The sequence below is a fragment of the Pontibacillus salipaludis genome, assembly GCF_014642405.1.
Lineage (GTDB): Bacteria > Bacillota > Bacilli > Bacillales > BH030062 > Pontibacillus > Pontibacillus salipaludis.
Window position 1 is genome coordinate 1 of record NZ_BMIN01000023.1, and the last position, 55,512, is coordinate 55,512.

71 protein-coding genes, 1 rRNA gene, 1 pseudogene and 2 other annotated features (1 of these 75 only partly in view) are annotated in these 55,512 nt (G+C 41.5%); of the genes and pseudogenes, 2 read left to right on the plus strand and 71 right to left on the minus strand.

The features are described from left to right. From IEW76_RS18445 to IEW76_RS18455, 3 genes are all read right to left on the minus strand, one after another. Positions 1–80: ribosomal RNA gene (locus tag IEW76_RS18445) — 16S ribosomal RNA — on the minus strand; the annotation flags it as partial. 326 nt (positions 81–406) lie between these two features. After that, entirely contained in the window at positions 407–1,063 is a 657-nt protein-coding gene (pgmB, locus tag IEW76_RS18450; protein WP_188655906.1) for a beta-phosphoglucomutase, read from the minus strand. Between the two features lie 66 nt (positions 1,064–1,129). Next, the gene (locus tag IEW76_RS18455) at positions 1,130–1,351 is read right to left on the minus strand and encodes a hypothetical protein (protein ID WP_036787668.1); all 222 of its coding nucleotides are present in this window, start codon (positions 1,349–1,351) and stop codon (positions 1,130–1,132) included. 144 nt (positions 1,352–1,495) lie between these two features. On the opposite strand from IEW76_RS18455, the gene pdaB reads away from it, so the two are divergent. After that, entirely contained in the window at positions 1,496–2,260 is a 765-nt protein-coding gene (gene pdaB / locus IEW76_RS18460) for a polysaccharide deacetylase family sporulation protein PdaB (protein WP_308422093.1), read from the plus strand. Positions 2,261–2,275: 15 nt separating this feature from the next. Here pdaB and IEW76_RS18465 read toward each other — a convergent pair whose 3' ends face one another. Next, complete coding sequence (locus tag IEW76_RS18465; RefSeq protein ID WP_188655907.1) at positions 2,276–2,950, minus strand: KinB-signaling pathway activation protein; 675 nt, start codon at positions 2,948–2,950, stop codon at positions 2,276–2,278. A 145-nt stretch (positions 2,951–3,095) separates the two neighbouring features. Here IEW76_RS18465 and gerD point away from each other — a divergent pair, with 145 nt between their 5' ends. Continuing rightward, positions 3,096–3,752, plus strand: a complete 657-nt coding sequence (gerD, locus tag IEW76_RS18470; RefSeq protein WP_188655908.1) for a spore germination lipoprotein GerD — start codon at positions 3,096–3,098, stop codon at positions 3,750–3,752. Positions 3,753–3,793: 41 nt separating this feature from the next. On the opposite strand, the gene salA is transcribed toward gerD, so the two are convergent. The 67 genes and pseudogenes from salA to clpC all read right to left on the minus strand — a co-directional run. Next, on the minus strand, positions 3,794–4,843 hold the full coding sequence (gene salA / locus IEW76_RS18475) for an iron-sulfur carrier protein/transcriptional regulator SalA (RefSeq protein WP_188655909.1): 1,050 nt from the start codon (positions 4,841–4,843) through the stop codon (positions 3,794–3,796). A gap of 100 nt (positions 4,844–4,943) precedes the next feature. Next, positions 4,944–5,657: an N-acetylmuramoyl-L-alanine amidase CwlD gene (cwlD, locus tag IEW76_RS18480; RefSeq protein WP_188655910.1), complete on the minus strand. Its 714-nt coding sequence runs from the start codon at positions 5,655–5,657 to the stop codon at positions 4,944–4,946. A gap of 63 nt (positions 5,658–5,720) precedes the next feature. After that, positions 5,721–6,164: a DUF2521 family protein gene (locus tag IEW76_RS18485; RefSeq protein ID WP_188655911.1), complete on the minus strand. Its 444-nt coding sequence runs from the start codon at positions 6,162–6,164 to the stop codon at positions 5,721–5,723. Between the two features lie 255 nt (positions 6,165–6,419). Continuing rightward, positions 6,420–6,812, minus strand: a complete 393-nt coding sequence (rpsI, locus tag IEW76_RS18490) for a 30S ribosomal protein S9 (RefSeq protein ID WP_036787686.1) — start codon at positions 6,810–6,812, stop codon at positions 6,420–6,422. A 22-nt stretch (positions 6,813–6,834) separates the two neighbouring features. Beyond that, positions 6,835–7,272, minus strand: a complete 438-nt coding sequence (gene rplM / locus IEW76_RS18495) for a 50S ribosomal protein L13 (RefSeq protein ID WP_036787689.1) — start codon at positions 7,270–7,272, stop codon at positions 6,835–6,837. A 163-nt stretch (positions 7,273–7,435) separates the two neighbouring features. After that, positions 7,436–8,179: a tRNA pseudouridine(38-40) synthase TruA gene (gene truA, locus IEW76_RS18500; protein ID WP_188655912.1), complete on the minus strand. Its 744-nt coding sequence runs from the start codon at positions 8,177–8,179 to the stop codon at positions 7,436–7,438. A 13-nt stretch (positions 8,180–8,192) separates the two neighbouring features. Beyond that, positions 8,193–8,990, minus strand: a complete 798-nt coding sequence (locus IEW76_RS18505; protein ID WP_188655913.1) for an energy-coupling factor transporter transmembrane component T family protein — start codon at positions 8,988–8,990, stop codon at positions 8,193–8,195. Next, complete coding sequence (locus IEW76_RS18510; protein WP_188655914.1) at positions 8,987–9,853, minus strand: energy-coupling factor ABC transporter ATP-binding protein; 867 nt, start codon at positions 9,851–9,853, stop codon at positions 8,987–8,989. The genes IEW76_RS18505 and IEW76_RS18510 overlap by 4 nt, the downstream gene beginning before the upstream one ends. Beyond that, entirely contained in the window at positions 9,829–10,668 is an 840-nt protein-coding gene (locus IEW76_RS18515) for an energy-coupling factor ABC transporter ATP-binding protein (RefSeq protein ID WP_188655915.1), read from the minus strand. The genes IEW76_RS18510 and IEW76_RS18515 overlap by 25 nt, the downstream gene beginning before the upstream one ends. Before the next feature lie 173 nt (positions 10,669–10,841). After that, complete coding sequence (gene rplQ / locus IEW76_RS18520; RefSeq protein WP_036787704.1) at positions 10,842–11,201, minus strand: 50S ribosomal protein L17; 360 nt, start codon at positions 11,199–11,201, stop codon at positions 10,842–10,844. Positions 11,202–11,245: 44 nt separating this feature from the next. Further along, positions 11,246–12,046 (minus strand): annotated as a pseudogene (locus IEW76_RS18525) (DNA-directed RNA polymerase subunit alpha); the annotation flags it as partial. Between the two features lie 152 nt (positions 12,047–12,198). Further along, a complete protein-coding gene (rpsK, locus tag IEW76_RS18530) occupies positions 12,199–12,588 on the minus strand; it encodes a 30S ribosomal protein S11 (RefSeq protein ID WP_036787710.1) in 390 nt (129 codons plus the stop codon). A gap of 25 nt (positions 12,589–12,613) precedes the next feature. Next, positions 12,614–12,979 carry a 30S ribosomal protein S13 gene (rpsM, locus tag IEW76_RS18535; RefSeq protein WP_036787713.1) on the minus strand — a complete coding sequence of 122 codons (366 nt, stop codon included), beginning with the start codon at positions 12,977–12,979 and terminating at the stop codon, positions 12,614–12,616. A gap of 24 nt (positions 12,980–13,003) precedes the next feature. Then, positions 13,004–13,117 (minus strand): 50S ribosomal protein L36, encoded by a 114-nt coding sequence (gene rpmJ / locus IEW76_RS18540; RefSeq protein ID WP_036787716.1) that lies wholly within the window; start codon positions 13,115–13,117, stop codon positions 13,004–13,006. Between the two features lie 39 nt (positions 13,118–13,156). Next, a complete protein-coding gene (gene infA / locus IEW76_RS18545; RefSeq protein ID WP_036787719.1) occupies positions 13,157–13,375 on the minus strand; it encodes a translation initiation factor IF-1 in 219 nt (72 codons plus the stop codon). Then, on the minus strand, positions 13,353–13,688 hold the full coding sequence (locus IEW76_RS18550) for a KOW domain-containing RNA-binding protein (protein ID WP_036787722.1): 336 nt from the start codon (positions 13,686–13,688) through the stop codon (positions 13,353–13,355). Before IEW76_RS18550 ends, infA begins: the two co-directional genes overlap by 23 nt. 16 nt (positions 13,689–13,704) lie before the next feature. Continuing rightward, positions 13,705–14,451: a type I methionyl aminopeptidase gene (map, locus tag IEW76_RS18555; RefSeq protein WP_188655917.1), complete on the minus strand. Its 747-nt coding sequence runs from the start codon at positions 14,449–14,451 to the stop codon at positions 13,705–13,707. Next, complete coding sequence (locus tag IEW76_RS18560) at positions 14,448–15,101, minus strand: adenylate kinase (protein ID WP_188655918.1); 654 nt, start codon at positions 15,099–15,101, stop codon at positions 14,448–14,450. The genes map and IEW76_RS18560 overlap by 4 nt, the downstream gene beginning before the upstream one ends. Positions 15,102–15,144: 43 nt before the next feature. Continuing rightward, complete coding sequence (gene secY, locus IEW76_RS18565; protein ID WP_188655919.1) at positions 15,145–16,437, minus strand: preprotein translocase subunit SecY; 1,293 nt, start codon at positions 16,435–16,437, stop codon at positions 15,145–15,147. Next, the gene (gene rplO / locus IEW76_RS18570) at positions 16,437–16,877 is read right to left on the minus strand and encodes a 50S ribosomal protein L15 (protein ID WP_036787735.1); all 441 of its coding nucleotides are present in this window, start codon (positions 16,875–16,877) and stop codon (positions 16,437–16,439) included. Before rplO ends, secY begins: the two co-directional genes overlap by 1 nt. Before the next feature lie 32 nt (positions 16,878–16,909). Next, on the minus strand, positions 16,910–17,092 hold the full coding sequence (gene rpmD, locus IEW76_RS18575) for a 50S ribosomal protein L30 (protein ID WP_036787738.1): 183 nt from the start codon (positions 17,090–17,092) through the stop codon (positions 16,910–16,912). Between the two features lie 13 nt (positions 17,093–17,105). After that, entirely contained in the window at positions 17,106–17,612 is a 507-nt protein-coding gene (rpsE, locus tag IEW76_RS18580; protein ID WP_036787740.1) for a 30S ribosomal protein S5, read from the minus strand. A 20-nt stretch (positions 17,613–17,632) separates the two neighbouring features. Further along, positions 17,633–17,995, minus strand: coding sequence for a 50S ribosomal protein L18 (gene rplR / locus IEW76_RS18585; RefSeq protein WP_036787742.1), 363 nt, complete (start codon positions 17,993–17,995; stop codon positions 17,633–17,635). A 32-nt stretch (positions 17,996–18,027) separates the two neighbouring features. After that, positions 18,028–18,564, minus strand: a complete 537-nt coding sequence (gene rplF / locus IEW76_RS18590; protein ID WP_036787745.1) for a 50S ribosomal protein L6 — start codon at positions 18,562–18,564, stop codon at positions 18,028–18,030. A gap of 30 nt (positions 18,565–18,594) precedes the next feature. Next, positions 18,595–18,993, minus strand: a complete 399-nt coding sequence (rpsH, locus tag IEW76_RS18595; protein WP_036787748.1) for a 30S ribosomal protein S8 — start codon at positions 18,991–18,993, stop codon at positions 18,595–18,597. A 29-nt stretch (positions 18,994–19,022) separates the two neighbouring features. Continuing rightward, positions 19,023–19,208: a 30S ribosomal protein S14 gene (rpsN, locus tag IEW76_RS18600; RefSeq protein WP_036787751.1), complete on the minus strand. Its 186-nt coding sequence runs from the start codon at positions 19,206–19,208 to the stop codon at positions 19,023–19,025. Positions 19,209–19,239: 31 nt separating this feature from the next. Next, positions 19,240–19,779, minus strand: coding sequence for a 50S ribosomal protein L5 (gene rplE, locus IEW76_RS18605; RefSeq protein WP_036787754.1), 540 nt, complete (start codon positions 19,777–19,779; stop codon positions 19,240–19,242). Between the two features lie 25 nt (positions 19,780–19,804). Next, positions 19,805–20,116, minus strand: a complete 312-nt coding sequence (rplX, locus tag IEW76_RS18610) for a 50S ribosomal protein L24 (protein ID WP_188655920.1) — start codon at positions 20,114–20,116, stop codon at positions 19,805–19,807. Between the two features lie 38 nt (positions 20,117–20,154). Then, positions 20,155–20,523, minus strand: a complete 369-nt coding sequence (gene rplN / locus IEW76_RS18615) for a 50S ribosomal protein L14 (RefSeq protein ID WP_036787758.1) — start codon at positions 20,521–20,523, stop codon at positions 20,155–20,157. Between the two features lie 43 nt (positions 20,524–20,566). After that, a complete protein-coding gene (gene rpsQ, locus IEW76_RS18620; protein WP_036787760.1) occupies positions 20,567–20,830 on the minus strand; it encodes a 30S ribosomal protein S17 in 264 nt (87 codons plus the stop codon). A 28-nt stretch (positions 20,831–20,858) separates the two neighbouring features. Then, the gene (gene rpmC, locus IEW76_RS18625; RefSeq protein WP_036787762.1) at positions 20,859–21,056 is read right to left on the minus strand and encodes a 50S ribosomal protein L29; all 198 of its coding nucleotides are present in this window, start codon (positions 21,054–21,056) and stop codon (positions 20,859–20,861) included. Then, on the minus strand, positions 21,046–21,480 hold the full coding sequence (gene rplP / locus IEW76_RS18630; RefSeq protein WP_036787764.1) for a 50S ribosomal protein L16: 435 nt from the start codon (positions 21,478–21,480) through the stop codon (positions 21,046–21,048). The genes rpmC and rplP overlap by 11 nt, the downstream gene beginning before the upstream one ends. Positions 21,481–21,498: 18 nt before the next feature. Beyond that, complete coding sequence (gene rpsC, locus IEW76_RS18635; RefSeq protein WP_036787766.1) at positions 21,499–22,137, minus strand: 30S ribosomal protein S3; 639 nt, start codon at positions 22,135–22,137, stop codon at positions 21,499–21,501. Between the two features lie 3 nt (positions 22,138–22,140). Then, positions 22,141–22,482: a 50S ribosomal protein L22 gene (gene rplV / locus IEW76_RS18640; protein WP_036787768.1), complete on the minus strand. Its 342-nt coding sequence runs from the start codon at positions 22,480–22,482 to the stop codon at positions 22,141–22,143. Positions 22,483–22,501: 19 nt separating this feature from the next. After that, on the minus strand, positions 22,502–22,780 hold the full coding sequence (rpsS, locus tag IEW76_RS18645) for a 30S ribosomal protein S19 (RefSeq protein WP_036787770.1): 279 nt from the start codon (positions 22,778–22,780) through the stop codon (positions 22,502–22,504). A gap of 57 nt (positions 22,781–22,837) precedes the next feature. Then, complete coding sequence (rplB, locus tag IEW76_RS18650) at positions 22,838–23,668, minus strand: 50S ribosomal protein L2 (RefSeq protein WP_036787772.1); 831 nt, start codon at positions 23,666–23,668, stop codon at positions 22,838–22,840. A 34-nt stretch (positions 23,669–23,702) separates the two neighbouring features. Further along, positions 23,703–23,993 carry a 50S ribosomal protein L23 gene (gene rplW / locus IEW76_RS18655; protein ID WP_188655921.1) on the minus strand — a complete coding sequence of 97 codons (291 nt, stop codon included), beginning with the start codon at positions 23,991–23,993 and terminating at the stop codon, positions 23,703–23,705. After that, positions 23,993–24,613: a 50S ribosomal protein L4 gene (rplD, locus tag IEW76_RS18660; protein WP_188655922.1), complete on the minus strand. Its 621-nt coding sequence runs from the start codon at positions 24,611–24,613 to the stop codon at positions 23,993–23,995. Before rplD ends, rplW begins: the two co-directional genes overlap by 1 nt. A 24-nt stretch (positions 24,614–24,637) precedes the next feature. Beyond that, the gene (rplC, locus tag IEW76_RS18665) at positions 24,638–25,267 is read right to left on the minus strand and encodes a 50S ribosomal protein L3 (protein ID WP_188655923.1); all 630 of its coding nucleotides are present in this window, start codon (positions 25,265–25,267) and stop codon (positions 24,638–24,640) included. 30 nt (positions 25,268–25,297) lie between these two features. Continuing rightward, entirely contained in the window at positions 25,298–25,606 is a 309-nt protein-coding gene (gene rpsJ / locus IEW76_RS18670) for a 30S ribosomal protein S10 (protein WP_036787781.1), read from the minus strand. Positions 25,607–26,025: 419 nt separating this feature from the next. After that, positions 26,026–27,216, minus strand: coding sequence for an elongation factor Tu (gene tuf, locus IEW76_RS18675; protein WP_036787783.1), 1,191 nt, complete (start codon positions 27,214–27,216; stop codon positions 26,026–26,028). 133 nt (positions 27,217–27,349) lie between these two features. Then, the gene (gene fusA / locus IEW76_RS18680; protein WP_036787786.1) at positions 27,350–29,428 is read right to left on the minus strand and encodes an elongation factor G; all 2,079 of its coding nucleotides are present in this window, start codon (positions 29,426–29,428) and stop codon (positions 27,350–27,352) included. Positions 29,429–29,473: 45 nt separating this feature from the next. Continuing rightward, a complete protein-coding gene (rpsG, locus tag IEW76_RS18685) occupies positions 29,474–29,944 on the minus strand; it encodes a 30S ribosomal protein S7 (protein ID WP_188655924.1) in 471 nt (156 codons plus the stop codon). Between the two features lie 55 nt (positions 29,945–29,999). Continuing rightward, entirely contained in the window at positions 30,000–30,413 is a 414-nt protein-coding gene (rpsL, locus tag IEW76_RS18690) for a 30S ribosomal protein S12 (RefSeq protein WP_188655925.1), read from the minus strand. 107 nt (positions 30,414–30,520) lie between these two features. Beyond that, on the minus strand, positions 30,521–30,772 hold the full coding sequence (locus IEW76_RS18695) for a 50S ribosomal protein L7ae-like protein (RefSeq protein ID WP_188655926.1): 252 nt from the start codon (positions 30,770–30,772) through the stop codon (positions 30,521–30,523). 146 nt (positions 30,773–30,918) lie between these two features. After that, positions 30,919–34,536: a DNA-directed RNA polymerase subunit beta' gene (rpoC, locus tag IEW76_RS18700; RefSeq protein WP_188655927.1), complete on the minus strand. Its 3,618-nt coding sequence runs from the start codon at positions 34,534–34,536 to the stop codon at positions 30,919–30,921. A gap of 64 nt (positions 34,537–34,600) precedes the next feature. After that, positions 34,601–38,149, minus strand: coding sequence for a DNA-directed RNA polymerase subunit beta (gene rpoB / locus IEW76_RS18705; RefSeq protein WP_188655928.1), 3,549 nt, complete (start codon positions 38,147–38,149; stop codon positions 34,601–34,603). 323 nt (positions 38,150–38,472) lie between these two features. Next, on the minus strand, positions 38,473–39,087 hold the full coding sequence (locus IEW76_RS18710) for a class I SAM-dependent methyltransferase (protein ID WP_188655929.1): 615 nt from the start codon (positions 39,085–39,087) through the stop codon (positions 38,473–38,475). A 123-nt stretch (positions 39,088–39,210) separates the two neighbouring features. Beyond that, entirely contained in the window at positions 39,211–39,570 is a 360-nt protein-coding gene (gene rplL, locus IEW76_RS18715) for a 50S ribosomal protein L7/L12 (protein ID WP_036787606.1), read from the minus strand. Between the two features lie 51 nt (positions 39,571–39,621). Beyond that, positions 39,622–40,122: a 50S ribosomal protein L10 gene (gene rplJ / locus IEW76_RS18720; RefSeq protein WP_036787609.1), complete on the minus strand. Its 501-nt coding sequence runs from the start codon at positions 40,120–40,122 to the stop codon at positions 39,622–39,624. A 67-nt stretch (positions 40,123–40,189) separates the two neighbouring features. Then, positions 40,190–40,341 (minus strand) — a sequence feature (ribosomal protein L10 leader region). 48 nt (positions 40,342–40,389) lie between these two features. Next, positions 40,390–41,085: a 50S ribosomal protein L1 gene (gene rplA / locus IEW76_RS18725; protein WP_188655930.1), complete on the minus strand. Its 696-nt coding sequence runs from the start codon at positions 41,083–41,085 to the stop codon at positions 40,390–40,392. A 112-nt stretch (positions 41,086–41,197) separates the two neighbouring features. Next, positions 41,198–41,623, minus strand: coding sequence for a 50S ribosomal protein L11 (gene rplK, locus IEW76_RS18730; protein ID WP_036787615.1), 426 nt, complete (start codon positions 41,621–41,623; stop codon positions 41,198–41,200). A 142-nt stretch (positions 41,624–41,765) separates the two neighbouring features. Beyond that, positions 41,766–42,299: a transcription termination/antitermination protein NusG gene (gene nusG, locus IEW76_RS18735; RefSeq protein WP_036787617.1), complete on the minus strand. Its 534-nt coding sequence runs from the start codon at positions 42,297–42,299 to the stop codon at positions 41,766–41,768. A 135-nt stretch (positions 42,300–42,434) separates the two neighbouring features. After that, complete coding sequence (gene secE / locus IEW76_RS18740) at positions 42,435–42,608, minus strand: preprotein translocase subunit SecE (protein ID WP_036787619.1); 174 nt, start codon at positions 42,606–42,608, stop codon at positions 42,435–42,437. 38 nt (positions 42,609–42,646) lie between these two features. Continuing rightward, positions 42,647–42,811: a 50S ribosomal protein L33 gene (rpmG, locus tag IEW76_RS18745; protein WP_256438013.1), complete on the minus strand. Its 165-nt coding sequence runs from the start codon at positions 42,809–42,811 to the stop codon at positions 42,647–42,649. Positions 42,812–42,871: 60 nt separating this feature from the next. Then, positions 42,872–43,477: an RNA polymerase sporulation sigma factor SigH gene (gene sigH, locus IEW76_RS18750; protein WP_229721305.1), complete on the minus strand. Its 606-nt coding sequence runs from the start codon at positions 43,475–43,477 to the stop codon at positions 42,872–42,874. 136 nt (positions 43,478–43,613) lie between these two features. Then, positions 43,614–44,123, minus strand: a complete 510-nt coding sequence (locus IEW76_RS18755) for an NYN domain-containing protein (RefSeq protein ID WP_188655932.1) — start codon at positions 44,121–44,123, stop codon at positions 43,614–43,616. A gap of 2 nt (positions 44,124–44,125) precedes the next feature. Beyond that, on the minus strand, positions 44,126–44,869 hold the full coding sequence (gene rlmB / locus IEW76_RS18760; protein WP_188655933.1) for a 23S rRNA (guanosine(2251)-2'-O)-methyltransferase RlmB: 744 nt from the start codon (positions 44,867–44,869) through the stop codon (positions 44,126–44,128). Further along, positions 44,866–45,279: a Mini-ribonuclease 3 gene (locus IEW76_RS18765; protein WP_188655934.1), complete on the minus strand. Its 414-nt coding sequence runs from the start codon at positions 45,277–45,279 to the stop codon at positions 44,866–44,868. The genes rlmB and IEW76_RS18765 overlap by 4 nt, the downstream gene beginning before the upstream one ends. A gap of 1 nt (position 45,280) precedes the next feature. After that, positions 45,281–46,681: a cysteine--tRNA ligase gene (gene cysS / locus IEW76_RS18770; RefSeq protein ID WP_188655935.1), complete on the minus strand. Its 1,401-nt coding sequence runs from the start codon at positions 46,679–46,681 to the stop codon at positions 45,281–45,283. Then, a complete protein-coding gene (gene cysE, locus IEW76_RS18775; protein WP_188655936.1) occupies positions 46,662–47,333 on the minus strand; it encodes a serine O-acetyltransferase in 672 nt (223 codons plus the stop codon). Before cysE ends, cysS begins: the two co-directional genes overlap by 20 nt. A gap of 94 nt (positions 47,334–47,427) precedes the next feature. After that, positions 47,428–47,646, minus strand: a binding site (T-box leader). 43 nt (positions 47,647–47,689) lie between these two features. Next, on the minus strand, positions 47,690–49,159 hold the full coding sequence (gene gltX / locus IEW76_RS18780; protein ID WP_188655937.1) for a glutamate--tRNA ligase: 1,470 nt from the start codon (positions 49,157–49,159) through the stop codon (positions 47,690–47,692). Between the two features lie 97 nt (positions 49,160–49,256). Next, a complete protein-coding gene (locus tag IEW76_RS18785) occupies positions 49,257–50,462 on the minus strand; it encodes a bifunctional 2-C-methyl-D-erythritol 4-phosphate cytidylyltransferase/2-C-methyl-D-erythritol 2,4-cyclodiphosphate synthase (protein WP_308422094.1) in 1,206 nt (401 codons plus the stop codon). Positions 50,463–50,555: 93 nt separating this feature from the next. After that, entirely contained in the window at positions 50,556–51,668 is a 1,113-nt protein-coding gene (locus IEW76_RS18790; RefSeq protein WP_188655939.1) for a PIN/TRAM domain-containing protein, read from the minus strand. Between the two features lie 161 nt (positions 51,669–51,829). After that, complete coding sequence (gene disA, locus IEW76_RS18795) at positions 51,830–52,903, minus strand: DNA integrity scanning diadenylate cyclase DisA (protein WP_188655940.1); 1,074 nt, start codon at positions 52,901–52,903, stop codon at positions 51,830–51,832. Next, complete coding sequence (gene radA, locus IEW76_RS18800) at positions 52,904–54,286, minus strand: DNA repair protein RadA (protein ID WP_188655941.1); 1,383 nt, start codon at positions 54,284–54,286, stop codon at positions 52,904–52,906. A 278-nt stretch (positions 54,287–54,564) separates the two neighbouring features. After that, positions 54,565–55,512 carry the final stretch of an ATP-dependent protease ATP-binding subunit ClpC gene (gene clpC, locus IEW76_RS18805; protein WP_229721303.1) on the minus strand. It continues 1,488 nt past the right edge of the window, so only the last 948 of its 2,436 coding nucleotides appear in the window; its start codon lies off the right edge, out of view; its stop codon occupies positions 54,565–54,567.

The window sequence follows — 55,512 nt, forward strand, 5'->3', positions numbered from 1 at the left end:
TGTTGATTCACGCGCTCGACTTGCATGTATTAGGCACGCCGCCAGCGTTCGTCCTGAGCCAAGATCAAACTCTCCATAAAGTTAGAGTTTGCCTAGCATCAAATAAATGATTACTGGCTTTAAAAAATAATTTAAAGACATTGACGTTACATGTTGTTTCGTTCAGTTTTCAAAGATCAAATTGTTTCGCTGTGTTTCAGCGACAGAAACTAATATAACATTTCTAATTAATTTCGTCAATCACTTTTTTGAAAAAGTTAATTTGTTATTGTTTAACTCTTATTTTGAAGTGCTTATCTCGCTGACAACAAAAAATATCTTACCACGGTATTAATGACTTTTGCAATAGTTTTGCATAAAAAAATTAAAAATCCCTCTAAAAATCTTTTAGAGGGATCACATGATCTTATCCGTAATGCCCTCGTAGCGCTTTTAACGTGAGTTGTGATGGATGCTCTATAATCCAATCGGCTTTGGCCATAGCTTTTTTACTCCCTACTCCTACTGCATACATTCCAGCAGCTTTAATGGAATCCACTCCGGCTTCAGCATCTTCTACTCCTACACATTTATCAGGGGTAACCGCTAACTGATCCGCAGCCTTTAAAAAGATCTCCGGATCAGGTTTACCATTCTTAACGGTAGCTGCGTCTACTATTGTATCTAGAAAGGATTCAATTTTAAGCTGTCGAATAACAGGGCGGGCATTCTTACTAGCGGAAGCTAGCGCTGTTGGAATCTCCGCTGCTCTTATCTCGTTCAAGAACGGTAATATTCCCGGCAGAAGATCATCTGGAGTAATTTGCTGGATAAAGGTTTTATAATGTTCATTCTTTTTATGAGCTAACTCATTCATTTCTTCTTCAGAGAGCACAATGCCTCCATGGTCTAAAATCATATGTAAGGAGTCCATTCGACTTACACCTTTTAATCGTTCGTTAAACGCACGGTCGAAATGTACTCCCAATTCTTCAGCTAATTGTTTCCAGGCTAAATAATGATATTCAGCGGTATCCGTAATCACACCATCTAAATCAAATATAATGGCACCTATTTCCCTCATTCATTCTCCACCCCTATGTAAAAGCGATTTCATACATACACTATATCATACATAGGAGAGGTCTAACTATTGATGTTTACGCTTTGGCAGTACATATCGAATACAGTCATGTTTGCTTGCTAATCTTTTGAACAATTGGTACAGGATCTTATAACGTTCTTCCATAGCTCTTTTGACAACGTGATCAATCCGGTGGTCTTCTAAGTCCATTAAAAGCTCATCCATCTCCCGCTTCAATAGATATTCTATTTCTTTTTGTTCCATATCTTTTAATAAAAGTCCTAGCATGTACTCACCTCTTTATAATTGTTCCCTTCTATCATGTCCATTTATATCCAATTTATGAAATGAATCATCTGCTTGTTCATATTTGTCCACTCCATTCATAAGTTGTACTAAGCAGGGAATTTCTGAATGGATAAGGAGAGGTGTATGATGCAACACTTTTATGCATGGAACGGAAATCGAATAAAAAAGTGGGGACTAGTTGTTATTGCCGCTCTATTCTGCTCAATCTTTTTATGGGTAGAAAAAGACAATGCCTTCTCTGTCTTTTCAACCGACAAAGGTCCACGTGCACTTATTAGCAGCAACACTAAGGGCAAGGATGTAGCTATTACATTTAATATTAGCTGGGGACAAGAAGAAGTTTTCCCCATTCTTGAATCATTAAAGAAAAACAATGTAAAGGCTACATTCTTTGTGAGCGGAGAATGGGCTGAAAAGCACCCGGATATTTTAAAAGAAATTACTGAGAGCAAACATGATTTAGGAATGATGGGATATCGTTATAAAAGTTATGCTAAACAAGACATTGCCCAAGTAAAGAAAGACCTTTTGTACGCAAGGGAAGTGTTTAAAAAACTGGGGTATGAAGAAATGGACCTTCTAAGACCTCCACATGGACACTTCAACAAAGAAGTACTGACGCTTGCAGAAGATCTCGGTTTTAAGGTCGTACAATGGAGCATAAACCCTGAAGACTATAAGAACCCTGGAACGCAAACCATTGTAGACGAGATCATGAAAGAAACTTCAGGCGGAGACATTATTGTTTTACATGCTTCTGACTCTGTAAAACAAACAAACGAAGCATTAAAGACTGTTCTTCCAGGATTGAAACAAAAAGGGTACGAATTTGTCTCCATATCTGAGATGATCTCAAAAACAGAGGCAAAGTCATCCACTGTGAAATAAAAAAGAGCAAACGTATTAACGTTTGCTTTTTTTCTTTCTGTTCTTCTTTTTCTTCTGGCCTTTTTTAGGCGTATTAGATGCTTGTACCGCTTCTGCCTTCGTCTCTCCATCATTCAAGCGATGAAGAACTAATAGCTGATAAGTATTACAGAAAAGAACTGCAGGTAGCATAAGCATAACCCAATCAGAGTCGTCAGCCTGGAAAGCTGGTACGAGCTCTACTGAAGTTATAACGACCATAAAGAATAGAGCAGGTATAAATGCCTTTGAGTTCGTTTCTTTAGATTTCAGATAGGCTACTGCCCAACCAAATAGAAGGAGCGCTGCTGGCAATACAAAAAATGAAGCTACGCCCACTTCTCCTGATACAGCCTTATAGCGGAAGTACACCAAATCAAACAAAGTAAACAGAATCAGAACAATCTGGATGGGTGCCCACAGCTTTCTAAACATCCCTAAACCAAATTGGTGAACCGTTAGATAAGCAAAGAACGCCATCTGACTAATTACACTAAAGATAAAACCTAATCCTAAATACATGAGCATTAAGATAATGACTTCCCATATACTAAAAGGATTAAAAGCTGTTACATAATGTTCATTCTGTACAAAAAAACTAACGAAGAGGGTAATAAGCCCTCCCCACAATAAAGTCGTCAGAAACAAATTCACCCATTTGCGACTTGTCACGTTGGATCCCCCTACTTTCATTGCCGTAAATCAATCCTATGGTATTTTACCATAAAAACAAGCGTTTTCACTCCAAAACCTGTGTATATTTTCTTTCAATTATCTCATATTAAGTATATGTAAGGTGATTGAAAGGAGCGTTCTCATGAATAGGATGAAGGGTTTAGCAATCCTACTCGTACTAATGACAGTATTAACAGCTTGTTCTGGTAACTCCTCATCTGGCGGAGAACAAGCCGATTATGATAAAACCAAGAAAATGGTTGTAGATATATTGAAAACCGATGATGGAAAAAAGGCAATCACAGAAGTATTATCCGATAAGGAAATGAAACAGCAAGTTGTCTTAGAATCAGATGTTGTCAAAACGAGCATTGAAGAAACCATTATGTCTGACAAAGGAAAGAAATTTTGGGAAGAATTATTCCAAAATCCTCAGTTCTCAAAAAAATTCGCTGAATCATTATCCGAAGAACAGAAGAAGATTATGAAATCTCTCATGAAAGATTCCCAGTACCAAAAAAGCATGTTAGAGCTTATGCAAAATCCTGAAATGGAAAAACAGATGCTTACGGTTATGAAAAGTCAGCAATTCCGTGAAGATCTGGAAAAGACCATACAAGAAACCATGGAAACTCCTATGTTTAAAGCTAAAATGAGCGAAATCGTTCTAAAAGCTGCTGAAGAGATGAAAACAGGACAATCTCAGTCAGAGGGTGGCGGCGGTTCACAAGGTGAAAAGAGCTCTAGCGGCGGCAATGGTTCTAAACAAGAGCAACAATCTGGTGGCGGAAGTGAATAACAAAAAGGGTGCCCTATAGAAGGGCACCCTTTTCATTAGGTTTAACTCATCTTTTTTATCATTTTGTTCGCAATGGATAAAAAGATCTTTCCTGTCGGGTGGTCTGCTTGGTATACACCAGGAGCAAAGATGTCCTCTTCTTCATAAGGTTGTTGAAGAGGGAGTTGTCCAAGAACTTCTGTCTGAAGTTGTTCAGCTAGTTTCGGACCTCCACCTTGGCCAAATACAAATTCCTTTTGGCCAGTTAACGCACTTTGGAAATACGCCATGTTTTCGATTACACCTAAAATTTCATGCTCTGTTTTAATAGCCATTTGGCCAGCACGGGCCGCTACAAATGCTGCCGTTGGGTGTGGCGTAGTGACGATCACTTCTTTACAGGATGGGAGCATGGAATGAAGATCTAACGCTACGTCACCTGTACCTGGTGGCAGATCAATGAGTAAATAATCTAAGTCTCCCCACTCTACTTCTTTAAAGAAGCTCGTGAGCATTTTACCTAACATTGGACCTCGCCAAATAATTGGGGAATTATCCTCAACGAAAAAGCCCATAGAAATGACTTTCACACCAAATCGTTCTACTGGAATAATCTGTTCACCACGTACTACCGGTCGCTCTTCAATCCCCATCATATCCGGTACACTAAACCCGTATATATCGGCATCAATAATTCCTACTTTTTTACCTAAGCGTGCTAAAGAAGTGGCTAGGTTAACCGTAACAGTAGATTTCCCTACGCCACCTTTACCGCTAGCGATCCCAATGAATGTTGTTCCTGTATTTCCTTCTAATAATGATTCACTTTCATTACTAGCACCCGCATACTGCTGAATAATCTCATCCGATAACTGGTTGAATCTTAACCCTACTGTAGCCACACCAGCACCTTTTAAAACGTTTACAATTTCTTGTTGAAATTGCATTTGCTCAGCTGTATTGGGTTGGGCTATAGCAATCTTCACACTTACATGATTCTTCTCTTCTTTAATTTTAATCTCTTCTATTCCGTCTGTTTCTTCTAATGTTCTATGTAAATGAGGATCTTGCAAGGGATGTAGCAGATCCACCACTTGTTCTTTTGTAATCATATTCTGTCACCAACCTTCTATAGTGTCTATGTTGTAGTATAACATAAAAAGTCAGAAAGCTTGGATGACAGTGCTTGATTATTACAAATTTTCAGTAAGGTCATTCCGGTATCGCATCTTCTGTAACGTAGCGTAACATCCCTTCATATACCGAAGCAGCAACTTTGTTTTGATACTCCTCTGTTTTCAACAACTCTCGCTCATGTGCATTAGACAAAAATCCAATTTCCACAAGCGCTCCAGGAGATTCCGTGCTGCGAAGCAAGTACATGTTACTAATAGCTAATGCACTACGATTCGTATTTTCTAAGTTCCGCTTAATTTCACTTTGAATAAGCTTCGCAAGTTGTTCACTTTCTGGCGAAGATGCATTATAAAAAGATTGAGCCCCGTGCCATTTTGGCGAGGGAATGGCATTTAGATGAACACTTACATAGAAATCAGCTTCTTTATCATTGATGAATTCGACACGCCTCTTTAAATCTTGGGATTTTCGTTTAGAAATGCTTTTTTCATCCTCATCAGCCAAATCAACATCTCTTTCCCTCGTCATATAAACTAGAGCCCCAGCTTGTTGTAAATAATCCCGAAGTTTTTTAGAAACCTCCAGTGTTATTTCCTTCTCAAGCGTTTCATCGCTCCCCACCGCTCCACCATCAACCCCACCATGACCCGGGTCAATGACAATAACCTTACCAGCAAGGGGAAGGGACCATGTTTGCCACGAATCATTTGTTTCGATCGGATAACGTATAAGTACAATTAGGACCACTAAACCAATAAACCAACTTGAAATTTTAAAAGCTTTCCCCATCCTTGTCTCCTCCTCGTCCTAGCTACTTCTCAATATATGGGACAAGGATGGAGAATATGCGTATCAATCAAGTCTTAGCCGTCTACGTCGTTCCCCTCGTTCTAAACCAATCTTCCACCATGTGTCTATAAAATCTTCACAGCTCTTTTCTGCCTTTACAACAAACCATCCATTTATACCTGAGGCTTGCTGCCAATACTCCAGATAATCAAAGAAATCAAGTGCGATTGTACCAAGTTCAGATTCATAACGTTTTTGAATGTCTTCCATACCCTCTCCCATTAGTATAAATTGACTCGCCTCTGCACCTAATAAGTATGCTTCCATTGCTTGCTCAACCGCTTCTTCCTTAATAGCGGACTCATATACTTGAAACGAGTGAAAGAAGCGCTGAAACCTCTTAGACACATCGTTTTGAACTTCTGTGAATGTTAACTCACGCAATAAATTTCGCTCAAAAGCTAGCTGTTTATTTAAACGGAGCCGATCTATTGATACAACCGACATACCGAATCACCTCCATATTGCTTATTAGTGTATTCGGTATGAAGCTCAATCATTCTGAGCTATAACACTTCCCTTGACTGGAAAAAATACGTACACATAAAAAGGCCCACCAACATGAGAGCGGTGGGCGCTGATTGAATAGTATTGAACGACTTAAGTTAAGATACACAAGCGGACATAGCCATTTATTATATAGTAAACGACAAAAAACCCCCGGTCCAAAGACCAGGGGTTTTGAAAAACGAAAATATAAAATTAACGTTTTGAGAATTGTGGAGCACGACGAGCAGCTTTAAGACCGTATTTCTTACGCTCTTTCTTACGAGGGTCACGTGTAAGTAGACCTGCACGCTTAAGAGTCGTACGGTATTCTGGATCTGCTTCTAACAACGCGCGTGCAATTCCGTGACGGATTGCACCAGCTTGACCTGTGAAGCCACCACCATCAACGTTTACATAAACGTCGTAGTTGCCTTCGTTTTCAGTCACAGCTAAAGGTTGTTTAGTGATCACACGTAGCGTTTCATATGGGAAATAATCTTCTGAGTCACGTTTGTTAATAACGATACGGCCTGTACCTGGAACTAAACGTACACGCGCTACAGAAGTTTTACGACGTCCGGTACCGTTGTATTGTACTTGTGCCATCTGTAGTCAACCTCCTTATTAATTAACCGCGAAGCTCGTATGCTTCTGGTTTTTGTGCTTGGTGCTTGTGTTCAGGACCTGCATAAACATGTAGCTTTTTGCCCATTTTGCGTCCTAGGCTTCCGTTTGGTAGCATACCTTTAACGGCTAGCTCGAGCATTTGTTGTGGATAGTTCGTACGCATTTCTAGAGCGTTACGTTCTTTAAGTCCACCAACATAATTTGTGTGACGGTAGTACATCTTGTCCGTCAGTTTTTTACCTGTAAGTTGGATCTTCTCAGCGTTTACGATAATGACATGATCGCCAGTATCAACGTGAGGAGTGTAAGTTGCTTTATGCTTACCGCGAAGGATTGCTGCAACTTCACTAGCCAAACGACCTAGTGTTTGGCCTTCAGCATCAACAACATACCATTTGCGTTCAACGTTGTTTTCGTTTGCCATAAAAGTTGTGCGCATGGTCAGTTCCCTCCTGATTTTCGTTATCTCGTTAACGTATATTTTATTCTCAACACAATTAGATTCCGGGGCCAATCGTGGTATAGAAATAAAATGCCATAGATCATATTATAATACTTTACTATTTAATGTCAAGGGTATGTTACACCTGGGGACGTTGTTTTTACAAATAATCCACATTCCACAGAAACAACCCTTGTGGTGGCGCCGTTTTGCCAGCCTGGTCTCGATCTTTAGCTGCCAATATTTCTTTTAAGTCTGATACGTCTTTTCTTCCGGAACCAATCTCAAGGAACGTTCCGATTAAAATACGAACCATATTATAAAGAAAACCGCTCCCGATAAACGTAAATACCAGTTCATCATCTACTACGTCGCAGCGGACAGAATATAGAGTACGCACATAATCACCTTTCATCGTCGTTTTCTTCGAACAAAAGGACGTAAAGTCATGAGTGCCTTCTACTAAAGCACATGCCTCTTGTATGGCCTCTATATTTAATTTATAAGGATAGTGAAAGGTTACGCCTCTCCGGAAAACATCGGGGATGTCACGGTTTAAGACACGGTACCGATATTCTTTCTTTTTTGTACTATAGCGTGAATGAAAATCATCAGATACAGGGTAAGCACGTTGTATGACCACGTCATCCGGCATTAAAGATTGCAGGGCCTTTCTCCAATCCATATTAGGATTATCTAAATCAGAATCGAAATGAAGGACTTGTCCACGTGCGTGAACACCTGCATCCGTTCGTCCAGAAGGGTGTAAACGTATTTCTTTCCCTTTATGAATTTTCCTCAACGCTTTCTCAATCTCTTCCTGAACGGTTCGTCCATTTGGTTGAACTTGAAATCCAGAAAAATGAGTACCATCGTAGCTTACCACACAAGCAATACGAACCATAGTGTAGACACCTCTATGCTCTAGTTAAAAATACAGCGATTATCACAAAGGTGAACAGAACAAGAACCATATAGTCAATTTTACGTAACGCAAGCTCACGGAGTTTAGTCCGTCCTTCGCCACCTTGATAGCCTCTAGCCTCCATAGCCATAGCCAGCTCTTCAGCACGCTTAAACGCACTTACAAAGAGTGGCACCAATAATGGGACAATAGCTTTTAATCGTTCTTTAATAGGACCTGTTCTGAAATCAACCCCTCGTGAGGCTTGGGCCTTTGAGATCTTCTCTGTCTCTTGCATAAGCGTAGGGATAAAGCGCAGAGAGATCGACATCATTAACGCTAGCTCATGTACAGGAAACTTAATCCTTTTTAAAGGATGAAGGATACTCTCAATAGCATCTGTAATCGCAATAGGTGTGGTTGTCAATGTAAGCAACGATGTAATAAGAATCAATAAAAAGAACCTTAAAGATATAGCCACACCTTGAATAAGGGCTCCTGAATAAACGTCAAAACCTAGTACGGAAAAAAGTACATTTCCTTCTTTCGTAACAACGAGGTGAAGAATAAACGTAAATATAATCAAAAACCAAACAGGCTTTAACCCCTTTGCAATAAAACGAGGTGGAATCTTCGTAACTCCAACACTTAATAAAGCAAATAACGCGAGAGCCCCATAACTCGCTACAGAGTTAGCAAAAAAGACCACAATGACAAAGAAGAATATGATTGTAATCTTTGCTCTCGGGTCCATATGGTGTACAGGAGAGTCTCCAGGTACATATTGCCCGATTACCATAGAACTGTTCATACAGAGCCCCCCTTTAACTTATGAGCAGCTTCTGCAGCCAATTCTTCAACGGATTGCTTCTTGTATTCCAAGGATAGTCCAAATCGCTTATTCATCTTAGTAGTTAATTCAATAATTTCGGGCACATCTAATCCCACTTTATTCAAAGCTTCCTTCTCTTTAAACACTTCTAGTGGTTTCCCCTGCATATACATATGGCCATTGTGCATCACAATAACGTAATCAGCATAAGCAAGAGCATCCTCCATACTGTGCGTAACATGAACCGTTGTGAGATTTTTCTCATGATGAAGTTTATAAAACATATCCATAATCTCACGTTGTCCTTTAGGGTCTAAGCCAGCGGTAGGTTCATCTAATACTAGTACTCGAGGATTCATAGCAAGCACTCCCGCAATAGCAACACGGCGCATTTGTCCACCACTCAAATCGAATGGAGAACGCTCTAACATATCTGATGACAACCCTACAGCTTCTATTGTTTCTTGTACTCTTTGTTTGATTTCTTCTTCTTGTACGCCAAAATTTAGAGGTCCAAATGAGATATCTTTTTCAATTGTTTCTTCGAATAATTGGTGTTCTGGGTATTGAAAAACGACGCCTACTTGTTTTCTAAGTGCTTTCAGGTTTTTCGGTTTAGACCCAGCTTGCAACATGACGTCACCAATCGTCACACTCCCGTGGGTAGGAGCTAGCAAACCATTCAGGTGTTGAATGAGTGTAGACTTCCCAGATCCTGTGTGTCCAATCACAGCCACAAAGGAACCAGATGGAATTTGAAAAGAGAGGTTTTCGAGAGCTCGGTGTTCGAACGGGCTATTCGGTTGATAGATATAACTTACATTGTCGAATGTAATGTCCATAATTCATCCATCAATTCTTCATGATTTAAGGGTTGTTTGTTCACATTAAGGCCAAGCTCTTTTAATTCATGAGCGAACTTTGACACGAGCGGAATATCTAATCCAATGGATTGAAGATCCCCTTTTTGTTCAAACAGCTCTCGAGGAGTACCCTCAAACCAAACGTTACCTTTATTCATAACAATAACCCGATCAGCAAGCGTTACCTCATTTAAGTCATGTGTGATCGTTACAACTGAAACATCACGTTCCTGTCTAACCTGATTCACCGTATGCATAATCTCTTTTCTTCCCTTAGGGTCTAACATGGCTGTGGCTTCGTCCAGAATAATCATAGATGGAGCCACGGCCAACACACTCGCAATGGCGACACGTTGTTTCTGACCACCTGAAAGCCTGTGCGGCTCATGATCTTCATACTCTTCCATCCCAACAGCTTTTAAACTATGGGCAATTCTTTTTATCATCTCTTCACGAGGGATCCCGTGGTTTTCAAGTCCAAACGCCACATCGTCTTTAACCGTTGTCCCCACAAACTGGTTATCTGGATTTTGGAATACCATACCGACTTTACGACGGATCTCCCATATATTCTCATCAGAAAGCTTTAAGCCGTCTACGTACACGTGGCCTTCATTTGGGAAAAGCAATCCGTTCATAAGTTTTGCCATGGTTGATTTACCCGAACCATTATGACCTATGACAGCTACCCATTCATTTTGGTTCACTTGAATAGAGACATCATCCAACACAACAGGACTGTCTTCTCGATACTGGAAAGAGACGTTTTGAAATTCTAAGAAACTCTGCTCCATCTCTTACCTCCTCTGCTCTACTCTCATATTTCCCCGGAAATACGACAAATTAACACAACAGTGTTTTTATAAAATGTCGAATTAGGTTGTCGCCGGAATTTGTCTTAAACGTATAAAAAAAGGGCTGGGATAACCTCTAAAGAGATTCTGTCCTGCCCTTTTTCCAAGTGGGATTATACTAATTCGATAATCGCAGTTTTTGCACCGTCACCTTTACGGGCACCAAGTTTCATGATGCGAGTGTAACCGCCTTGACGGTCTTCGTAACGTGGACCGATGTCTGTAAATAGCTTCTGAAGTGCAGTTTGACCGCTCTCATCATCAGCTTGTGCTTTGTATAGGAAAGATTCAGCTTGGCGACGAGCATGAAGATCTCCACGCTTACCAAGTGTAATCATTTTCTCCACAACAGAACGAAGCTCTTTCGCTTTCGCTTCAGTAGTTTCGATACGTTCATGAATAATTAGGTCAGTTGCTAAGTTGCGTAGCAATGCCATACGTACGTCAGTTGTACGACCTAGTTTTCTAGCCATGTCAGTTCCCCTCCTTTGCAGAGTTTCTCTCTATCGACGAATGATTAATCGTCTTTACGTAAGCCTAAGCCAAGTTCTTCGAGCTTATGCTTAACTTCCTCAAGGGATTTACGTCCAAGGTTACGAACTTTCATCATATCCTCTTCCGATTTTTGCGCGAGTTCTTGTACCGTGTTGATACCTGCACGCTTGAGGCAGTTATAAGAACGCACGGATAAATCCAGTTCTTCGATTGTCATTTCTAGGACTTTTTCTTTCTGGTCTTCTTCTTTCTCAACCATGATTTCAGCGTTTTGCGCCTCATCAGTGAGTCCAACGAAAATGTTTAAGTGTTCCATATAGATTTTAGCACCTAATGAAACTGCTTCTTCTGGTCGAATGCTTCCGTCAGTCCAAATGTCCAACGTAAGCTTATCAAAATTTGTCACCTGGCCTACACGAGTGTTTTCCACTTGGTAGGTAACACGTGAAATTGGAGTGAAGATAGAATCAACTGGGATGACGCCGATAGGCTGTTCATCAAATTTGTTCGCTTCTGCAGGACGATAGCCGCGTCCTTTTTCTGCAGTAATTTTCATACGCAGATTTGCATTAGATTGTAACGTAGCAATGTGGATCTCAGGGTTTAAGATCTCCACATCAGAATCATGCGTGATGTCTGCAGCTGTTACTGCTCCTTGCCCTGACACATCAATCTCTAAAGTTTTAGTCTCTTCAGAGTAAATCTTAAGAGCTAATTGCTTAAGATTTAGGACGATCGTTGTTACGTCTTCGACTACTCCATCAACTGTTGAAAATTCATGAAGTGCGCCTTCAATCTGGACAGAGGTTACAGCAGAGCCCGGTCCCCGGTTAGACAAAGTCTAACCGAAATTCCTCAGGTAGGCAGTCCCCGTTTATACATAGTTTATTCGTTCATAAGCTAAAATGCTTTTATACTGCTTTTTTAGCTATCATAACCCATTATAGACAGGGTGACAAATTCTATACAGGTAAATTACACACGACGACGTTTTGGTGGGCGGCAACCATTGTGAGGTACTGGAGTTACATCAACAATGGCTGTAACTTCTAGTCCTGCTGCTTGAAGTGCGCGAATCGCAGCTTCACGGCCAGCACCTGGGCCTTTAACCGTTACTTCTACGGATTTAAGTCCGTGTTCCATACCAGCTTTTGCAGCTGCTTCAGAGCACATTTGTGCAGCGAATGGAGTAGATTTACGAGAACCTTTGAAACCAAGTGCACCAGCACTACTCCAAGATACTGCGTTACCTTGAACGTCAGTAATCGTAACGATAGTGTTGTTAAACGTAGAACGGATGTGTGCTACACCCGTGTCAATATTCTTTTTCACACGGCGCTTACGAGTGTTTGTTTTACGAGCCATAGGGTTAGCTTACCTCCTTTATACCTTATTTTTTCTTGTTTGCAACTGTACGACGTGGACCTTTACGCGTACGAGAGTTGTTTTTCGTTTTCTGACCACGAAGTGGAAGGCTACGACGGTGACGGATTCCACGGTAGGAACCGATCTCGATCAGGCGCTTCACGTTAAGAGAGTTCTCACGACGAAGATCACCTTCAACAGTGTAGTTCTCAAGAGCTGTACGAATCTTAGCTAATTCATCTTCTGTTAGGTCACGAACACGAGTATCCTCAGATACGCCTGCATCCGCTAAAACTGATTTAGCAGTTGTGTGTCCAATGCCGTATACATACGTTAATGAAATGACAATACGTTTGTCACGTGGAATGTCAATACCAGCAATACGTGCCATTCAGCAGTGCACCTCCTTTAGTACTTATCCTTGTTTTTGTTTATGCTTAGGATTATCGCAAATTACCATTACTTTACCTTTACGGCGGATAACTTTGCATTTTTCGCAAATTGGTTTTACAGATGGTCTTACCTTCATCATCCATACCTCCTTTTAGATCGGAGCATTCCCGCATTATTATTTGTAGCGGTAGGTAATACGTCCTCTACTTAAATCATATGGAGAAAGTTCAACCGTTACTTTATCTCCTGGAAGAATACGAATGAAATGCATACGAATCTTTCCGGAGACGTGAGCAAGTACGGTATGACCGTTCTCTAACTCAACTTTAAACATTGCATTGGGCAATGTGTCAACGATTGTTCCTTCTACTTCAATTACATCTTCTTTCGCCATCGAGTTGATCTCCCTTCTTCAAATCAGTCACTGCTTCATCTACAAATTTTGATAAGGCAAAACGAAGTTTGCCATTCGTTACGCGACCAGTTTCTAGAAGGCTATTTTCGACCTCAGGAGAAACATACTCAGTACATTCAATGTGTTGAATATTCTTCTTCTTCGGCCTGTCGTACTTTCGTTTTTCTCCGTCTGCGAGCATCACAAAACGATCATCAACAAATCCGATGATAATCATATATTGTTCTACCTCACGTCCTTGCAAAACACGAACAACCTGACCTATTCGTGGACTCGAATCCGCTTCGTTCAAAAACGATCACCTTCACTTAGGCTTTAGTTAAAATCTCAAAACCTTCATCCGTTATTGCAATAGTATGCTCGAAGTGGGCACACATCTTACCATCTTCCGTAACTACTGTCCAATTATCAGCTAGCGTACGTACATAGCGTTCACCAGCGTTTACCATTGGTTCAACGGCTAAAACCATTCCTGGTCTAAGACGTGGTCCTTTATTCGGTGGACCGTAGTGAGGAATTTGTGGGTCTTCATGAAGTTCTTGCCCAACTCCGTGGCCTACATATTCTCTAACAATAGAAAAACCTTTAGGTTCTACGAATGATTGTATAGCATGAGAAATATTTGATAAGCGAACGCCCGGTTTTGCTTCTTCCAGGCCTTTAAACAAGGACTCTTCAGTTACATCAAGTAGTTCCTGTGTTGCTTCATCGATTTCCCCTACTGGGTAAGTCCAGGCAGAATCTCCATGATAGCCTTTATATTTAGCACCAATATCTATAGAGATAATATCTCCGTTATTCAATTGGCGATCACTTGGAATTCCATGTACCAGCTCTTCATTGACAGATACACAAATACTGCCACGGAATCCATTATAACCTTTGAAAGAAGGAATTGCATCCATACTGAGAATGAATTCTTCCGCAATCTCATCAAGTTTATTGGTAGTGATACCAGGTTCAATATGCTTTTGCAATTCCTGGTGCGTGAGTGCGACGATTCTGCCGGCTTCACGCATAATATCTAATTCGCGTGGCGTCTTTGTAATAATCATTTAGATAAGCCTCCGAGCTTTTGGTCGATATCATGGAATACTTGATCAATTTCTTGATCTCCATTGATCGAAACTAAATATCCTTTACCTTCATAGAAGTCTAATAGTGGTTTAGTGTTTTCAAGGTTTACTTCAACACGCTTGCGCACGGTTTCTGGTTTGTCGTCATCACGTTGAATGAGTTCGCTACCATCATTGTCGCATTTCCCCTCTACTTTAGGAGGGTTGAATGTGACATGGTACGTAGCGCCACATGTTGGACATATTCTACGTCCAGTCAAACGCTCGACAAGCTGATCTTGGTCTACATCGATATGAAGAACATAGTCTAATGTAGAGCCTAAATCAGATAGAACTGTTTCAAGCGCTTCTGCTTGTGCGATTGTTCTCGGGAAGCCGTCTAAAAGAAAGCCTTCAGTAGCATCTTCTTTACCAAGACGCTCGCGCACAATACCGATGGTTACTTCATCCGGTACAAGTGCACCTTGATCCATATAGGACTTAGCTTCTTTTCCTAGATCAGTTCCTTCCTTAATCGCAGCACGAAACATATCTCCTGTTGAGATATGAGGGATTTGGTATTTTTCAACGATCTTCTCTGCCTGGGTACCTTTACCAGCACCTGGTAAACCCATTAAGATTAAGTTCAAAATGTTCCCCTCGCTCTCATTGGTGGATTAGCACCTAATCCTTTTATTTAATGAAGCCTTTGTAGTGACGTTTCACTAACTGACTTTCTAATTGTTTCATCGTTTCTAGTGCAACACCAACTACGATGAGTAGACTAGTACCACCAATTTGAACACTTTGTGGAAGTCCGGCAAAATTCCCTAGGATAATCGGCAATACAGCAATCACAGCTAGGAAAATAGAACCCACAAATGTTAAACGGTAAAGTACACGAGTCAAATAAGTTTCGGTGTTTTTACCAGGACGAATTCCTGGGATATATCCACCTTGCTTCTTCAAGTTCTCCGCCATTTGCTCCGGATTAACCTGAACAAATGTGTAGAAATACGTGAAAGCAATAATTAAAGCTACATAGATAATCATTCCAGTCCAGTTTTGATAATCAAAGATATACTGGATTGTGGAAGCCACTTCACTATCACCGAAGAACCCTGCGACAGTACGCGGAGCCACGATAAATGAAATTGCGAAGATTACTGGGATAACCCCTGCAGCATTTACTTTTATCGGAAGGTGCGTAGAATGACCACCCACTGGAGAACGATTGACTAACCGTTTCGCATATTGGATAGGAATTTTACGCAACGCTTGTTGAATGAATATAACTCCAACGACAATTCCAACTGTTACAAGTGCAATCAATGCAACAATTACGATATTGAGAAATAGTTGATCTCCTGCTCCGGAAATATATTTCTCATAAAGCTGGTTCACTCCACCTGGAATACCAGCAGCAATACCTGCAAAGATTAAGATGGAAATTCCGTTACCTACGCCATGTGCAGTGATTTGTTCACCTAACCACATTAAAAACGTTGTTCCACTTGTTAGTACGAGTGCAATTACAATGAACTTCATAGCACCCGGATCTAAGATTAATTGTCCGCCAGTCATCGCATTAAAGCCGACTGACATACCAATTGCTTGGATAAAAGCTAGAACGACCGTTCCATAGCGGGTAAACTGAGCTAATTTACGACGGCCAACTTCACCTTGCTTCTTCCATTCTGTGAACTTAGGAACAACATCCATTTGCAAAAGCTGCATAATGATGCTGGCCGTAATGTACGGCATAATTCCCATTGCAAAGATGGAGAACTGTTGAAGGGCTCCGCCCCCAAACGTATTTAAGAAGCCAAAAACATTATTTTCATTCATAAAGTTAATGGCGTTCTTATCAGTAAATGGAACAGGTATAAATGTTCCAAGTCGGAATACGACTAACATTAAAAGAGTGAAGATGATCTTTTGTCGTATATCACTCACGCGCATAAAATTGGAGATTGTCCGGAACATTAAATCACCTCAGTTTGACCGCCCGCTGCTTCGATAGCTTCTTTCGCGGAAGCAGAGAACTTATGAGCTTTTACAGTTAGTTTCTTCTCAATGTTACCTTTACCAAGTACCTTGATGCCAGAATTAAGTTTGCTAACCACGCCTGTTTCAAGCAAAAGCTCAGGAGTGACTTCTGTTCCTTCTTCGAAACGATTCAACGCGTCAAGGTTTACAACTGCAAACTCTTTGCGGTGAATGTTTGTGAAACCACGCTTTGGTAGGCGTTGGAATAGAGGCATTTGACCTCCCTCGAAACCTGGGCGTACACCGCCACCGGAACGAGCTTTTTGTCCTTTATGACCACGTCCAGAAGTTTTACCGTTACCAGTAGCCATACCACGGCCTACACGATTACGTGTTTTACGAGTACCTTCTGTTGACTTCAGTTCATGAAGTTTCATTGTAGCACCTCCTCTTTTACGTTATTCGATCGTTATACTTCTTTTACCGTCACTAGGTGAGATACTTTGTTCGCCATACCACGTACAGCTGGAGTATCTTCGTGAACTACGGTTTGGCGAATTTTCTTAAGACCAAGCGCCTTAACAGTAGCACGCTGTGGTTCTGGTCTGCCAATCACACTGCGAGTGAGGGTAATTTCTAATTTTTTAGACATACTATTTCCCTCCTTATCCTAACAGTTCTTCTACAGACTTTCCACGAAGTTTCGCAACGTCTTCCGCACGCTTAAGTTCGCTAAGTCCGCTTAGTGTAGCACGTACCATGTTAATTGGTGTGTTTGAACCTAATGATTTAGATAGGATGTCACCTACACCTGCAAGTTCTAGTACCGCACGTACGGGACCACCTGCGATAACTCCAGTACCTTCTGCAGCAGGTTTCATAAGGATGTTTCCAGCACCGAAACGTCCGATGATTTCGTGTGGAATTGTAGTACCAACTGTTGGTACAGTGATTAGATTTTTCTTCGCATCTTCAATTGCTTTACGAATCGCTTCTGGAACCTCTTGGGCTTTACCAGTACCGAATCCAACATGACCATTTTTGTCTCCTACTACAACCAATGCAGCAAAACGGAAGCGGCGTCCACCTTTAACAACCTTTGCAACACGGTTGACAGTAACAACGCGTTCTTCTAGATCTAATTTGTTAGGATCTACTACGTTTGTACTCATTTCTGTCCCTCCTTTTTCTATTAAAATTCTAGTCCTGCTTCGCGAGCAGCGTCAGCTAGAGCTTTCACACGTCCGTGATATAAATAACCTCCGCGGTCGAATACAATAGCAGAAACGCCATTATTCTTCGCACGATCAGCTACCATCTGACCAACTTTTGTTGCAGCTTCAACGTTTCCAGTAGTATCAAGGTTAAACTCGTTATCTACTGTAGAAGCGCTAGCTAGTGTAACACCATTTACATCGTCAATGATTTGAGCGTAAATGTGTTTGTTTGAACGATAAACGTTTAAACGTGGACGTTCCGGAGTACCAGCTACTTTTTTACGCACGCGTGCATGTCTTCTCTTACGCACAGCATTTTTGTCAGCTTTTGTGATCATTCAGGTCACTCCTTTCTCTTCCCTAACGAGACTTATTTAGCAGTTTTACCTTCTTTACGACGAACATGTTCGCCTTCGTAACGAATACCTTTACCTTTGTAAGGCTCTGGTGGGCGGATTGCGCGGATGTTCGCTGCAACAGCGCCAACTAGTTCTTTATCGATACCTCTAATAGTTAATTTCGCGTTAGATGGTACTTCGATTTCGATACCTTCACGCTGTTCTACCTCAACTGGGTGAGAGTAACCAGCGTTAATGATGATCTTTTCACCTTGCTTTTGCGCACGGTAACCTACACCTTGGATCTCAAGGCTTTTCTCGAAGCCTTTAGAAACACCTTCAACCATGTTTCCGATAAGACTACGGGTAGTACCGTGTAAAGAACGGTGTTCTTTATTATCGCTTGGGCGAGCAACGGTTAAAATATTGTCTTCAATATTGATCGTCATGTCTGGATGGAAAGTACGAGTTAATTCACCTTTAGGACCCTTAACTGTAATTTCGTCCCCATTCATGTTGATTTCAACACCCTCAGGGATTTGTAGTTGTTTTAAACCTACGCGGGACATACTGTGCACCTCCTGTCATTCAATTGTTTATTACCAAACGTAAGCAAGCACTTCGCCGCCAATAGCTTGTTGGCGTGCTTCCTTGTCCGTTAAAACACCATTTGAAGTAGATACGACTGCTACTCCAAGACCGTTTAATACGCGTGGAAGCTCATCAGCTTTTGCGTACACACGAAGACCAGGTTTACTGATTCGTTTTAAGCCAGTGATAACACGCTCGTTGTTAGCACCGTATTTAAGGAAAATACGTAAGATTCCTTGTTTATCATCTTCAACCATTTCGTAATCGCGAACGAAGCCTTCACGTTTAAGAATGTCCGCAACTTCTTTTTTAAGCTTAGAAGCAGGTACTTCAAGCTTTTCGTGACGTACCATGTTCGCATTACGAATGCGAGTTAGCATATCTGCAATTGGATCTGTCATGACCATTTGTGATTACCTCCTTCCCTAATTGGGGATTACCAGCTTGCTTTTTTGACACCAGGAATTTGACCTTTGTATGCAAGTTCACGGAAACAAATACGGCAAAGCTTAAACTTACGTAGTACAGAATGTGGGCGACCACAACGTTCGCAACGTGTGTACTCTTGTACTTTAAACTTTTGTTTACGCTGTTGTTTCGCGATCATTGATTTTTTAGCCACAATTTTCCCTCCTTATTAAAGCTTGAGTAGCTTATTTCTGGAAAGGCATACCGAATTGAGTTAATAATTCGCTCGCTTCTTCGTCATTGTTAGCAGTTGTAACAATAACAATGTCCATTCCGCGTACTTTGCTTACTTTATCATAATTGATCTCTGGGAAAATTAATTGCTCTTTAACACCTAGAGTGTAGTTACCGCGACCGTCAAACGCTTTGTTTGAGATCCCGCGGAAGTCACGTACACGTGGTAAAGAAACAGCGATTAATTTTTGTAGGAATTGATACATACGCTCACCACGAAGGGTTACTTTCGCGCCGATCGGCATTCCTTCACGTAGACGGAAACCAGCAATTGATTTCTTCGCTTTTGTGATTAGTGGTTTTTGACCAGAGATTAATTCTAACTCTTCAACAGCGTTGTCTAACGCTTTTGCGTTTTGTACTGCGTCACCAACACCCATGTTGATGATGATCTTTTCGACCTTTGGTACTTCCATCACAGAGTCATATTCGAATTTATTCATCAAGCTTGATACGATCTCATCTTGATATTGTTGTTTAAGTTGATTCATCACGTAGCCCTCCTTTCATCGCTATTTATTTATCTAAAGTTTCACCTGATTTTTTAGCGATACGAACTTTCTTTCCATCACGCACTTCATAACCGACGCGTGTAGCATCCCCTGATTTAGGGTCAACTGGTAAAACGTTCGACACATGAATCGGTGCTTCTTGGCTTAGGATACCGCCCTGAGGGTTGTCTTGTGATGGCTTCGCATGTTTTTTAACAACATTTACGCCTTCAACAAGGACACGCTCTTTTTTCGGGTAAGCTTCTAGGATCGTTCCCTGCTTGCCTTTATCCTTACCAGTGATCACCATGACTTTGTCACCTTTTTTTACATGCATTGTTGTGGCACCTCCTTACAAGGCAATAGTTCGAGTATTTATAATACTTCTGGCGCAAGTGATACAATCTTCATGAATTTCTTATCACGAAGTTCACGTGCAACAGGTCCGAAAATACGAGTACCACGTGGGCCTTTGTCGTCACGGATGATTACTGCAGCATTTTCATCGAAACGGATATAAGATCCATCTTTACGGCGAACACCGCTCTTTGTACGTACGATAACCGCGCGTACTACTTCACCTTTTTTGACAACGCCTCCTGGTGTTGCTTGTTTCACTGAACAAACAATAATATCACCAATATTGGCAGTCTTACGGCCAGATCCACCTAGTACTTTGATGGTTTGAACTTCACGAGCACCAGAGTTGTCTGCAACTTTTAAAGAAGTTTCCTGTTGAATCATACGGTTGTTACCTCCCTTCGGGTTTCATCCCCTACGAACAATATTAGATAATAACTGATTCTTCAACGATTTCAACTAAACGGAAACGCTTGCTAGCGGATAGCGGACGAGTTTCCATAATTTTAACGACATCGCCAAGTTTTGCAGCATTTTGCTCGTCGTGAGTTTTGAATTTCTTAGAATATTTAACACGCTTACCATATAGTTGGTGGAACTTATACGTTTCAACTAGTACAGTAATCGTTTTGTCCATTTTATCTGAAACAACACGGCCAGTGTAAACCTTACGATTATTGCGTTCACTCATTTGAGGCTAACCTCCTCTCGATTATCGATTATTTAGCGCCTAGCTCTCTTTCGCGAACAACGGTTTTCATACTCGCGATTGACTTACGTACTTGACGGATGCGAGCAGTGTTTTCAAGTTGACCAGTTGCTAGCTGGAAGCGTAGGTTAAATAGCTCTTCTTTAAGAGACGTAACTTTTTGTTCAATTTCGGCAGTGGTTAGTTCTCTGATTTCATTAGCCTTCATTGATCTCACCACCAATTTCTTCACGTTTTACAAACTTCGTTTTGATCGGCAGTTTGTGAGAAGCAAGACGTAATGCTTCACGTGCTACTTCTTCTGAAACTCCAGCAACTTCAAACATGATCTTGCCTGGTTTCGTAACTGCTACCCAACCTTCAGGTGCACCTTTACCGGAACCCATACGTACTTCTAGGGGCTTCGCTGTGTAAGGTTTATCTGGGAAGATTTTAATCCATACTTTACCGCCACGTTTCATGTAACGAGTCATTGCAATACGAGCTGCCTCGATTTGACGGCTTGTAATACGTGCTGGTTCAACAGCTTGTAGTCCAAATTCACCGAAAGCTACTGTAGTACCGCCTTTCGCACGGCCTGCTAAACTATCACGGTGTTGCTTACGATATTTTACGCGTTTTGGCATTAACATTATGCTTTTCCCCCTTCCTTAGTTTCGTTTTGATGGAAGGACTTCTCCACGGTAGATCCACACTTTGACACCTAGTTTACCGTAAGTTGTGTCAGCTTCTGCAGTACCGTAATCGATGTCTGCGCGAAGTGTGTGTAGTGGTACAGTACCTTCACTGTAAGATTCTGCGCGAGCAATGTCAGCTCCGCCTAGACGACCAGATACCTGAGTACGAATTCCTTTCGCTCCTCCACGCATAGCACGTTGGATAGTTTGTTTCTGAGCGCGACGGAATGATACACGGTTTTCTAGTTGACGTGCAATATTCTCAGCAACTAATGCTGCATCTAAATCAGCTTTCTTCACTTCAACGATGTTGATGTGAACACGTTTGCCAGATAGATCATTTAGAGATTTACGAAGTGCTTCAACCTCAGAACCACCTTTACCAATTACCATACCTGGCTTTGCAGTGTGGATAGTAACGTTAACGCGGTTCGCAGCACGTTCGATTTCAATAGTAGATACAGAAGCATCTTGTAGACGCTGTTCTACATATTCACGAATCTTAATGTCTTCATGAAGTAAATCTGCATAGTCTTTGCCAGCGTACCATTTTGACTCCCAGTCACGAATGACACCAATACGCAGACCTACTGGATTAACTTTTTGACCCACTGATTATCCCTCCTTCTTTTCTGATACAACGACCGTGATATGACTAGTACGTTTGTTGATCTGACTTGCGCGTCCCATCGCACGTGGACGGAAACGTTTAAGAGTTACGCCTTCGTTAACAAAAGCTTCAGATACTACTAGACTATCCGGGTCCATTTCATAGTTATGCTCCGCATTTGCAATAGCAGAGTTTAGTACTTTTTCAATCTCTGGTGAAGCTCCACGCTCTGTGTGACGCAGAATTGCAATTGCTTCCCCAACCTTTTTTCCTCGAATTAAATCAATAACCAAACGAGCTTTACGAGGAGCAATACGAACGGATTTCGCAACGGCTTTGGCTTGCATCTTGTGTGCCTCCTCTCATTTAGCGTTTTGTTTTCTTATCATCGCCACTATGGCCTTTGAACGTACGTGTTGGTGCGAACTCACCAAGTTTGTGGCCTACCATGTCTTCTGTAACATATACAGGTACATGTTTGCGTCCATCATAAATTGCGATAGTATGACCCACAAAGTTAGGGAAGATTGTAGAACGACGAGACCAAGTTTTAATAACCTGATGTTGCCCGCTCTCATTCAAACCTTCAACTTTTTTCATTAAATGATCATCAACGAAAGGTCCCTTTTTTAGGCTACGACCCATGCATAAACCTCCCTTCGTGATTGACAGTCGAGTTAACTCACCCGACGTCTATCCCGATTATTTTTTACGACGACGTACGATATATTTATCAGACGACTTGTTGCGTTTGCGTGTTTTCTTTCCAAGTGTAGGTTTGCCCCATGGTGACATTGGAGATGGAAGACCGATTGGTGCACGTCCTTCACCACCACCGTGTGGGTGATCTACTGGGTTCATAACAGAACCACGAACTGTTGGGCGGATACCTTTCCAACGAGAACGACCAGCTTTACCTACGTTGATAAGTTCATGCTCAAGGTTACCTACTTGACCTACTGTAGCGCGGCAAGTACCTAGAACTAAGCGAACTTCACCAGATTTAAGACGTACTAGAGTGTATTTACCTTCACGTCCAAGAATTTGTGCAGATGCACCAGCTGAACGTGCGATTTGTCCACCGCGTCCTGGTTTAAGTTCAATGTTGTGAACTGTTGTACCAACTGGGATATCTTGAAGTGTTAACGCGTTACCTACCTTGATGTCAGCTTCAGAACCAGAAATAATTTCAGTTCCTACTTTAAGACCTTTAGGAGCTAGGATATAGCGTTTTTCACCATCCACGTAGTTGATTAGAGCAATGTTAGCGGAACGGTTCGGATCGTACTCAACTGTAGCAACGCGTCCTGGTATTCCATCTTTGTCGCGTTTGAAGTCGATCATACGGTATTGACGCTTATGACCGCCGCCTTGATGACGAACTGTTAACCGACCTTGGTTGTTACGTCCACCTTTTCCGTGTAGAGGAGTTAGCAAGGATTTTTCTGGTTGATCAGTAGTGATCTCAGCGAAATCAGAACCTGACATGCTGCGACGACCGTTTGTAGTTGGTCTAAACTTTTTAATCGCCATCTTTATTTCCCTCCTTTATTTATCAATTTTTTATTTAAGCACCTTCGAAGAATTCAAGCTCTTGGCTGTCTGGAGTTAGCTTAACGACTGCTTTTTTGCGGTCGGCACGGTAACCTCCATAACGTCCCATACGCTTAAATTTACCATTAAGGTTCATTGTGTTTACTTTTTCAACTTTAACGCCAAAGATCACTTCAATAGCTTCTTTGATTTCAGTTTTATTAGCTTTTGGGCTAACTTCAAACGTGTATTTTTTCTCAGCCATTAGATCAGCGGATCTTTCTGTAATTACAGGGCGCTTAATAATATCACGTGGGTTCTTCATTATGCAAGCACCTCCCCTGCTTTTTCAGCTGCATCTTTAGTTAAGACCAGCTTGTCATGCGTTAACAAGTCAAGTACGTTAACTTGTTCAACAGTTAGTACTTTAACATCTTGGATGTTATTAGCTGATAGTACTACGTTTTCTTCCATGTTAGCTGTAACAATGATCGCTTCTTTAGCGTCTAGCTCTTTAAGCATGTTAACAACTTCTTTAGTTTTAGGAGCTTCAAGAGAAAGACTCTCTAGAACGATAAGATCGTTATCAGCAGCTTTTTGAGAAAGAGCAGATTTTAAAGCTAAACGACGAACTTTTTTAGGTAGTTTGTAGCTGTAGCTACGTGGAGTTGGACCGAATACAGTTCCTCCGCCTACCCACTGTGGTGAACGGATTGAACCTTGACGTGCACGTCCAGTTCCTTTTTGACGCCATGGTTTGCGTCCTCCGCCACTTACTTCAGAGCGATTTTTAACTAAATGAGTACCTTGACGTAATGAAGCACGTTGCATTAATACAGCTTCGTTCATTACATGTGTGTTTGGCTCAATACCGAAAACGGACTCATTCAACTCAACATCGCCTACTTGAGAACCGCTTTGGTTAAATAGTGCTACTTTAGGCATGACATATCCTCCCTTCGTATTGTATTAGTTAGCCTTATTTGCACTTGTGATTTTCACGTAAGACTTCTTCGCACCTGGTACGTTACCTTTGATAAGAAGTAGGTTACGTTCTTCATCAACTTTAACTACTTCAAGGTTTTGGATTGTGACTTGTTCGCCACCCATTTGACCTGGAAGGTTCATACCTTTGAATACGTGTCCTGGGTCCATTTGTCCCATAGAACCTGGACGACGGTGGTAACGAGAACCGTGAGTTTCAGGTCCACGACCTTGATTGTGGCGCTTAATTGCACCTTGGAAACCTTTACCCTTCGAAATACCAGTAACGTTAATAACATCACCAGCTGCAAATACGTTAACAGAAACCTCTTGACCTAATTCGAAGTCTTCAAGGTTTGCATCACGGAATTCACGAACGAAGCGCTTAGGAGCAGCCTCAGCTTTACCAGCATGGCCTTTCTCAGCTTTGTTAGCTAATTTATCTCGTTTGTCCGCAAAACCGATCTGAACAGCTTCATAACCGTCATTTTCAGAAGTCTTCTTCTGTAGTACAACGTTTTGATCAGCTTGAACAACTGTTACTGGTACTAATTCGCCAGTTTCATCAAAAAGCTGTGTCATACCGACTTTACGACCTAAGATTCCTTTCGTCATCCGTCACACCTCCTATTTATTCATATAGTTTTATAATTTAATTTCGATGTCCACACCAGATGGTAAATCTAAACGCATTAGCGAGTCAACCGTTTGTGGTGTTGGATTTACGATATCGATTAGACGTTTGTGTGTACGCATTTCAAATTGCTCACGAGCATCTTTGTATTTGTGTACCGCACGAAGCACTGTGTAGATTGAACGCTCTGTCGGAAGCGGGATTGGACCAGAAACATTAGCTCCTGAACGCTTCGCAGTGTCCACGATCTTTTCAGCGGATTGATCTAGAATACGGTGATCATACGCCTTTAAACGAATACGAATCTTCTCTTTTGCCATTATTTTCCCTCCTTTTTCGCCTATTTTAGTAACAGACATTCTCCACGAAAATTATACCTGAAGTACCCGCCATGGCAAAGGGGCCGGGTGTTTCAGCAACCTTTCGCTTCATCGCCTTTTATGACCAACATTATTTATTATAATAAATAATGGGCACAAATGCAATAACAAATTATTTTTTCCGTATGTGATTGCACTTTTATTATTATACAAAGGTATTTCCTTGTTTTCAAGGGGACATACCTTATTTATTAGGTTTCTTTGTAATTTTTCTTCCATAACACAAGAGTTTAGCAGTATATATCATGTTTGATCGTAAAACACATATATATAGTAGAAACTCGTTTTATTTAAACTTACACAACAAATAAAAAAAGCAGCGAGCTCTTTGAGCTCACTGCTTTATTCATTAAATAAGACTATTCAATGATAGTTGATACAACGCCAGCGCCTACTGTACGGCCACCTTCACGGATAGAGAACTTAGTTCCATCTTCGATAGCGATTTTAGAAATAAGTTCAACTTCCATTTCTACGTTGTCCCCAGGCATAACCATTTCTACGCCTTCAGGAAGTTGGATAACGCCAGTTACGTCCGTAGTACGGAAGTAGAACTGTGGGCGGTAGTTGTTGAAGAATGGAGTATGACGTCCACCTTCTTCTTTAGAAAGTACATAAACTTCTGCTTTGTACTTATGGTGAGGAGTGATTGTACCAGGCTTAGCTAGTACTTGACCACGGTTGATGTCGTCACGGTTAACACCACGAAGTAGTGCACCGATGTTGTCACCAGCTTCAGCATAGTCAAGAAGCTTACGGAACATTTCAACACCAGTTACTGTAGTCTTGAATGCTTCTTCTGCCATACCGATGATTTCAATTTCATCGCCAACTTTAACAGAACCACGCTCAACACGACCAGTTGCAACTGTACCACGGCCAGTGATTGAGAATACGTCCTCAACTGGCATCATGAATGGCTTGTCGTTGTCACGCTCTGGAGTTGGGATGTACTCGTCAACAGCATCCATTAGTTCATAGATTGCGTTAACGTATTGCTCTTCGCCTTCAAGAGCTTTAAGAGCAGAACCTTTAACTACTGGTACATCATCACCAGGGAAGTCGTATTCGCCAAGAAGGTCACGTACTTCCATTTCTACTAGTTCAAGTAGCTCTTCGTCGTCTACCATGTCACACTTGTTAAGGAATACTACGATCGCAGGTACACCAACCTGACGAGAAAGTAGGATGTGCTCACGTGTTTGTGGCATTGGACCGTCAGCTGCAGATACAACTAGGATCGCGCCGTCCATTTGTGCCGCACCAGTGATCATGTTCTTAACGTAGTCAGCGTGACCTGGGCAGTCAACGTGTGCATAGTGACGGCTTTCAGTTTCGTACTCAACGTGAGCTGTTGCGATTGTAATACCGCGCTCGCGCTCTTCTGGAGCACCGTCAATTTGGTCGTACGCCATTGCTGTACCAGAACCAGAACGCTGGTGTAAGCAAGTAGTGATTGCTGCAGTTAATGTAGTTTTACCATGGTCAACGTGTCCAATAGTCCCAATGTTAACGTGGGACTTGGAACGGTCAAATTTCTCTTTACCCATTCTAAAACTTCCTCCTTTAAATATAAGAAAATGTTATTGTAAATATATTTGTTGTACAAGAGCTAACTGCCAAATGACAACTAGCTCCTATACGTACAATACAAGTTATACTTGAGATTTACGAAAAAATCAATTACTGACCAGAATTTTTCTTGATAATCTCTTCAGAAATGCTCTTCGGTACTTCTTCATAATGAGAGAAGTGCATCGTGTACGTTCCGCGACCTTGTGTGTTAGAACGAAGACTTGTTGCATAACCGAACATTTCAGAAAGAGGTACGAATGCTTTAACAAGTTGAGCAGTACCACGAGTATCCATACCTTCTACACGTCCACGACGGGAAGTTACGTCACCCATGATGTCTCCCATGTATTCTTCAGGGATTACGATCTCAACTTTCATCATTGGTTCAAGAAGAACTGGTTTACATTTATTTTTCGCTTCTTTAAGTGCCATAGAAGCGGCAACTTTATAAGCCATTTCGTTGGAGTCTACATCGTGGTAAGAACCATCGAATAGCGTTGCTTTAATGTCGATTAGTGGATATCCGGCAACAACACCGTTTTCCATAGCTTCTTCGACACCTTGTTGTACTGATGCGATGTATTCACGAGGAATTACACCACCAACAATTTTGTTTTGGAATTCAAAGCCAGCGCCTTCTTCGTTTGGCTCGAATGTCATCCATACGTGACCGTATTGTCCACGACCACCAGACTGACGTACGAACTTACCTTCAACGTTTGCAGATCCGCGGAACGTTTCACGGTAAGCAACCTGTGGGTTACCAATGTTCGCTTCTACTTTGAACTCGCGACGAAGACGGTCCACGATGATGTCTAGGTGTAGTTCACCCATACCAGAGATGATCGTTTGACCAGTCTCAACGTTTGTTTCCGTCTTGAATGTTGGATCTTCTTCAGCCAACTTACCAAGTGCGATAGACATCTTATCTTGGTCAGCTTTAGACTTCGGTTCGATCGCAACAGAGATTACTGGCTCAGGGAATTCCATGGATTCTAAGATAACAAGATTCTTTTCATCACATAGAGTGTCACCTGTAGCTGTATCTTTAAGACCAACACCAGCTGCAATATCTCCTGTGTATACTTCAGAGATCTCTTCACGAGAGTTTGCGTGCATTTGCAGGATACGACCTACGCGCTCACGCTTGTCTTTAGTAGAGTTCTTAACGTATGAACCAGAAGATAATACACCAGAGTATACGCGGAAGAATGTTAACTTACCAACGTATGGGTCTGTCATTACCTTAAAGGCAAGAGCTGAGAATGGTTCTTTGTCGTCTGCTTTACGAACTACTTGTTCCTCAGTACGTGGAACGAAACCTTCAATTGGAGGTACGTCCAGTGGAGATGGAAGGTAGTCTAGTACAGCATCGATTAATAACTGAACACCTTTGTTCTTAAATGCAGAACCGCATAGAACTGGGTAGAAATCAACATTTAAAGTAGCTTGACGAATTGCAGTCATAAGCTCTTCGTTCGTGAATTCTTCACCCTCAAGGTATCTCATCATTAATTCTTCATCAGATTCCGCAACAGCTTCAATTAGCTTGCCACGGTATTCTTCAGCTTGTTCCTTGTATTCCTCAGGGATTTCACGTGCTTCAAGACGTGTACCTAAGTCATCTTCGTAGAAATAAGCTTGCATACCGATTAAATCGATAATACCTTCAAACTCATCTTCTGCACCAATTGGTAATTGGATTGGATGAGCATTCGCGCCAAGGCGATCTTGAAGTGTACCAGTAGAGTATAGGAAGTCAGCTCCTACTTTGTCCATCTTGTTAATGAAAACAATACGAGGAACACCGTAAGTAGTGGCCTGACGCCATACTGTTTCTGTTTGTGGTTCTACACCAGACTGTGCGTCTAGTACAGCCACAGAACCATCAAGTACACGTAGAGAACGTTCAACTTCTACTGTGAAGTCTACGTGTCCAGGTGTATCAATGATATTGATGCGGTGGTCTTTCCACTGTGCAGTTGTTGCTGCAGAAGTGATTGTAATACCACGGTCTTGTTCCTGCTCCATCCAGTCCATTTGAGACGCACCTTCGTGCGTTTCACCTAGCTTGTGGATACGACCTGTATAGAACAAGATACGTTCTGTAGCAGTGGTTTTACCAGCATCGATGTGAGCCATGATACCGATATTACGTGTCTTTTCCAAGGAGAACTCTCTAGGCATGCGTTCTTCTCCTCCCTATTGGGTGATATAGTTTGATGTTCGTTATTACCAACGGTAGTGAGCAAATGCTTTGTTTGCTTCAGCCATTTTGTGAACATCTTCGCGCTTCTTAACAGAAGCACCAGTGTTGTTTGCTGCATCTAGGATTTCGTTAGCTAGACGTTCTTCCATTGTTTTCTCACCGCGTAGACGAGAATAGTTAACAACCCAACGAAGTCCAAGTGCTTGACGGCGCTCTGGACGTACTTCAACTGGTACTTGGTAGTTAGATCCACCTACACGACGTGCTCTAACCTCTAGTACTGGCATTACGTTCTTAAGAGCTTGTTCGAAAGTTTCCATAGCGTCGTTTCCACTACGCTCTTGTACTAGTTCGAATGCTTTATAAAGAATTTTTTGTGCTTTACCGCGTTTACCATCCACCATGATTTGGTTGATCAGGCGAGTTACAAGCTTAGAGTTGTACATTGGGTCTGGCAATACATCACGCTTTGGTACTGGTCCTTTACGTGGCATACGGTCCCCTCCTTTCAATCTTACTAAAGTTTTATTAAGTGCAAGTTAACTTGCCTTATTTTTTAGGTTTTTTCGTTCCGTACTTAGAACGACCTTGCATGCGGCCTTCAACACCAGCAGTGTCAAGAGCACCACGTACAATGTGGTAACGTACACCCGGCAAGTCTTTTACACGTCCACCACGGATAAGAACAACACTGTGCTCTTGTAGGTTGTGGCCGATACCAGGGATATACGCAGTTACTTCGATGCTGTTCGTTAAACGAACACGAGCATATTTACGAAGTGCAGAGTTCGGTTTCTTCGGTGTTAGCGTACCAACACGTGTACAAACACCACGCTTTTGTGGAGAAGAAAGATCAGTGAACTTCTTCTTGTAGCTATTGTAGCCTTTGTTAAGCGCTGGAGAGTCTGACATTTTCTTTTTAGAAACGCGACCTTTACGTACTAATTGATTAATAGTAGGCATGTGATTATCCTCCCTTCAAATTCACTTTTGTAATACCACACATCCAGGTGGTTCATAAATAAGCAAAAAACAAAGCTTTCGCGAAAGTTTGCCTTTCCGCCAAAACTTTATTGCTTTATCGCAACTACAGCTGCTCCCACATCAATCCCACAAGCTTTACCCAATTTATTCATTGAATCAACTCGTGCGAAAGGAGTTCCACACTCTTCTGCGAGTCGCAGTACTTTAGCCGTTACATGCTGATCAGCATCATCAGCAACAATAACTTCTTGAACTTGACCATGTTTTATAGCTTTCATGGTTTGCTTTGTTCCAATTACTACATTCGACTTAGCCTGTGCTACTTTTTCATAAGACATTTAACTATATCCTCCAAAGTAACAAGGATAAATGGAAGCACCTAGAATATAGTATCACCCGCATCTAATAATGTCAACGTGGTTACAATATTTTTTCTAGATGCCTCCTAGATTATCACTTGCTTCATCAGCTTACTATTACAAAATTAAGACTGTGTGATCTCTTCAGGCTCTTCAGCTTTAATCATATCTTCTGTTAGTTCATCGGATGCTGGTTGAACTGAACGGTAGCGAGGCATACCCGTACCGGCCGGAACCAACTTACCAATAATAACATTTTCTTTAAGTCCAAGCAATTCGTCACGTTTTCCTTTGATTGCAGCATCAGTTAGGACACGAGTTGTCTCCTGGAAGGACGCAGCAGATAAGAAGGAATCTGTTTCTAGCGATGCTTTCGTGATTCCAAGTAGCACTGGACGACCTACCGCTGGTTGGCTTCCTTCTACAAGTGCACCACGGTTTGCTTCACGGAATTGGTGGATCTCAAGTAGTGAACCAGGAAGTACATCTGTATCACCGGCGTCAAGCACACGAACTTTACGAAGCATCTGGCGGACCATTACCTCAACGTGCTTATCGCCGATTTCTACACCCTGCATACGGTAAACTTTCTGGACTTCACGTAGAAGATACATCTCAACGCCTTCTACACCTTGAATCTTCAATAATTCTTTTGGATCAACAGAACCTTCTGTTAGCTCTTCACCAGCTTGGACAGTGTCTCCAACCGTAACCTTCATACGAGCACCATATGGAGCTGTGTAGCTACGCTTTTCAACTTCGCCTTGAACTGTAATTTCAAGCTTTTCTTTTACTTCGTTAACTTCTTCTACTGTACCATGGATCTCACTGATTACAGCTTGACCTTTAGGGTTACGAGCTTCAAATAACTCTTGGATACGAGGAAGACCTTGTGTGATATCATCCCCTGCAACACCACCAGTGTGGAAGGTACGCATTGTAAGCTGTGTACCTGGTTCACCGATCGATTGTGCAGCAATAATACCAACAGCTTCGCCAACTTCAACTTCTGAGCCAGTTGCTAAGTTGCGACCGTAACATTTCTTACATACACCATGGCGTGTATTACATGTGAATGCAGAACGGATCGTTACTTTTTCAACACCCGCATCTACAATCGAACGTGCCATGTCTTCAGTGATAATTTGATCACGAGTTGCCATTGCTTCGCCTGTTTCTGGGTGACGGACCGTCTTGAACGCAGTACGTCCAATCAGGCGATCAATAAGTGGTTCGATCATTTCCGTACCTTCAGTAAGGGAAGCTACTTCTAAGCCTCGGTCAGTGCCACAATCATCTTCACGGACGATAACATCTTGTGCTACGTCAACTAGACGACGAGTAAGGTAACCTGAGTCGGCTGTTTTCAGTGCTGTATCGGCAAGACCTTTACGAGCACCGTGTGTAGAGATAAAGTACTCTAGAACCGTCAGACCTTCACGGAAACTTGATTTGATTGGAAGTTCGATGATCTTACCAGCCGGGTTGGCCATAAGACCACGCATACCAGCTAACTGTGTGAAGTTAGATGCGTTACCACGAGCTCCGGAATCACTCATCATGAAGATCGGGTTGGCAGGGTCAAGTGACTGCATTAGGCGATCTTGAATATCATCTTTGGCCGCTGACCAAATAGCGATAACACGATCATAACGCTCATCATCTGTAATCAAACCACGACGGAACTGCTTCATAACTTTGTCTACTTTACCTTGAGCTTCTTCAAGGATGGTTTGTTTCTCTGGAAGTACCACAATGTCAGAAACACCAACAGTGATACCAGCTTTAGTTGAATAAGCGAAACCTAGATCCTTCATGCGGTCAAGCATTTTAGACGTTTCACTAATCTTAAAGCGTTTAAAGACTTCTGCGATAATGTTCCCAAGAATCTTCTTCTTAAATGGAGGAACTAAATCACGTTTTTTGATTTCCTCTTTAACATCTGTCCCCTTCTCAATAAAGTACATTTCAGGCGTTTTGCCTTCAAGGTTACTTTGAGTCGGTTCATTAATGTAAGGGAAAGATTCAGGTAAAATTTCGTTGAAGATTAACTTACCAACAGTTGTTAACAATAGCTGGGTGTTTTGTTCTTCAGTGAATGTACCGTTATTTAATGAACGAGCATGCACAGCTACACGAGTGTGTAAGTGAACATAACCATTCTGATAAGCAATTAGAGCTTCGTTTGTATCTTTAAATACTTTACCTTCACCAACAGCGTCTTCGCGCTCTAGTGTTAAATAATAGTTACCTAAAACCATATCCTGTGAAGGAGTAACAACTGGCTTTCCATCCTTAGGGTTCAAGATGTTTTGCGCAGCAAGCATTAAGATACGAGCTTCTGCTTGTGCCTCTGCAGATAGTGGTACGTGAACAGCCATTTGGTCACCATCAAAGTCAGCGTTATACGCTGTACATACTAGTGGGTGCAGGCGAATTGCACGACCTTCTACAAGAGTAGGTTCGAACGCTTGGATACCAAGACGGTGAAGTGTAGGGGCACGGTTTAGAAGAACCGGGTGCTCTTTAATCACTTCTTCTAGAACATCCCAAACTTCTGGGTGAATGCGTTCAATTTTACGTTTAGCAGACTTAATGTTGTGAGCAAGTCCGCGATCAACTAGTTCGCGCATTACAAAAGGCTTGAATAGTTCTAGTGCCATTTCTTTCGGTAAACCACACTGATACATCTTCAGACTAGGTCCAACGACGATTACAGAACGACCAGAGTAGTCTACACGTTTACCAAGTAAGTTCTGACGGAAACGACCTTGTTTACCCTTTAGCATATGGGAAAGGGACTTAAGAGGACGGTTTCCTGGTCCAGTAACCGGACGGCCACGTCGGCCGTTATCAATTAAGGCATCTACAGCTTCTTGTAGCATACGCTTTTCGTTTTGAACGATAATCGTAGGAGCTCCAAGATCTAAAAGACGCTTCAAACGGTTATTACGGTTAATTACACGACGATATAGGTCGTTTAAATCAGATGTCGCAAAACGTCCACCGTCAAGTTGTACCATTGGGCGAATTTCCGGTGGGATTACAGGAAGAACATCTAAGATCATCCAAGATGGGTCATTACCCGAACCACGGAAAGCCTCAAGTACTTCTAAACGTTTAATAGCACGAGTACGACGCTGACCCTGAGCAGTTTTTAATTCTTCTTTAAGAGTTTCTACTTCTTTCTCTAAATCGATATCTTGAAGCAATTTACGGATCGCTTCAGCACCCATTAGAGCTTGGAAGGACTTACCGTACTTCTCACGATAGGTACGGTATTCTTTCTCAGAAAGTAACTGTTTTCTCTCAAGAGCTGTATCACCTTGATCTGTTACCACATATGCCGCGAAGTAGATTACTTCTTCTAAAGCACGAGGTGACATATCAAGAACAAGTCCCATACGACTAGGGATTCCTTTAAAGTACCAAATGTGAGAGACAGGGGCAGCTAATTCTAAGTGCCCCATACGCTCACGACGTACTTTCGCTTTGGTTACTTCTACGCCACAACGATCACAAACGATTCCTTTGTAACGAACACGTTTGTACTTACCACAATGACATTCCCAGTCTTTTGTAGGACCGAAAATACGTTCACAGAACAAACCGTCTTTCTCCGGCTTTAACGTACGATAGTTAATGGTTTCTGGTTTCTTCACTTCACCAAATGACCAAGAACGAATCTTATCAGGCGAAGCTAAACCTATCTTCATATATTCAAAGTTGTTTACATCTAGCAAGGGGCCTACCTCCCTTATAATCTCCAGGTTTTACCCTAAGCTTAGAGTCCAGTGTCATAAGCTCTTACTCTATTTCGTCTTTAGGATCGCCTTCAACGTTCAGCTTTTCTGCTGATTGCGCTTCTTCTTCTTCAATATCGCGTAAATCAATTTCAGATTCATCTGCTGTTAACATCTTAACGTCCATACCTAAACTTTGTAGCTCTTTAATCAATACTTTAAATGATTCTGGTACGCCTGGTTCAGGTATATTAGAGCCTTTGACAATTGATTCATACGTTTTAACACGTCCAACAACGTCATCAGACTTAACAGTTAAGATCTCTTGTAGTGTATATGCAGCACCGTATGCTTCAAGTGCCCATACCTCCATCTCACCGAAACGCTGACCACCAAATTGAGCTTTACCACCCAATGGTTGTTGCGTAACAAGAGAGTAAGGTCCAGTAGAACGCGCGTGAAGTTTGTCATCAACCATGTGCGCAAGTTTAATCATGTACATGACACCTACAGATACACGGTTATCAAACGGTTCACCAGTACGTCCATCATAAAGAATTGTTTTCGCATCTCTTGCCATACCAGCTTCTTGCAATGTTTCCCAAACGTCTTCCTCACGAGCACCATCAAATACCGGCGTAGCCATTCGAACACCTAACAGGCGCGAAGCCATACCTAAGTGTAACTCTAGTACCTGACCGATGTTCATACGTGATGGTACACCTAATGGGTTTAACATGACATCAACTGGTGTGCCGTCTGGTAGGTAAGGCATATCTTCCTCAGGAAGGATCTTTGAGATAACACCTTTGTTACCGTGACGACCGGCCATCTTGTCACCTTCAGAAATCTTACGTTTTTGTACGATATACACGCGAACCAACTGGTTTACACCAGGAGGAAGCTCGTCTCCATCTTCACGATTGAAGATTTTAACGTCAAGTACAATACCGCCAGCTCCGTGTGGGACACGCAGGGAAGTATCACGTACTTCGCGCGCCTTCTCACCAAAGATTGCATGTAATAAACGCTCTTCTGCTGAAAGTTCTGTTACACCCTTAGGCGTTACTTTACCTACTAACAGATCGCTATCACTTACTTCAGCACCGACACGGATTATTCCGCGATCGTCTAGGTCTTTAAGTGCATCTTCACCCACGTTCGGGATATCACGCGTGATTTCTTCTGGTCCTAATTTCGTATCACGAGCTTCTGATTCATACTCTTCAATATGAATAGAAGTGTATACGTCATCTTTTACAAGACGTTCACTCATGATAATCGCGTCCTCATAGTTATAACCATCCCATGTCATAAAGGCAACAAGAGGGTTTTTACCTAATGCAAGCTCACCTTTTTCCATGGAAGGACCATCAGCAAGGATTTCTCCTTTTTCAACACGATCACCAGCGCTAACGATTGGTTTCTGGTTATAACAAGTACCTTGGTTTGAACGGATAAATTTCTGGAAGCGATAACGATCTAGATCGCCTTCAACTTCTTTTCCATCTACTACCGAAATACGACGAACCAGAACTTCCTTAGCATCTACACGTTCTACAATACCTTCATGGTGAGCTACAACAGCAGCACCAGAATCTTTACCAGATACATATTCCATACCTGTACCCACTAGTGGAGCTTCAGGTTCCATTAAAGGTACTGCTTGACGTTGCATGTTCGCACCCATAAGAGAACGGTTGGAGTCATCATTTTCTAAGAAAGGAATACATGCTGTCGCTGCAGAAACAACCTGTTTCGGCGATACGTCCATGTAGTCAATACGTTCGCGCTTAACTGCGGTGTTCTCACCACGGAAACGAGCGATTACTTCCTCATCTTGGAATGATCCATCTTCTTCTAGCTTTGCGTTTGCCTGAGCAACTACATAGTTGTCCTCTTCATCAGCAGTCAAGTAATCTATTCGGGCTGTTACTTTCCCTGTTTCAGGGTCAACACGACGATATGGTGTTTCAATAAACCCAAATTTGTTTACTTTCGCATAAGAAGAAAGTGAGTTGATTAGACCAATGTTTGGTCCCTCTGGCGTTTCAATCGGACACATACGTCCATAGTGAGAGTAGTGAACGTCACGTACTTCAAAACCTGCACGCTCACGTGTTAAACCACCAGGTCCTAATGCAGAAAGACGGCGTTTGTGCGTTAATTCTGCTAGTGGGTTCGTTTGGTCCATGAACTGAGATAACTGAGAGCTACCAAAGAACTCTTTAATAGAAGCGATAACTGGGCGAATGTTGATCAGTTGTTGTGGTGTAATAGAAGCAGTATCTTGAATCGACATACGCTCACGTACTACGCGCTCCATACGAGATAGACCAATACGGAATTGGTTCTGTAGAAGCTCACCAACCGAACGAAGACGACGGTTACCTAAGTGGTCAATATCGTCCGTGCCACCTACATCATGAAGTAAGTTAAAGAAGTAACTTACTGCAGATAGAATGTCAGACGGCGTGATGTTCTTTGTACTGTCATCAACATTTGCATTACTGATTACGTTAAGAGTTCTCTCCCCTTCAGGGTCTGTAGGGTCTACGATCTTAACGTTTTGAATCTTCATAGGGTCATCTAGTACACCATCATGAGGTTCCACGTATTCATCCCCAAGATTCTCTTCAGAACCTTCAAGATATGGTAGAATCTTGTCTAATAGGCGACGATCTAGTTTATCCCCTTTGTTTGCAAGGATTTCACCTGTTTCCGGATCAGCCAATGACTCAGCTAACACTTGGTTAAATAGGCGATTCTTGATGTGCAACTTCTTATTAATCTTGTAACGACCAACGTGTGCAAGATCATATCTCTTAGGATCAAAGAAGCGTGAAACAAGTAAACTCTTCGCATTTTCTACTGTTGGTGGTTCACCAGGGCGAAGTCGCTCATAAATTTCTAAAAGAGCTTTTTCACTGTTTTCCGTATTATCTTTCTCAAGCGTATTCTTCAGGTATTGGTTTTCACCAATTAGATCAATAATCTCTTGGTCTGTACCAAACCCAAGTGCACGCAATAAGACTGTAATCGGAAGTTTACGGGTACGATCAATACGTACGTGAACTACGTCTTTTGCATCTGTTTCGAATTCTAACCAAGCACCACGGTTAGGGATTACAGTAGCTGTATACCCTCTCTTACCGTTCTTATCAACTTTAGGATTAAAGTAGACACTTGGAGAACGAACTAACTGAGATACGATTACACGCTCTGCACCATTAATAACGAAAGTACCTGTACCAGTCATTAATGGGAAATCACCCATAAACACTTCCTGCTCTTTAACTTCGCCAGTTTCCTTATTGAGTAAGCGTACTTTAACGCGAAGAGGAGCTGAATATGTGACATCTCGATCTTTTGATTCATCTACAGGATACTTTGGCTCTCCTAGAGTGTAATCTACAAACTCTAGTGAAAGATTACCTGTAAAGTCCTCAATTGGTGAAATGTCTTGGAACATCTCCCTCAAACCTTCTTCTAAGAACCAATCATAAGAAGCGGTTTGAATTTCAATTAAATTTGGTAATTCGAGAACTTCGCTGATACGCGCATAACTTCTGCGCTGGCGGTGTCGTCCATACTGAACTAGTTGACCTGTCAACTGATTCACCCCTCAAATCAAGCATTTTAATAAAGAAAAAATTGTCCGGCAAAAATGGCATGCCGAACTAGCTAGCACAGAAGGATCACTCCTGCACCAGGTTAATCTATAGTTACACTCGTACAAGACAAGTGTAATTGAACAATTCCGTTTTCCCTAACGTTAGACAAAAGAAAAAAGGGTTTCTATAAGAAAACCACAATATACGATTTGTTTATTCGATTTTACCAGTCTTGCCTAACGGAAGGCATTTATACGCAAAAAGTTTAAAAAAACTCTTGACATAGAAACTTATATATTGGCATTTTTCAATACTATCACAACTAAATTTCGGAGTCAAACTTTTTAGCCTTGAGAATAAAGTAACCTTTTGCCTTCTTTTCAATGGTTACCTGGTCGAATAAATCTTCTAAATGTTGCTTAGCAGATGGAGCACCTTGCTTTTTTTGAATGACAACCCACAATTCGCCTCCTGGCAGAAGAGCCCGGTGACTTTGATCGAACATGGAATGAACAACTTTCTTTCCTGCTCTAATTGGTGGATTCGTTACGATTGCCGCAAAGCTCTGATGTTGTATAGCAGAAAATTGGTCACTTTGTAATATATCTGCATTCTTTACGTTATTCTTTGCTGCGTTGTCTTGAGCTAATTGAGTCGCTCGCTCGTTAACATCTACCATAACAACTTTACGATCTGGGAAATCCAGAGCGAGGGAAAGACCTATGGGGCCATATCCACAGCCCAGATCAAGAAATTCTCCATTGATCTCTGGTTCAGCAAACGTTTCTATTAAGGTTCTAGACCCAAAATCTACTTCGTCTTTAGAAAATACTCCTTGATCTGTGCTAAAGTTAAGCGTTCTTCCTCGTAAGTTGAACGTCCATGACTTTGGAGCACTCTTAGATTCAGGATTTCTTGAATAATAGTGTTCTGCCATTCATAACACCTACCCATCTTGCAATATGTTTTACATAAGATTCTTTTTAGTAAAAGGCTAAAAAACCTAATGTATAACAAAAGCAAAGCTCGCCGTTATCCAGCGAGCTTTTTGTGCTTTCTCTTACTTAAGTTCGATCTTAGCGCCTGCTTCTTCAAGCTTAGTTTTCATTTCTTCAGCTTCTTCTTTAGCAATGCCCTCTTTAACTGGTTTTGGAGCGTTGTCTACTAAGTCTTTAGCATCTTTAAGTCCAAGTCCAGTGATTTCGCGAACTGCTTTAACTACTTTGATCTTAGAAGAACCAGCGTCTTCAAGAACAACGTCAAATTCAGTTTGCTCTTCAGCAGCTTCTTCAGCTCCGCCACCTACAGCTACAGGTGCTGCAGCAGTTACTCCAAATTCTTCTTCAATTGCTTTTACTAAATCATTAAGTTCAAGAACGTTCATTTCTTTGATCGCGTCGATAATTTGTTCTTTAGTCATGATATATCCTCCTTGTAATAAATATAATTATTAGACGTGCCTATTAGGCTATTAAGCGCCTTGTTCTTCTTTTTGGTCTGCAACTGCTTTCGTTGCAAGCGCGAAGTTGCGCATTGGAGCTTGTAGTACAGAAAGTAGCATAGATACAAGTCCGTTTGCGTCCGGTAGTTCGGCAAGTTCTTTGATTTGCTCAACGCTTGCGACACTACCTTCGATAACGCCACCTTTGATTTCAAGAGCGTCGTTTTCTTTAACGAAGCTGTTGATGATTTTAGCAGGGGATACAGCGTCGTCCTCGCTAAATGCAAGTGCTGTTGGTCCAACTAATACCTCATCAAGCTCAGTTAAGTTTGCTTCTGCTGTCGCACGGCGAGTCATTGTGTTCTTGTACACTTTGAAGTCTACGCCAGCTTCACGAAGTTGTTGACGAAGATTCGTTACCGTATCAACGTCTAGCCCGCGGTAATCTACAAGTACTGTAGATTTACTGTTCTGAAGTTTATCAGCAATTTCAGAAACAAGCTGTTTCTTGTGTTCAATAATTCTGCTCATCGTTCCACCTCCTATTGACTTTTCATCATACCGTTAGGGTGCCAAGGTTCATAAAAGGCTCGCGATATAAGTCATAAAAAATGTGCCTTCAAGGTAGACAAGAAGGCACATGAGTTGATGATAGCTATCGGCGAACAACTATCACGTATATCAACACACCTCGGTAGGAAATTAAGCGACAAGCGCACCTACTGTCTACGGTATAACGTATTCATATTTGCAACATTGAATATTATAGCTAAGCGCTATTGAAAAGTCAATGCCAAATTAGCTTTTGAAAGAAGAAATGTCTACGCGCACACCAGGTCCCATAGTGGAAGCTACTGATGCGTTACGCATGTAAGTTCCTTTAGCAGCCTGAGGCTTCGCCTTCATTAGCGTTTCAGTGATCGCTGTGAAGTTCTCAACTAATTTGTCATTTTCAAAGGAAACTTTACCAATTGGTACATGGATGTTTCCTGCTTTATCAACGCGGTATTCAACTTTACCTGCTTTGATTTCGTTAACAGCTTTTTCAACATCGAATGTTACAGTTCCTGTTTTAGGGTTAGGCATTAGACCTTTTGGTCCAAGTACGCGACCTAGTTTACCAACTTCAGCCATCATGTCTGGAGTTGCTACAACTACATCAAATTCAAACCAACCTTGGTTGATTTGGTTGATTAGGTCTTGTTCACCTACGAAGTCTGCACCCGCTGCTTCTGCTTCTTTCGCTTTATCACCTTTAGCGAAAACTAGAACACGTTGGGATTTACCAGTTCCGTGTGGTAGTACCATAGCGCCACGGATTTGTTGGTCCGCTTTCTTAGGGTCTACCCCTAGACGGAAAGCTGCTTCAACTGTTTCATCAAAGTTTGCTTTCGATGTTTCTTTAACTAGCTTGACTGCTTCTTGAGAGTCGTAAGTTTTTGATTTATCTACTAATTTTAAAGCTTCTTGGTATCTTTTGCTTCTTTTAGCCATTTCATTTTCCTCCTCGTTGTGGTTTTAACGGTTTTACCTCCCACGAATAAAGGTTGCGAAATGCGGAAAACCCCCACCTCGCAACCTTACTCAATCCAGAGCCGCTGTGGGATTAGTCCTCGATAACAAGTCCCATGCTACGCGCTGTACCTTCAACCATGCGCATAGCTGCATCCACGTCAGCAGCATTTAGGTCAGGCATTTTTGTTTCAGCAATTTCGCGAACTTTGTCGCGCTTAATTGTTGCAACTTTATTGCGGTTCGGTTCGCCTGATCCGGATTTAATGCCAGCCGCATCTTTAAGAAGAACGGCAGCAGGCGGAGTTTTAGTGACGAATGTAAATGAACGGTCTTCAAACACCGTAATTTCAACCGGAATGATCATACCAGCTTGATCTGCTGTACGTGCGTTAAATTCCTTACAGAAACCCATGATGTTAACACCTGCTTGACCTAGTGCTGGTCCAACTGGTGGAGCCGGGTTGGCTTTACCTGCAGGAATCTGTAGTTTTACAACTTTAATAACTTTTTTAGCCACGAGACACACCTCCTTAAGTCCGTGATGTGGTTACAGGGGGTATCCCCCTCCCACTCAATCATATACACATAAATCCTCTTTCTCGAGGCATTAAGAACATAAAAATTCTAGCATTTTTCCAGAAAGAATGCAAGGGGCCCCATTATAATTTTTCAATTTGAGAGAACTCAAGCTCAACCGGGGTTTCGCGCCCGAACATATTAACGTGTACTTTTACCTTTTGCTTGTCCAAATCAATGGATTCAATAGAACCAGTAAAGTTTGCGAAAGGTCCTTCTGTTACACGGACACTTTCTTTCACTTCAAAGCCAATATCTTGGAGTGGTTCATCCATTCCCATCCGCTTAAGAACTGTTTCCATTTCTTCTTCCAAGAGAGGGGTAGGCTTCGAACCTGAACCAGTAGATCCAACGAAACCTGTTACTCCTGGTGTATTGCGTACAACATACCACGAATCATCCGTCATTACCATTTCCGCCAACACATAACCGGGGAAAGTCTTCTTTTTAACGGTCTTACGTTTACCGTTTTTAATTTCCGTTTCTTCATCTTCAGGGACAATTACACGGAAGATTTTATCTTCCATCCCCATAGAATCCACACGTTTCTCTAAATTTGTTTTCACTTTATTCTCGTAACCAGAATAAGTGTGTACAACATACCATCTTTTTTCCATAGTTTCAGGACAAACGGTTTGCCCTTCCCTCCCTCATTGTTAAGTTTCGTTTTTTGATCAACATGAAAAAACCCGTTAAACGGGTTTTTTGAGCAAGAAACGTATTAATAACATTATAACATAAACATAAGTGCTTTATTCGGTAATCAATTCAAGAATCCACGAAATCCCCAAGTCTACTACTGCAAAGAAGACAGCAACAAAAGCCACGGTTGAAATAACCGTTACAGTGTATTTAGAAAGTTCTTTCCCTTTAGGCCAACTGACTTTTTGCATTTCTCGAGAAACGTTTTTGAAAAACTTGAACATGCTAGTACCCCCAAACTTTCACCCGTAAGGCTTCCTCGTTATTTTGTCTCCCGGTGCAGGGTGTGTTTGCCGCAATTCTTACAATACTTTCGTGCTTCAAGTCGCTCTGGATTGATGCTCGAGTTCTTATTTGTTGAGTAGTTACGACTTGCACATTCAACACACGCTAAGACTACCTTTTTTCGCATATTTCTCCGCCCCATTCCAGGGTTTTAGTCACTTCCATTAATGTACCATGGGATTATAAGGCTGTCAACGTAGCGTCAAAGCGTAATTTCACTGATTTCAAGGTATCGCTCAAGCTTTCTCTTCACCCGTTGTAGTGCATTATCAATGGACTTAACATGGCGGTTTAAATCTACCGAGATCTCCTGATACGATCTGCCATCTAAATACAAACTCAGAACCTTTCTTTCTAAATCACTTAACAATTCTGACATTTTATATTCCATGTCACCAAACCGCTCTTGGTTTATAACCAATTCCTCGGGATCTAAGGCTTTTGCACCGGCTATTACGTCCAACAATGTTCGATCGGACTCTTCATCATAGATGGGTTTGTCTAAAGAAACATATGAATTAAGCGGTATATGTTTCTGTCTAGTGGCAGTTTTAATGGCAGTTATAATTTGGCGAGTTACACACAGTTCTGCGAAGGCTTTAAACGAGGAAAGCTTGTCCTCTTGGTAATCGCGAATTGCTTTGTACAATCCGATCATACCTTCCTGCACAATATCTTCTCGGTCTGCGCCAATTAGAAAATATGTGCGGGCTTTAGCACGTACAAAATTTTTATACTTATTAATCAAATGTTCTAAAGCTCGACTATCTCCTTTATGCACATAAACAACGACATCCTCGTCTGACATTTGCTCAAAATCCAAATCCTTGATGTCCTTCTCCACTTGTCCGATGATCACGTAAGGATTCCCCCCGACCGTACTACACTCGATATATAGAAATATTATACAGTAAGCGTTTCAGAAGCGTCAACACAACCTGGCATTACTTTTCGCCTCTTCTCCACTTTTCAAACACATCTAACACTTCTTTTTTTATCGGTATTTTAGACTTGTTTTGAACCTGGTTATAAGACTTTACTTCGTTTTGAATCTCTTTTTCTATATTTCTCATCTCAATATGAAGTTCTCTTGCTGATAAGCGCAGAGCGCCTTGTGCAAATATCGTCCGTTGTTCCGTGTAGTCGGAAGTTGCCACATATACTTGAGTCCGAATGTTTTTAACTTCCTGAACCAGCTTTTCTATTCGCTCATCTGCTGTTTCATTTTCTCGCGTAAAAACAATTTCTACGTCATAATTTTTTCGCTTTTTCTCTATACCTTGAACATAGTATGCATCAAAGACCACGATCACTCTGTATTTGGAGAAAGCTCGATATTCGGCCATCTTTTCAATTAATAGATCACGGGCTTGGCCAAGATCATGATCTTTTAAAGATTGAAGCTCTGGCCAAGCCCCTATAATGTTGTATCCATCTACAATGAGAACTACCATTATTACTCACCCAATGGGTGGCGCTTCCTGTGTATTTCATACATAAGTAAACTAGCCGAAACGGAAGCATTAAGTGATGTTACCTGACCAACCATTGGCAAACGAACAGACCAGTCGCATTTTTCTTTTACTAAGCGACTAATTCCTTTTCCTTCACTACCAATGACAAGTGCAATCGGCATGTCCCCTTTTAGTTGTCGGTAGTCCTCTTCTCCTTTAGCATCTGTTCCTACCACCCATACATGTTCTTTCTTCAAATCTTCAATTGTACGTGCTAAATTCGTCACACGTACGACTGGAATGTATTCAATTGCTCCTGTGGATGTCTTCGCCACAGTAGCCGTTAATCCCACGGAACGTCTCTTTGGAATAATGACCCCATGTACACCCGCTGCGTCTGCTGTACGAAGAATAGAACCTAAATTATGAGGATCCTCTATTTCATCTAGAATTAAGAAGAAAGGGGATTCTCCTTTGCGGTGCGCGTGATCAAACAGGTCATCTAGCTCACTGTAGCTATATGCTGCTACCGATGCTATAACACCCTGATGGCTTCCATCTACCAGTTGATCTATTTTTTTCTTAGGTACTTTTTGGACTTGGACACCGTTTTCTTTAGCAATCTTTTGAAGGGACTGAGTCGCCTTATGCTGAAGTTGATCAGAAACCATTACTTTATTAATCGATCGTCCTGATTTTAATGCTTCTGAAACGGCATTTTTCCCTATAATCCATTCTTCTTTCATGTTGTCGCGCTCCTTTCTTCTACGTATTGTATGGCAAGATCAACTAATTCGTATAGTCGATCCCTTTGTTGCATGAAATACAGATACCCTAATAGTGCTTCAAACGCTGTGCTATAACGATAGGTTTGTACATCTGTATTCTTAGGAGTTGAACCGCTCTTCGCGTTCCTTCCCCTTCTAACGATTCCTTCTTCCGCTTCTGTTAACAGCTGTTCATCTAACCAATAGCGAATGACAGCAGCCTGAGATTTAGCGGAGACAAAGCGTACCGCAGCTTGATGCAATTGCTGCGGCTTCACACTCCCGCTCCGAATTAAATGCTCCCTAACAAACTGTTCATATACAACATCACCCATGTAGGCGAGGGTTAGACTCTTCATTTGCCTAACATCGACTGTTTGATGATTCATATTAACCTCTCTTCCAGCGTGTACCTTGAGGTGTATCCTCTAAAATGATGCCGCGATCTTTTAAGTCATCCCGTATTTCATCAGCTCTTTGGAAATTACGATTCTTTCTTGCATCAATTCGCTCTTGAATTAAGGCATCAACTTCTTCATCAAGCAACTCATTTTCCCCCGCTACATGAATTCCTAACACTTCAGCTAATTCAGACAATGTATGTTGGAATGCAGCAATAACGTTTTCTGATGTATGAGTGGATTGTAAATATACGTTTGCATCTTTAGTAAGATCAAACAGTACAGAAATAGCGTTAGCTGTATTGAAATCGTCATTCATCTCTTCAATAAATGTGTTCTTGTAAGCTTCTACCTTTTGGATCCACTGTTCGTCATCTTCTGTTTGATTAGTAGCCGACTGTTTACGATGCTCTAGGTTTTCATAAGCATTCTTTATACGGTCTAAGCTGTTCTTAGCTCCTTCAAGTAATGCTTCACTAAAGTTGATTGGATGACGGTAATGAACGCTTAGCATAAAGAAGCGAATAACCTGAGGATCGTGGTGTTTAATGATATCATGAACAAGTACAAAGTTACCGAGAGATTTAGACATTTTCTCGTTCTCAATTTTGATATATCCGTTATGCATCCAATAGTTTGCAAATTGCTTTTCGTTCAATGCCTCAGATTGAGCAATTTCATTTTCGTGGTGAGGGAATGTTAAGTCTTGCCCTCCTGCGTGAATATCAATCGTTTCCCCAAGGTATTTCTTTGCCATAGCGGAACACTCTATATGCCAACCAGGTCGTCCTTCTCCCCAAGGGCTTTCCCAAGCAATTTCTCCGTCTTTGGTGGTTTTCCAGAGGGTGAAATCAAGTGGGTCTTCTTTCTTCTCCCCAACTTCAATTCGTGCCCCCGTTCTAAGCTCATCTATGGATTGTTGAGATAGTTTGCCATAAGAATCAAAGGATCGAGTCCGGAAATAAACATCTCCACCTGATTCATATGCATGGCCTTTTTCCACTAACGTATTGATAAATTCTATAATCTCAGACATATTTTCAGTTACCCGAGGATGATCTACTGCTTCTTCCACACCGAATGCTCCTACATCCTCTTTATAGGCTTCAATGAATCGCTCTGCAATTTCCGGCACTTCAGAGCCTAGTTCGTTAGCCGCTTTAATTAACTTGTCATCTACATCTGTAAAGTTCAAAACGTAATGTACGTCATAATTCTGATACTGGAAGTACTTACGAACCGTATCAAATACAATAGCAGGTCGAGCATTCCCTATATGAATGTAGTTGTAAACCGTTGGACCACACACATACATACGTACCTTTCCTTCTTCAATTGGTTGGAACGCTTCTTTTTGACGTGTAAGGGTATTATAAATCTGAATCCCCATTATTGTTCACTCCTTGTTTCATGTCTTCTATTTGTTTTTGTAAGCGGGTAATTTCTTCATCCATCTTTTTAAATCGATCAGCGACTGGGTCAGGCATTTTATGATGATCTAAGTCTTTACGTACTTTCTTGCCATTTCGTATAACAATGGTTCCTGGGATTCCTACAACAGTTGAGTGATCAGGTACATCGTTAAGTACAACAGATCCCGCTCCTACTTTTGAATTCTCCCCAATCGTAATGGAACCAAGCACTTTTGCTCCTGTGGCCACAAGGGCATGATCCTTGAGAGTTGGGTGACGTTTGCCCTTCTCTTTCCCTGTTCCACCTAACGTAACGCCTTGGAATATGGTCACATTATCTCCGATTTCACACGTTTCCCCAATGACAACACCCATGCCGTGATCAATAAAGAATCGACGACCAATCTTGGCACCCGGATGAATCTCAATCCCTGTGAAAAACCGACTTAGTTGCGAGATGACTCTTGCTAAAAAGAAAAACTTTTTAATATAGCAGGCATGTGCAAGGCGATGCCCCCATATTGCATGTAAACCTGAATAGGTTAAGATTACTTCAAAACGACTTCTAGCAGCCGGGTCTTGATCAAATACAACATCAACATCTTCCTTGAGCATTTGGAAAAGTCCCATTCATATCCCTCCATTACATCATCATGAGAAAAAGGTGAGTAGGCGGTAAACCCTTATGCGAGACAGAAAAAAAGCGCCTCTGTGCTTATAAAAACACAGAGACGCTTCATGCGCGGTTCCACTCTGTTTGAGATAAAACGTACTTATCTCCAACTCGCCTCTCATAACGGGAGAGTACCGCTCTTGTTTACTATAATTCAACAAGAGACTCAGAGGTGCATTTCAAAGGAGCTCCTTCAACCACTTTCAGCCTGGGTGATTGTCTCTGCAAGAAAGGAGCGATCCCTTTACTTCTCCTCTTCAACGTTCTAGGTTATTAATGCTAATATATTATATTTCACGGAAAATGTGAACTTCTATGCTTGAAGCTGCTCTACAGCATTTTTTAAGCGTTTTTGAACCGTCTCTTTTCCAAGCAAATGGATGGCATTCGGTAATTCAGGCCCATGAGTCTGACCAGTTGTCGCCACACGAATTGGCATGAAGAGCTTCTTCCCTTTATGCCCTGTTTCTTTTTGAACAGCTTTAACTGCTTTTTTAATGGCATCTGGCTCAAAAGCTTCTAATTCATCAAGTTTGGCACTATAGGTTTCAAGTACTTCTGGTACTTGCTCTTCTTTTAAGACAGCCATAGCTTCTTCATCATAGTCAATTTCCTCTTTGAAGAATAGTTCTGTCAGCTCCACAATCTCAGCTGCATAGTTTAATTGTTCTTGATATAAGGAAATTAACTCGCGTGCCCACGCACGTTGATCTTCACTCATATCTTCAGCAAGACGTCCCGCTTCAACAAGATGAGGAAGGGAAAGGTCCACAATACGGTCTAAACTTGATGCTTTAATGTATTGGTTGTTAATCCACTTTAACTTCTGTGGATCGAATACTGCTGGTGAAGATGATAAACGTGAAGGGTCAAAGATTTCTATAAGTTGTTCATCGGTAAAGATTTCTTCCTCCCCTACCGGAGACCAACCAAGTAATGTAATGAAATTGAATAAAGCTTCAGGCAGATAGCCCAATTTCTCATACTGACCAATAAACTGAAGAATATGCTCATCGCGTTTACTTAGCTTCTTGCGTTGTTCATTTAAGATTAAAGCCATATGACCAAAGCGAGGTGCTTCCCAACCAAGAGCATCATAAACCATCACTTGTTTTGGAGTATTGGAGATATGCTCTTCACCACGTAAGACATCTGTAATCTTCATAAGATAATCGTCAACTGCTACTGCGAAATTATACGTTGGCGTTCCGTTCTTCTTCGCAATAACCCAATCTCCAAAGTCGTTTGATTCAAACGTAATCTCTCCACGAACAAGGTCATTGAATTTATAAGTAACCCCTTCTGGAACTCTAATACGAATACTCGGCTGACGGCCTTCAGCTTCAAACTGTTTGATCTGCTCTTCTGTAAGGTCACGATGCGCACCTGAATACTTCGGAACCTCACCTCGAGCGCGCTGCGCTTCACGCTCTGCTTCTAATTCTTCTTCTGTCACATAACATTTATATGCAAGATTCTTGTCCAATAGTTCATCAATGTATTGCTGATACAAGTCTAAACGTTCCATTTGACGATATGGGCCGTAGTCTCCACCGACATCTACGCTCTCATCCCATTCAATCCCTAGCCATTTCAAGTATTCCATCTGGCTCTGTTCTCCACCAGCAACGTTACGCTTCTCATCCGTATCCTCAATACGAATAATAAACTTACCACCAAGGTGGCGGGCATATAAATAATTAAAAAGTGCTGTACGCGCATTACCGATATGTAAATGACCTGTCGGACTAGGCGCATAACGCACGCGAATTTCATTTGTCATGGATAATTCCCCTTCTTTCTACCGAATGATAGTCTACTTTCATTTTATCATCTCAAGCACGTGCTTGATAATCGAATTTTGTTATTTACCTTGCTCATTATAGCGATTTTGAGCGTGTAAGTAAAATTGTGGCTTGTGCTGCTACTCCTTCTTTACGACCAGGAAAACCTAGTTTTTCCGTAGTTGTGGCTTTAACGTTAATTTGTGATGTTTCTGCCTCTAGTATGCGCGCAATATTGGATTGCATAGCTGTAGTATAAGGCGACATTTTTGGTGCCTGTGCGATGATGGTACAATCTACATTCCCTAGTTCATACCCTTTATCTTTTACAATACCCCATACATGTTCAAGCAACTTCACAGAGTCAGCATCCTTAAATTCAGGATCAGTATCTGGGAAGTGCTTCCCAATATCTCCTTCTCCAATAGCTCCTAAACAAGCATCTGCCACCGTGTGTAGTAAAACATCGGCGTCAGAATGACCGAGCAGACCTTTTTCATAAGGGATCTCAACTCCCCCAATTATACAAGGTCTACCTTCTACTAACTGGTGAACATCAAATCCTTGCCCCACACGAAACATTTCCTTTTCCTCCTTCGCTTCTAATCCAGCAGAACGATTATTAATAATCGTTTCAGCCTTTTCTATATCTTCAGGCGTTGTAAGCTTAATATTATCATAACTTCCTTGTACCACTTCGACATTCTGACCAAGCCTTTCAACCAGGGAAGCATCATCTGTCCCAAGGTAATGTTCTTCTTTTGCCTGCTCATGAGCTGAAAGAATTAATTCATAACGAAAAGCTTGCGGTGTTTGAGCCGCATAGAGTTCATCTCGTTTTAACGTTTTGAGGCTTCCCGCTTGATATTGTTTGATCGTATCCGTTACCGGTACAGCCAAAAGAGCTGCACCATGCTCCCCGGCCTCTTTTACCAGCTCCCGTATCGATTCCCTCTTAACAAAAGGTCTCGCTCCATCATGGATTAGAACGATAGAGTCTCCATTTATAGCCTGAAGACCAGCGTACACACTATCTTGGCGCTCTTCGCCTCCATCAATAAGCGTGATTTGGCTTAAATAGCCAAACCTTTCTAATAAACTTTCTATCTGCGTACGTTCATTTGGGTTAATGACTACAATTCGTTGTTCGCATGAAAGGTCATCTTGCGTAAAAGCTTCAATCGTATGAATGAGAAGCGGTTTTCCGTTTATGGATAAAAACTGTTTATTTTGCCCAGCCTTCATCCGTTTCCCCTGGCCAGCAGCTAGTATTATAACTTGATACGAACTCATAGATCCCATCCTAAATGTGTAATAATAAATGCTTTAAACAAAACAAAAGCGATAACATTACTGTTATCACTTTTGAGAAACTCTATTTCGTTTATACTCTACTTACAAGGCTTTTTCAAGTAGTTTAGGCTTGGCAAAAATCATTCGGCCAGCAGAAGTCTGGAGGACACTTGTAACAAGAACTTCAATAGTGCGACCAATATAATCTTTACCTTCTTCAACAACGATCATCGTTCCGTCATCGAGGTAAGCAACACCCTGATTCTGTTCTTTTCCGTCTTTAATAACTTGAACCGTAAGTTCTTCACCAGGTAACACTACTGGCTTAACGGCATTAGCTAAGTCATTTATATTCAGGACTTGAACATTTTGAAACTCGCAAACTTTATTTAAGTTAAAGTCATTGGTAACGACTATACCATTAATGAGTTTCGCTAATTTCACGAGCTTACTATCTACTTCTTGAACATCTTCAAAATCGCCTTCGTAGATCTCTACATTTACCGGAAGTTCCTTTTGCATTCGGTTAAGAACATCCAAGCCTCGACGGCCTCTATTCCGCTTCAGCACATCTGAAGAATCTGCAATATGCTGCAATTCTTCTAAGACGAACTGCGGAATTAAAATCGTCCCCTCAAGAAAATGAGTTTGGCAAATATCAGCGATTCGGCCATCGATAATAACACTTGTGTCTAAGATCTTTGCCTTAGGAGCAAAATCTGACTCATCTTCATCCTGATCAGTTGATTTCTTACGATCTTTTTCTTTTTCCTTTTTGTTAGCTAATGAAAGTAGATTAATGAATTCATCACGTCGTTTAAAACCTACTTGGAACCCTAAATAACCTAAAATAACCGTTAGGAAGATCGGCAACACCTGCGACACTACTAATATAGGGTTATCCTGAAGTGGAATGTTAACCAAGAATGCTACAATCAACCCTACAATAAGACCTAAACTCCCAAACAGCAGATCTGCCACAGGAACTTTAACAAGCGTTTCTTCTACCCACATAAAGAAATTGACGATATAATCGACAAACCAAAATGTTAATAAATATAATATTATGGCTCCTAGCACCATCCCGATGTACTCATTGGCCATCCAGGATTCTTGCGGCACATCTGACAGACCGACTATCAGGTCCGGTATAAACAAAAATCCTATGGTACCACCTGCGATAACAATAAATAATTGGACCACTTTCTTAAGCACCACGGTCACCTCCTAACATGCAGTATTACCAAGTTTTCTAAAAAATATAATAAAAGAATAAAATCCGTCTATATAGTCGAAACCGTATCACACCTTACAAATATAGTCAATTGATGAACGTTACATCATAGCAGATATCTATAAATGTGTCAATTATGTGACTAAATATGGCGATCTATAAACAATTGCTCTTGGATGCGGTTTAATCCTTCTTTGATCTTGCCAGCCCTGACCTCACCTATACCATCTACTTTCACAAGTTCCTTCGCAGAAGCCTTTACGACATCGTTTAACGTTCCAAACTCTTCTACCATGGATTCGACAATTAAGAAAGGTAAACGAGGTATTTTATCCAGAATTCTATATCCCCTAGGGGTCACTGGATCATCTACTTTTGTAGAGGAAGGATATCCAAGTAGTTTCAAGATCTTTGCATCTTCCATTAGTTCTGTATTGGTAACCTCTTGAAGTTTCTTTAAAATATAATGGGGTTCATAATCTCCGTACTTGCTATAATCCTTTAGCAACAAACGCGCTTCATTCTCAATATTAGATACTAGTTCTGTTAGCTGTAACTGTATCAAACGTCCTTCGGTACCTAATTCATTTACATACCCTAGAATTTCGTTTTTTATGCGTAGAACCATTTCTATGCGATGGATCACTTGCAATACCTCTGCAAAGGTCACCATTTCTTCAAATTCCAAAGCACCTAAGTTCGTAACACCCTGATCCAAGACATTTTTATATTTCTCCAACGTTTGCATTGCTTGGTTTGCCTTTGTGAGAATAACTCCTATATCTTTTAGGGAGTATTTTAAATTACTTTTATAAAGCGTAATGACGTTTCGCCTTTGAGAAATAGCAATTACAAGTTCGCCTGTTTGCTTAGCAACACGTTCTGCAGTTCTATGTCGCATCCCTGTTTCTGTTGAAGAGATTGATGGGTCAGGAATTAACTGCGCATTAGCAAAAAGTATTTCAGAAGCTTTCTCATTTAAGATAAGGGCTCCATCCATCTTCGCCAGTTCATACAAATGTGCAGGCGTAAACGACGACTGAATATGAAAGCCCCCATCTACAAGTTGTTGCACTTTATCATTATAGCCTAGAACAATAAGCCCCCCTGTGTTGGCACGAAGAACATTATCTATGCCTTCACGTAAGGGCGTACCTGGGGCCACAAATTTTAATATGTCTCCAATCATGGATTCTCTTCCTTCAACCCATTCCATCTAAGCGCCTCCCAACGTTGCTTTTAAAGCTTCTTGTACTGAGTTAACTCCAATAATCTCGATGTCGTCAGGGAGAGTCCAACCGCTTAGATTTTTCTTAGGAACAATTGCGCGTTTGAACCCTAACTTAGCCGCTTCCTGTACACGCTGTTCTATACGGGCAACACGTCGAATCTCTCCTGTCAGCCCTACTTCTCCAACTAATACATCATCAGGCTTAGATGGACGATCTTGAAAGCTTGAGGCAATACTTACAGCCACTGCAAGGTCAATAGCTGGTTCATCAAGTTTCACTCCACCTGCTACTTTCACATATGCATCCTGGTTCTGTAAGAGTAATCCTACACGCTTCTCTAAAACAGCCATTAGTAATGGCACACGGTTATGATCTAAACCAGTTGCCATCCTTCGTGGATTTCCATAACTCGTCGGAGATATGAGTGACTGAATCTCAACCAATACAGGGCGCGTCCCCTCCATAGAAGCAACAACTGTAGACCCTGCCGCTCCTTGAGACCGCTCTTCTAAAAAGATTTCTGAAGGGTTGGCTACTTCTCTTAGCCCTTCTTCCTTCATCTCGAAAATGCCCATCTCATGTGTACTACCAAATCGGTTCTTCACGCTGCGTAGAATTCGAAATGTGTGGTGTCGCTCCCCTTCAAAATAAAGTACAGCGTCTACCATATGTTCTAGTAACCTCGGACCAGCAATTGATCCTTCTTTCGTGACGTGTCCAACGATAAAGATTGGAATCCCTTTGTTCTTAGCAATGCGCATTAGCTCACTTGTACATTCACGAACTTGCGATACACTGCCAGGCGCAGAATTTACTTCTTCTTTATAAATGGTTTGTATGGAATCAATAACAACAAAGGAAGGTTGAATCTGATCAATATGATGAGCAACGTCCATCATGTTCGTTTCAGCTAGAACATAAAGATCATCAGAGAGTACACCTAGACGGTCTGCTCTTAATTTCGTTTGTCTTGTCGATTCCTCGCCTGATATATACAGTACGCTTACATCCTTGGTATGAGCAAGCTGAGACGATACCTGTAGCAACAAGGTTGATTTCCCTATTCCAGGATCACCGCCAATTAAGACAAGGGATCCGGGTACAATGCCACCGCCTAAGACCCGATTCACTTCTGGCATACCTGTTTTTATTCGAGGCTCTTCCTTCGTTTCGATTGCTGTTATTTTTTCTGGTTTCTTGCTAGTTTGTGCATCACTTGTTACAAATGTATGCCTTCCAGTAGATTTCGATGCCACTCGTTCCTCAACAAGTGTATTCCATTGATGGCAACTAGGACACTTCCCCATCCACTTAGCGGTTTCATACCCACATTCTTGACATACAAACTTTGACTTCTGTTTCGCCAAAAAGATCTCTCCCTTATTCCAAAGAAGAGTATAGTAACCCTTCTTATTATCTCATACGTTTTATTAAATTATCAGTTACAATGTTTTTACAATACCATTACGTATTTTACCTAATACCCTTACTTCTATATATTATTCTTCTCTCATTTTCTTCTGTTTTATCCATTTAAATCAACCCTCACCTTTTTCGATCAGGCTCAAAACCATATACTAAAAAATCGGAAGGCTCTCACCTTCCGATTTTAAATGATTATCTATTCATGATCTATCGTTTTGAATTACGATTGTGTCGAAACAGTAAATTCACCGTTCTGATCGACATCGATAACAACATTCTGTCCCGTCGCAATGTTCTCTCTTAATAGCTCTTCTGATAGAAGATCTTCTACGTTCTTCTGAAGAGAGCGACGTAATGGACGAGCACCATATTCAGGGTCGAATCCTTCATCCGCAATCTTATCAAGAGCCTTATCTGTAAGGGTAAAGTCAACTTCTAATTCAGTAAGACGTTTCTGTAACTGATCCACCATTAAAGTGACAATTTCCTTCATGTGTTTCTTCTCGAGAGAATGGAAGACAATGATTTCATCTATACGGTTCAAGAACTCAGGTCTGAAAGCACGTTTCATTTCTTCCATCACTTTGGATTTCATATCTTTATAATCCTGACTTGCATCTCCCATTGTAAAGCCAGCATATTTATTCGTCTTCAGTTCAGTGGCCCCAACGTTTGAAGTCATAATGATAACTGTATTACGGAAGTCTACTGTGCGGCCTTTAGAGTCCGTTAACCGCCCGTCTTCAAGAACTTGTAGAAGAGTGTTGAAGACATCTGGGTGAGCTTTTTCAATCTCATCTAACAGAATAACAGAATAAGGCTTTTGGCGAACTTTTTCTGTTAATTGTCCTCCCTCTTCGTACCCAACATATCCAGGAGGTGAACCAACTAGACGGGAAGTGGAGTGTTTCTCCATATATTCAGACATATCGATCCGAATCATAGCATCTTCTTCACCAAACATAGATTCAGCTACTGCTCGAGCTAGTTCTGTTTTACCAACACCCGTTGGCCCTAAGAAGATAAATGAACCAATTGGACGTTTTGGATCTTTCAATCCTGCGCGAGCACGTCGAATGGCTTTTGAAATAGATTTCACAGCTTCTGACTGTCCAATAACACGGTTATGCAAGACATCTTCCATGTTTAGAAGACGCTCACTCTCGTC

Excerpts from the sequence above, each read along its gene's own strand:
- pgmB (WP_188655906.1), bottom strand. The coding sequence starts at position 1,063 with ATGAGGGAAATAGGTGCCATTATATTTGATTTAGATGGTGTGATTACG.
- IEW76_RS18455 (WP_036787668.1), bottom strand. The coding sequence starts at position 1,351 with ATGCTAGGACTTTTATTAAAAGATATGGAACAAAAAGAAATAGAATAT.
- pdaB (WP_308422093.1), top strand. The coding sequence starts at position 1,496 with ATGATGCAACACTTTTATGCATGGAACGGAAATCGAATAAAAAAGTGG.
- gerD (WP_188655908.1), top strand. The coding sequence starts at position 3,096 with ATGAATAGGATGAAGGGTTTAGCAATCCTACTCGTACTAATGACAGTA.
- salA (WP_188655909.1), bottom strand. The coding sequence starts at position 4,843 with ATGATTACAAAAGAACAAGTGGTGGATCTGCTACATCCCTTGCAAGAT.
- cwlD (WP_188655910.1), bottom strand. The coding sequence starts at position 5,657 with ATGGGGAAAGCTTTTAAAATTTCAAGTTGGTTTATTGGTTTAGTGGTC.
- IEW76_RS18485 (WP_188655911.1), bottom strand. The coding sequence starts at position 6,164 with ATGTCGGTTGTATCAATAGATCGGCTCCGTTTAAATAAACAGCTAGCT.
- rpsI (WP_036787686.1), bottom strand. The coding sequence starts at position 6,812 with ATGGCACAAGTACAATACAACGGTACCGGACGTCGTAAAACTTCTGTA.
- rplM (WP_036787689.1), bottom strand. The coding sequence starts at position 7,272 with ATGCGCACAACTTTTATGGCAAACGAAAACAACGTTGAACGCAAATGG.
- truA (WP_188655912.1), bottom strand. The coding sequence starts at position 8,179 with ATGGTTCGTATTGCTTGTGTGGTAAGCTACGATGGTACTCATTTTTCT.
- IEW76_RS18505 (WP_188655913.1), bottom strand. The coding sequence starts at position 8,990 with ATGAACAGTTCTATGGTAATCGGGCAATATGTACCTGGAGACTCTCCT.
- IEW76_RS18510 (WP_188655914.1), bottom strand. The coding sequence starts at position 9,853 with ATGGACATTACATTCGACAATGTAAGTTATATCTATCAACCGAATAGC.
- IEW76_RS18515 (WP_188655915.1), bottom strand. The coding sequence starts at position 10,668 with ATGGAGCAGAGTTTCTTAGAATTTCAAAACGTCTCTTTCCAGTATCGA.
- rplQ (WP_036787704.1), bottom strand. The coding sequence starts at position 11,201 with ATGGCTAGAAAACTAGGTCGTACAACTGACGTACGTATGGCATTGCTA.
- rpsK (WP_036787710.1), bottom strand. The coding sequence starts at position 12,588 with ATGGCTCGTAAAACAAACACTCGTAAGCGCCGTGTGAAAAAGAATATT.
- rpsM (WP_036787713.1), bottom strand. The coding sequence starts at position 12,979 with ATGGCACGTATTGCTGGTATTGACATTCCACGTGACAAACGTATTGTC.
- rpmJ (WP_036787716.1), bottom strand. The coding sequence starts at position 13,117 with ATGAAGGTAAGACCATCTGTAAAACCAATTTGCGAAAAATGCAAAGTT.
- infA (WP_036787719.1), bottom strand. The coding sequence starts at position 13,375 with ATGGCGAAAGAAGATGTAATTGAAGTAGAAGGAACAATCGTTGACACA.
- map (WP_188655917.1), bottom strand. The coding sequence starts at position 14,451 with ATGATTATTACAAAGACGCCACGCGAATTAGATATTATGCGTGAAGCC.
- secY (WP_188655919.1), bottom strand. The coding sequence starts at position 16,437 with ATGTTCCGGACAATCTCCAATTTTATGCGCGTGAGTGATATACGACAA.
- rplO (WP_036787735.1), bottom strand. The coding sequence starts at position 16,877 with ATGAAACTTCATGAACTGAAGTCAACAGAAGGTACTCGTAAAACACGT.
- rpmD (WP_036787738.1), bottom strand. The coding sequence starts at position 17,092 with ATGTCTAAAAAATTAGAAATTACCCTCACTCGCAGTGTGATTGGCAGA.
- rpsE (WP_036787740.1), bottom strand. The coding sequence starts at position 17,612 with ATGAGTACAAACGTAGTAGATCCTAACAAATTAGATCTAGAAGAACGC.
- rplR (WP_036787742.1), bottom strand. The coding sequence starts at position 17,995 with ATGATCACAAAAGCTGACAAAAATGCTGTGCGTAAGAGAAGACATGCA.
- rplF (WP_036787745.1), bottom strand. The coding sequence starts at position 18,564 with ATGTCCCGCGTAGGTTTAAAACAACTACAAATCCCTGAGGGTGTTGAA.
- rpsH (WP_036787748.1), bottom strand. The coding sequence starts at position 18,993 with ATGGTCATGACAGATCCAATTGCAGATATGCTAACTCGCATTCGTAAT.
- rplE (WP_036787754.1), bottom strand. The coding sequence starts at position 19,779 with ATGAATCAACTTAAACAACAATATCAAGATGAGATCGTATCAAGCTTG.
- rplX (WP_188655920.1), bottom strand. The coding sequence starts at position 20,116 with ATGCATGTAAAAAAAGGTGACAAAGTCATGGTGATCACTGGTAAGGAT.
- rplN (WP_036787758.1), bottom strand. The coding sequence starts at position 20,523 with ATGATTCAACAGGAAACTTCTTTAAAAGTTGCAGACAACTCTGGTGCT.
- rpsQ (WP_036787760.1), bottom strand. The coding sequence starts at position 20,830 with ATGAGTGAACGCAATAATCGTAAGGTTTACACTGGCCGTGTTGTTTCA.
- rpmC (WP_036787762.1), bottom strand. The coding sequence starts at position 21,056 with ATGAAGGCTAATGAAATCAGAGAACTAACCACTGCCGAAATTGAACAA.
- rplP (WP_036787764.1), bottom strand. The coding sequence starts at position 21,480 with ATGTTAATGCCAAAACGCGTAAAATATCGTAAGCAACACCGTGATAGT.
- rplV (WP_036787768.1), bottom strand. The coding sequence starts at position 22,482 with ATGCAAGCCAAAGCCGTTGCGAAATCCGTTCGTATTGCTCCTCGTAAA.
- rpsS (WP_036787770.1), bottom strand. The coding sequence starts at position 22,780 with ATGGGTCGTAGCCTAAAAAAGGGACCTTTCGTTGATGATCATTTAATG.
- rplB (WP_036787772.1), bottom strand. The coding sequence starts at position 23,668 with ATGGCGATTAAAAAGTTTAGACCAACTACAAACGGTCGTCGCAGCATG.
- rplW (WP_188655921.1), bottom strand. The coding sequence starts at position 23,993 with ATGAAGAACCCACGTGATATTATTAAGCGCCCTGTAATTACAGAAAGA.
- rplD (WP_188655922.1), bottom strand. The coding sequence starts at position 24,613 with ATGCCTAAAGTAGCACTATTTAACCAAAGCGGTTCTCAAGTAGGCGAT.
- rplC (WP_188655923.1), bottom strand. The coding sequence starts at position 25,267 with ATGACGAAAGGAATCTTAGGTCGTAAAGTCGGTATGACACAGCTTTTT.
- rpsJ (WP_036787781.1), bottom strand. The coding sequence starts at position 25,606 with ATGGCAAAAGAGAAGATTCGTATTCGTTTAAAGGCGTATGATCACCGT.
- tuf (WP_036787783.1), bottom strand. The coding sequence starts at position 27,216 with ATGGGTAAAGAGAAATTTGACCGTTCCAAGTCCCACGTTAACATTGGG.
- fusA (WP_036787786.1), bottom strand. The coding sequence starts at position 29,428 with ATGCCTAGAGAGTTCTCCTTGGAAAAGACACGTAATATCGGTATCATG.
- rpsG (WP_188655924.1), bottom strand. The coding sequence starts at position 29,944 with ATGCCACGTAAAGGACCAGTACCAAAGCGTGATGTATTGCCAGACCCA.
- rpsL (WP_188655925.1), bottom strand. The coding sequence starts at position 30,413 with ATGCCTACTATTAATCAATTAGTACGTAAAGGTCGCGTTTCTAAAAAG.
- IEW76_RS18695 (WP_188655926.1), bottom strand. The coding sequence starts at position 30,772 with ATGTCTTATGAAAAAGTAGCACAGGCTAAGTCGAATGTAGTAATTGGA.
- IEW76_RS18710 (WP_188655929.1), bottom strand. The coding sequence starts at position 39,087 with ATGGCAGAACACTATTATTCAAGAAATCCTGAATCTAAGAGTGCTCCA.
- rplL (WP_036787606.1), bottom strand. The coding sequence starts at position 39,570 with ATGACTAAAGAACAAATTATCGACGCGATCAAAGAAATGAACGTTCTT.
- rplJ (WP_036787609.1), bottom strand. The coding sequence starts at position 40,122 with ATGAGCAGAATTATTGAACACAAGAAACAGCTTGTTTCTGAAATTGCT.
- rplA (WP_188655930.1), bottom strand. The coding sequence starts at position 41,085 with ATGGCTAAAAGAAGCAAAAGATACCAAGAAGCTTTAAAATTAGTAGAT.
- nusG (WP_036787617.1), bottom strand. The coding sequence starts at position 42,299 with ATGGAAAAAAGATGGTATGTTGTACACACTTATTCTGGTTACGAGAAT.
- secE (WP_036787619.1), bottom strand. The coding sequence starts at position 42,608 with ATGTTCAAGTTTTTCAAAAACGTTTCTCGAGAAATGCAAAAAGTCAGT.
- rpmG (WP_256438013.1), bottom strand. The coding sequence starts at position 42,811 with ATGGGGCGGAGAAATATGCGAAAAAAGGTAGTCTTAGCGTGTGTTGAA.
- sigH (WP_229721305.1), bottom strand. The coding sequence starts at position 43,477 with ATGTCAGACGAGGATGTCGTTGTTTATGTGCATAAAGGAGATAGTCGA.
- IEW76_RS18755 (WP_188655932.1), bottom strand. The coding sequence starts at position 44,123 with ATGGTAGTTCTCATTGTAGATGGATACAACATTATAGGGGCTTGGCCA.
- rlmB (WP_188655933.1), bottom strand. The coding sequence starts at position 44,869 with ATGAAAGAAGAATGGATTATAGGGAAAAATGCCGTTTCAGAAGCATTA.
- IEW76_RS18765 (WP_188655934.1), bottom strand. The coding sequence starts at position 45,279 with ATGAATCATCAAACAGTCGATGTTAGGCAAATGAAGAGTCTAACCCTC.
- cysS (WP_188655935.1), bottom strand. The coding sequence starts at position 46,681 with ATGGGGATTCAGATTTATAATACCCTTACACGTCAAAAAGAAGCGTTC.
- cysE (WP_188655936.1), bottom strand. The coding sequence starts at position 47,333 with ATGGGACTTTTCCAAATGCTCAAGGAAGATGTTGATGTTGTATTTGAT.
- gltX (WP_188655937.1), bottom strand. The coding sequence starts at position 49,159 with ATGACAAATGAAATTCGCGTGCGTTATGCGCCTAGTCCGACAGGTCAT.
- IEW76_RS18785 (WP_308422094.1), bottom strand. The coding sequence starts at position 50,462 with ATGGGATCTATGAGTTCGTATCAAGTTATAATACTAGCTGCTGGCCAG.
- disA (WP_188655940.1), bottom strand. The coding sequence starts at position 52,903 with ATGGAATGGGTTGAAGGAAGAGAATCCATGATTGGAGACATATTAAAA.